The sequence below is a fragment of the Massilia jejuensis genome, assembly GCF_042656795.1.
GTDB classification, from domain to species: Bacteria; Pseudomonadota; Gammaproteobacteria; order Burkholderiales; family Burkholderiaceae_D; genus Telluria; species Telluria jejuensis.
On sequence record NZ_JBHSMS010000063.1, the window covers coordinates 1 to 55,621 of the forward strand.

Sequence of the window (55,621 nt, forward strand, 5' to 3'; positions counted from 1 at the left end):
ACCAAGGGACAGTTGCACCGGCATCTGTTACCTGTGCTTGACCCCCACGTTCTGCTGGTAACGGACGGGCATCGGGCGTACCGGAGCTTTGCGCGCGAAGCAGGCATCTCGCACCAGTATGTGAACCTGCGCCTGGGCGAGCGGGTGCGCGGCGCCGTCCATGTGCAAAACGTGAATGCCTATCACCGCCGATTCAGGCAATGGCTGGCACGCTTCCATGGCGTAGCCTCACGCTACTTGCCGAATTACCTGGGCTGGCGCCGGGCGCTCGATGGCGAGCGCATTGCGTCACCGGAGCGCTTCCTGCGAGCGGCAATGGGACTCGTCCACACGTAACGGTGACAGCGCCAAAAAAAATCCCCCCGCGGTGTTCGCGGGGGGATTTCCGGTGGCCTGCCGTCGCCGGCCAGCCGTGCGCGCGGCCGATTGCCCGGCCGGGCGCCCTGGGCAAGCTTCAGTCCTTGCGGTAACGCAGGTCGTAGCGGTCCAGTTCCATGACCTTGGTCCATGCCTTCACGAAGTCGTCCACGAAATGGGCGGCGCCGTCACGGGCGGCATAGACTTCCGACAGCGCGCGCAGCTGCGCGTTGCTGCCGAAGATCAGGTCGGCCAGGGTCGCGGTCCAGCGGCGCTCGCCGGTGCTGCGGTCGGTGCCCTCGAACAGGTGGGCGCTGCCGTCCACGCGCTTCCATGCAGTGCGCATATCGAGCAGGTTGACGAAGAAGTCCGGCGTGAGCGCGCCGATCCTGGTGGTAAACACGCCATGCTGCTCGTTGCCGCTGGTCGCGCCCAGGGCGCGCATGCCGCCCACCAGGGCCGTCATTTCCGGCGCCGTCAGCATCAGCAGGTTCGCCTTGTCGATCATCGCGTTGGCCACGTTGCCCACGCCCCGCGTGTGGATATAGTTGCGGAAACCGTCGACCGCGGGTTCGAGCACCTCGAAGGAGTTGACATCGGTCTGCTCGCGCGAGGCGTCCATGCGGCCGGGCCGGAACGGCACCCGGATCTCGTGTCCGGCCGCTTGCGCCGCCGCTTCCACGGCGGCGCAGCCGCCCAGCACGATCAGGTCGGCCAGCGACACCTGCTTGCCGCCGGCGGCGGTGGCGTTGAATTGCTGGCGGATCGTGTCGAGCTCGGCCAGCACGCGCGCCAGCTCGGCCGGATCGTTCGCTTCCCAGTCCTTCTGCGGCGCCAGGCGGATGCGGGCGCCGTTGGCGCCGCCGCGCATGTCGCTGCCGCGGAACGTGGACGCCGAGGCCCACGCCGTCTTCACCAGTTCCTGCACCGACAGGCCCGAGGACAGCACCCTTGCCTTCAGGGCGGCAATGTCCTGCTCGTCCACCAGTGGGTGGTCGGCTGCGGGGATCGGGTCCTGCCACAGCAGCTCCTCCTGGGGTACCAGCGGGCCCAGGTAGCGCTGTTTCGGTCCCATGTCGCGGTGGGTCAGCTTGAACCAGGCGCGCGCGAAGGCGTCGGCGAACGCGTCCGGGTCGGCCAGGAAGCGGCGCGCGATCTTTTCGTAGGCCGGATCGAAGCGCAGCGCCAGGTCGGCCGTGGTCATCATCGGCTGGTGCAGCTTGCCCGGGATGTGGGCATCGGGCACGTTGCGTCCGGCGTCGCCCACGGGCTTCCACTGGTGCGCGCCGGCCGGGCTGGTCGTCAGTTCCCATTCGAAGCCGAACAGGGTTTCCAGGTAGCTCATGTCCCAGGTCGTCGGCGTCGCCGTCCACGCCCCTTCGAGTCCGCTGGTGATGGCATGCGCGCCGATGCCGCTTTCGTAGCTGCTCTTCCAGCCCAGGCCCAGCTCCTCGATATTGGCGCCTTCGGGATCGGCATTCAGGTGGTGCGCGGGGCCGGCGCCGTGGCATTTGCCGAACGTATGGCCGCCGGCGACCAGCGCCACGGTTTCCTCGTCGTCCATGGCCATGCGGCCGAAGGTGTCGCGGATGTCGCGTGCCGAACCGAGCGGGTCGGGCTTGCCGTTCGGACCTTCCGGATTCACGTAGATCAGGCCCATCTGCACGGCGGCGAGCGGCTTGGCCAGCTCGCGCTCGCCACTGTAGCGCTCGTCGCCCAGCCAGGTCGATTCCGGACCCCAGTCGATCGGCAGCGGTTCCCAGATGTCCTCGCGTCCGCCGCCGAAGCCGAAGGTCTTGAAGCCCATCGATTCGAGCGCCACGTTGCCGGCCAGGATCATCAGGTCGGCCCACGAAAGCTGCTTGCCATACTTCTGCTTGATCGGCCAGAGCAGCCGGCGCGCCTTGTCCAGGTTGCCGTTGTCGGGCCAGCTGTTGAGCGGCGCGAAGCGCTGTTCGCCCGAGCGTGCCCCGCCACGGCCGTCGAAGATGCGGTAGGTACCCGCCGAATGCCACGCCATGCGGATGAAGAAGGGGCCGTAGTGGCCGTAGTCGGCGGGCCACCAGTCCTGCGAGTCGGTCATCAGGGCGTGCAGGTCGGCGATGACGGCATCGAGGTCGAGCGCCTGGAATTCCTTGCGGTAGTCGAAGTCCTCCAGCATCGGGTCGCCCAGCTTGGCATGCTGGTGCAGCACGCTCAGGTTCAGCTGGTCCGGCCACCAATGGGCGTTCGTGCGCGTCTGTTTCTGCTTCCTGTCATGCCCCATGGGACACTTGATTTCCGTTTCGGCCGTATTCACATCCATTTCCTTGTCGTTCATGCTGCGCTCTCCTGGGCTGTAGACCGGATGGGCAGGCTGCCCGACTCGCCGGCTGGCGCGAGATCCGATCCGATATCGATAGCATAAAACAATGACGTAACACTTTCCAATTGTTTTTATATATTAATCGAATAGGAAACCGATAGCCCGATCCCGCCAGCGGGTGTCGCACAGCCATCGTCAACAGTTGGCAACAACAGCTGGGGTCAAGTCTGACATTCGGACGCGTGCTCTGCCGTACCGGCACGGACGGAACACGTTCCGGCCTCATGCGGCCCGCATCGCCGGCCCGCCGGCCGATCGCGCAAGCCGCCGTCCTACCGGCCCGTCTCGGTGGACGCCGGCGGCGTCTCCTGCTCGGCGAGCGGCAGGTCGACCCGGAACACGGTCCCCGCCCCCTGCCTGGTTTCAAAACTGATCTGTCCGCCATGCTCCTCGACCAGGCTGCGGGTAATCGACAGCCCCAGTCCGGTACCGCCCTTCTGGCGCGTGTCGGCCCCGTCGGCCTGGGCGAAGCGCTGGAAGACGCGCGGCTGGAAGGCTTCCGGGATGCCCGGACCCTGGTCGCGCACCGACAGACGCGCGGCCCCTTCGTGCCTGCACAGCGCCAGCGTCACCGTCGCGCCGCGGTGCGAGAATTTGATCGCGTTCGACAGCAGATTGGTCAGCACCTGCACCAGGCGGTCGTGATCGATCGCGGCCGACAGCGCACGCGCGCCGTCTTCGCAGTCCAGCGCCAGCCGCACGCCCATCTGGGCGGCGTAGGCCTGCATCGCGTCGATCGCATGTTCGGCCACCGGCAGCAGCGGCTGGGGGCGGCGCTCGAACTGCATGCTGCCGGCCTCGATCTTCTGGATATCGAGCACGTCGTTCACCAGGCGCACCAGGCGCTCGCAGCTCTGGTGCGCGATCTCGACCAGGCCGGCTACGTCCGGCGGCAAGGTGCCGGCGATGCCGTCGGCCAGCATCGACAGCGAAGCGCGGATCGAGGTCAGGGGCGTGCGCAGTTCGTGCGAGACGGTGGCGACGAATTCGCTTTTCAGGCGGTCGACTTTCCTGCGCTCGGAAATATCGTGCAGGAAGACGGCGAAGAAGCTGCCACCCAGGCCCGCGGCCAGGCCCGCCGTCATCTCGATCGGGAATTCGACGCCCTGGCGGTTGATGACGATGCGCTCGACGCGGCGCTCGAGCAAGGGGCTGTGGCCGGTCGTGCGCACCATGTCGATGGCCTTGTAGGTGCTCGGGCGGAAGCGCTCGGGCACGATCAGTTCCGACATCGGCCAGCCCAGCACCTCGGAACGCTTCCAGCCGAACATGCGCTCGGCGGCGCTGTTCCAGTCGGTGACCAGGCCGCGCATGTCGACGCCGATGAAGGCGTCCTGGGCCGCCTCGACGATGGCGCCGATGCGCTGTTCGCTCGCCTGCACCGCGACCAGGGCGCGTTCGAGCTCCGCGGTGCGCGCCTCGACCCGCGCTTCGAGCGTGGCATTCACGCCGCGCAGTTCGTGGCGGCGCTGGCGCAGGTCGGTCAGCAGCGCATTCAGGGTGGCCGACAGCGTCTCGACCTCGACATAGCTGCCCGCGCCCGAGGCAAGCTGCCGGTTTTCGCCGCCGCGAATGCGTTCGGCCTCCTTCACCAGCCGTCCGAGCGGACGCGTGATGTAGCGCGCCAGGACCACGCCGACGAGCGAGAACAGCAGCGCCAGGCCGATGCCGCTCCAGAGCGCGCGCTGGCGCAGCGCCCGGGCCGGCGCGTAGGCGTCGGCTTCGGCCTGGCGCACCAGCACGGTCCAGCCCAGGCCCGGATAGGCGTCGAAGCCGCGGCTGCGGCTGAAGCCGACCAGGTAGGAGGCGCCGTCGGGCCAGCGCTCGACCAGGTAGCCGGCGTCCTGGCGCTGGGCCGCGCGCAGGCTGGGCAGGTCGAGCTTCTTGCCTTGCAGCGAGGCGGGACCGAGCAGCACGTCGCCCTCGCTCCCGACGATCAGCGCCTCGATCCTGCCGCGCGCGGCGACCTGGGCAATCACCGAGCGTTCGACCGAGCGCGCCCACTGCCAGGACAGGTGCACGCCGAGCACCCCGAGCGTCTTGCCCGCGCCATCCTTGTAGGGGAAGGCGACATCGACGAAGCGCAGCGGCTCGTTGTCCGGGGCGGGCAGCAGCTTGGCCAGCAGTACCGCCTCGTGCACGTCACCCACGTTGATGCCCTTGAGCGCGTTGCGGAACCACGGCCGCTGCGAGACATCCGCGCTTTCGAGCAAGCCGCGTCCGGCAACCTGCACCCGGCCGTCGACATCGGCCATGCCGATCCAGTCGTAGTAGCCATAGGATTGCTGGATGCTGTCGAGGACGGCGCGGCGCTGCGCGAGGCTGCCGCCCGTCGGACCGAGGTCGCGCCGCTGCGCCAGCAGTTTGACTTCACGGTAGCGTTCGTACATGCCGCGGTCGAGCTTGTCGGCCGTCTGCAGGGCCAGTTCGCGCAGGCCGTGGCCGATGCCGGTTTCGACCTGGCCGGTGGCGGCGACGTCGACCACCTCGACCATCAGCACGGTAAGGAAGATCGACAGCAGGGAAAAGGCCAGCGCCAGCCAGCTGCCGAGGCCGCGCCGGGCCGGCTTGCGCGCGGGCGCGGCCTCGCCCGCGTCGGCAGCGGGCGGGGTGGGAAGGGAGTTCGGGGAGCGATTCATTGGAAGCAAGTGATTTTCCTATAGCGCAAGAGTAACATGCGGCCACCCTTGCCGGGAATGCCGCGCCCTCCGGACGCACGGCCGCGGCCGATTTCTCTTATACTTATCGGTTATATCCACCGCAACAGAACAGAGCATGTCCAATCACCCCACGCCCGCTCCCTTGCTCGACTACGTCACATCCTGCGCGTTGCCCACGCCCTGGGCCCAGTTCACGCTGCATGCGTTCGTCGAGCATGCAACGGGCAAGGAGCACCTGGTCATGGCCCTGGGCGACATCGGCAACGGCGAGCCGGTGCTGGCGCGCGTGCACTCGGAATGCCTGACCGGCGACGTCCTGTTCTCGCAGCGCTGCGACTGCGGCGCCCAGCTCGAAGGCGCCCTGAAGCGCATCGCCGCCGAGGGCCGCGGCGCGCTGCTGTACCTGCGCCAGGAAGGGCGCGGCATCGGGCTGATCAACAAGATGCGCGCCTACCGCCTGCAGGAAGCCGGCGTCGATACGGTCGAGGCGAACCTGCAGCTGGGCTTTCATGCCGACGCCCGTAACTATGAACTGTGCCTGCCGATGCTGGAACAGTTCGGCATCAGGCAGGTCAAGCTGATGACCAACAATCCGCGCAAGATCGACGCCCTCACGCGCCTCGGGATCGAGGTGACCGAACGGGTGCCGCTCCTGGTCAACCGCAACGCCTTCAATAACAGCTATCTCGACACCAAGCAGGCCAAGCTGGGCCACATGATGGGCACGCCCGTCGCCGCGGTGGCCGAAGATGGCCAACTGTAACGTCCTGCAGACAGCCTGCTAGGGTGGCAAGATAGCAGTCATGACTGCCATCGCGGCCTTGCCGCATGTTCGCCACCGATGAAATTTGTCGCCAGCCTATTGCTTGCTTGCTGCCTGGGCGCGGCCGTGGCCGCCCCCGCCGGCGACCGCGCCGGCGCGCGCGCCGCGCCGCAGAGCGGCAAGGACCCGGTGCCGCCGGCCCTGCCTCCGGCGCCGCCTGGCGCCACGCCGCCGGCGCCCGGCCCCGGCGAAATCGATACCACGACCGCCCTGCCGCCGCCCTCCTCGGCCGCGCAGCAGCTCTATTCGTCGGCCCAGGCCGACCTGCTGCAGATCCGCATGCTGCTGAAAAACGGCCGCACCCAGTCGACCGTGGGCTCGGGCTTCCTGGTCGGCACCAGCAACCTGGTACTGACCAACTACCACGTGGTCTCGCAGATGGCGCTCGACCCGGACGTGTATGCCGGCGAATACGTCGACACCGACGGCAGGCGCGGCCCGGTCGAACTGCTGGCGGTCGATGTGCTGCACGACCTGGCGGTACTGCGCGTGAACCGCAACGGCAGCGGCTTTTTCATCGTGCCGGAAAAGCCGGTGAAACTGACCCAGGGACAAGACCTGTACTCGCTCGGCAATCCGCTCGACCTGGGCTTCGCCATTTCGGAAGGCGCGTACAACGGCGTGGTCAGCCGCAGCTTCTACGACCAGCTCATCTTCAGCGGCCCGATCAACGCGGGCATGAGCGGCGGGCCGAGCGTGACGGCCGGCGGCACCGTCGCCGGGATCAATGTTTCTAAAAGGCGAGACGGCGAGGCGGTCAGCTTCCTGGTCCCGGTGAAATACGCGCAGGAATTGCTGCGCCGGGTCGCCCTGCAGCGCGCGACGCCGCGGGACTTCAACCCCCTGATTGCCGAACAACTGTTGGCACACCAGCGCGCGATGGTTGCCCGCCTGCTCGACACGCCGCTGGCGATCAAGAACATGGGACCGTATCTGGTGCCGGTGCGCGAGTCGGGCCAGGTGCGCTGCTGGGGCCGCTCGAACTTCATGGCAGAAGCCACCTTCAGCTCCGATACGCTCAACTGCGCGATGGAGTCCGCCATCTACGTGTCCGACACCCAGCAGACCGGCAAGGTGTCGATGACCCATACCTATCTGCGCTCGGCCGACCTGCATCCGCTGCGCTTCGCGGCGCTGGCGAGCAGCCAGTTCGGCGTCGACCGGCTCGGCACCACCCGCGACGCGCGCCTCACCGGGCCGCTATGCAGCGAGCGCTTCGTGCACGCGAATACCCTGCCGCTGCGCGCCGTGACCTGCGTACGTGCCTACCGTAAATTTCCCGGGCTATATAACTTCACGCTACTCACGGCCAGCACGGACAATGCGCAGGCCAGCCTGCAAAGCCGGCTCGACGTGTCGGGCGTGTCCTACGACAACGGCATGCGCGTCGCGCGCGCCTTCCTGAACGCGCTCGGGCGTAGCGGGAAGTTATGAGGGAGCTCGCATGAAGGCCGGCGCATGAAGGGTCCGTGGTTCATCGAAACCCTGGCGCGTAACGGCGACGTGCTGCACCGGCACCGGGTCGACGGGCTGCCGATCCGCATCGGGCGCGGCTACGAGAACGATTACATTCTCGACGACCCCTATGCCGCGCCGCGCCACGCGCTGGTGGAAGCGGGCGCGGACGGCGCCCTGCTGCTGCGCGACCTCGGCACCCGCAACGGCGTGGTGCACGCGGGCAAGCGCAGCGCCTCGCTTGCGCTGACGGGCGACACCGTCGTGCGCCTTGGCCATACGACGCTGCGCATTCGCGCCGCCGACTTCCCGGTCCCCGGCGAACTGGTCGACCGCACCATGCACGGCTGGGAAGGCGCCCTGCCCGGCCTGGCCGGCGCCCTGCTGGTGGGCCTGGTCGCCCTGTTCACGATGTGGCTGGCCGATACCCAGGCCTTCCGCCCCTTCCGCTACCTGCTGGCGCTGGCCTACGGCCTCGGCGCAGGGCTGGTCTGGAGTGGCCTGTGGGCCCTGGGCAACCGCCTGTTCGGGCGCCATGCACGGCTCGGGCGCCACCTGTTTATTTTCGGCTGCGGCATCGCGGCCCTGATGCTGTTTCGGCTCGCCTCTTCCGCGGTCGGCTACGCCTGGTCGATCGAAGTATTCACCCGCTATGGCTCGCATGTGGCGATCCTGCTGGTGGCCGGCATGGTCTATTTTCACCTGGCCACCGTCAAGCCCGGGCCGCGCCGGCGCTACGCCATCATCTGCGCCGCCCTGTCCGTGCTCGGCTCGGGACTGGTGCTGATCAGCAATGAACAGCGCAACGGGCGCCTGGCCGACGAACTCTACATGTCGGTCCTGCTGCCGCCCGCCATGCGCGCGACGCCGGACGACAGCGTGGACGAATTCATGGCCGATGTGGCGGCCATGAAGGAAAAGCTCGACCGTGAACGGCGGGATGGGGAGCGTGCCGCCGGCAAGTGAGAACGCAGGACCGACCCGGCGAGCGCCGCGGCGCCGGTCGGCCGGTCGCGCAGGCATCGTGCATACAGGCCTCGCCGTGAACCGCGCGTGCGTCAGCGCCCGCGGCAGGCGAATCCATATTCGGTCACGCTGCAGCCCCGCTTGACGCATTGCTCCGCGTGATAGCCACGTTCCCTGCATGCCCGCAGGGTTGCCGCCAATGTGGTGCCGCGTCCGGACGACCGTTCCGCCGGCATGGCCGGTGCGCGTGCGGGCGTACCGGCCGACTCGCCCCTGCTCCTTGTCGTCGCCGGCGCGGCTGGCGCGCCGGACTGCTCGCGCGCCAGCCGCGCCGGCCGCTTCGGCGAAGGGGTAGCGGGCGCGCGTTGCGCGACCGGTGCCGGCTTGCGCGCGCCCTGGCGCTCGGCCCGCCCCGCCGCCGCCTTCGGGGGGCTCGGCCGGGGCGTGGCGGCGGGCGTCGGCTCGCGTTCCAGCATCACCAGCGGTGGCACGCCGGGCGCAGAAGGCGCCGGCGGCGCGCCGGGCGCCACGCCCAGGCCGGCGCCGGGGCGCTCCGCAGCCTCCTTGGGAGCAGGCGCTGGCGCCTGGATGGGTTGCGCGGCCTGCGGTCTTTCTCGCGCCGCACCGGCGACGAGCGCGAGCGTCCCGGCGTCCTTGCGCTCCTGGTAGGCCCAGCGGCCGCCCTGGATGAGCAGCGCGCCCAGCAGCAGGGAGGCGGCCCCGAGGAGATAGCGCCGCCTGGACCGGGTCAGCCCGGTTGGAACAGGCGTAAACGGATCGGCTTCGCGCGGCGGCGCCGCGGGTGGTGTGAAGTCGAACAGCGGATCTTGCCGCGCAGCCACCCTGGGCGTCGGGTTCAGGTTCAGATTCGGGCTCGAATTCAGGTTCAGATCCGGGTTCGGTCTCGAATTCAGGTTCAGATTCGGGCTCGGGTTCAGGTTCAGATTCGTGCTCGGGTTCAGATTCGGGCTCGGGTTCGGGCTCGGGCTCAGACGCGGGGTCGGGCTCGGATTCAGGCTCGGGCTCGGACTCGGGTTCAAGTTCGGGCTCGGGCCCAGGTTCAGGTTCAGGTTCAGGTTCAGGCTTGGGCTCGGACTCGGGTGCAGGCTTGGGCTCGGACTCGGGTGCGGGCTCGGGCTCGGGCTCGGGACAGGCGTGGCCTCGGCCGGGGGAATGGCAGCCGGCGCGGGCTCGGCTGGAGGATCGGCAAGTCCGTGCCGCACCTCGGCCGGCGCAATGGCGGGCGCGTGCTGCTGCCCGGGAGCGACGAACTGCGCCTCCAGGGTGGCGATTTCCTCGAAGATGTCGTGCAGGTCCAGCGCCGTGGGGGGCGGGTCAGGCTGCTGCGGCGTCGGTATCGGCGGCTCTTCCACAGGTTTTTGCCGCCACACGCCGAGGGCGGAGCGGGGCCTGGCCGCCTGCGCCTTCCCTGCGGGTGCGCGGTCTTGCACCGCTTTGTCTGCGCTCGAAAGTCCGGATGGTTTAACAGGCGTAAGAGATAAGGTCGCGCTTTGGCCGATGTCTTCAAGCAATTGCGTTTTCATGATGTGCTACCCACTCCGCGGTTCCGAGGGTAGAGCTTAGCGCCTTTTGCACATTGTGTCGGTCCGGTTTGCAAGAAGATGTAAGCGGGCACCTTCGCCCGCCTTGCCCCCTGACATGCGCGGGCCGTCGCACACGATGCGCGCGGTAGCGGAGAATCAGCCGGCCGGACTGGCTCCCCGCTCCATTCATCGTGTCGGCGCGGCCTCGCGCCCGGCCTCAGGCGCCGCTCTACGCGCCCTTGCCTGGCTGGGAACCGGCCGGCGTGCCAACCGGCCGCTGGGCGCTGCTGCCCTGGCTGGAACCGGAACCGGCGCCGGCGCTCTGCATGCTGGCGCCTGCCTCGCCGTTGCCCTGCGCGCGGTCATGGCCATTGCCGGTCTTGAACGGATCGACGAAGCGCTGCAGCGTGTCCTGGCCCTGGCGCAGGCCGCGCTGGGTTTCTTCGGTGGCAGTGCGGGCTACCTCGTCGGCCAGCTGGCGTGCGGTGCGGGTGGTGGTTTGCACGTGCTGTTCGGTCACGCGGGCCAGCTCGACCTGGGCGTCGGCAGCCACGCGCGAAATGTGCTGCTGGTAGGCGCGCAGTTTCTCGGTGGCGGGCTGGGCGCGCGACGCGGCGGCGCTCAGCACTTCGGTCTGGCGGTCGGCGGTCAGGATCTGCTGGCCCGCCAGTGCGGTTTCCTCGAGCATGGTCTGGACCAGCTGGATGTTCAGGTCGCACATCTGCTGGAAGGATTGGAACAGCGATTTCGACATGTCGTTCAAGAAGGCGGTCTGTGCGTCCAGGTGGGTACGCACTGCTGGAGTGACTGATTGGGAAAATGGATACATGCTTGCCTCATTCATGGGTAATGGTTATTGGAGTAATGCGTGGAGTAGTCTGGCGACCGGCCCCGGGGGCCGCGCCGACGGTCCGCCGGAAGCCGTCATGTCCGTCACGAACTGGCGTCTTCCGCACGAAGCATCAAGGCTAGGGCAGCACGCTGCCCTGCGTTTGCGCTAAATCAAAAGTGTGCGGGCACGCCGACGCGCCGGCGATGCGGACCGGGTACGACAACGGCCCCTTCACCGGCAGGCGAAGGGGCCGTCGCGCAGGCGGCGCCTGCGTGCGATCAGCCGGCGTTACGCTCGACCCAGCCGGCGAAGGTGTCGACGAAGGTTTGCAGGAAGCCACGCAGCGACTCGTCGGTGAGGCGGTCGCCGTCGAACTTGTCGGCGATGCCGCCGAGATAGGCTTCCGGCGCCGGCATGGCCGGCATGTTCAGGAAAGGCAGCATCTGGCGCAGGTGGTGGTTGGCGCCGAAGCCGCCCAGCGCACCCGGCGACTGGCTGACGATGGCGCAGGGCTTGCCGGTCCAGGCCGCCTTGCCGTAGGGCCGCGAGCCGACGTCGATCGCGTTCTTCAGCGCGCCCGGCACCGAGCGGTTGTATTCCGGCGTGATGAAGAGGATGCCGTCGGCGGCGCGGATGCGTTCGCGAAAGGCGGCATAGGCCGGCGGCGGCGTGGCGGTGTCGATGTCCGGGTCGTAGATCGGCAGGTCGCGGATCTCGACGATGTCCATGTCGAGCTTGCCTTCAGCCAGCTGGCTCATCACCTTGGCCAGCTTGCCGCTGTACGAATCCTTGCGCAGGCTGCCCACCACGATCGCGATTTTTTTCGATGCCATGCGATTCCCTCTTTTTTGTTTGCAAGGTTCTGATAGTAACGATTTCAATGCAAGCCGCGCGCGCGGCTCGGCCCGCGGCTCAGATGCGTCCGCGCCGGAATGCCGCCAGAAATTTCCTGGCCTGCGCCGCACTCAGCACCTGCACCGGGTCGCCATGCCAGGCGAACAGGAAAGGTTCGCCGCCGAGCCGGTCGGTCAGCTTGGCGTTGAGCAGGAAACGGGTGCCGGGCGGATAGCGGTCCGGGTCGCTCAGGGCGCGTGCGCAGCGCACCTGCATCGTGGGCGCGAAGGCCTGGCCCGGCATCGGGTGGATGCGCAGGCGGCCCGTGCGCGCGTCGGGCACCGAGTGCACCGCCACTTCGCGGTAGGCCCAGGTATCGCGCGCCATCCCTAAGCCTTGGCCAGCGGCGCGTTCGCGCGCACCACCGGCGCCTCGCGGATCGGCAGGTTGACCAGGGCCGCGGCCAGCGCCAGGGCGATATCGGCGTACCACATCCAGCTGTAGTCGCCGAAGCGCACGAACGCCAGGCCGCCCAGCCAGGCGCCGAAGAAGCCGCCGATCTGGTGCGACAGCAAGGTCAGGCCGAACAGCGTGGCCAGGTAGCGCGTGCCGAACAGCTTGCCGACCAGCCCGGCCGTGGGCGGCACCGTGGCCAGCCAGGTAAAGCCGAGCGCGGCGGCGAGGATATAGAAGGTCATGGCCGTTTTCGGCGCCAGCAGGTAGAGCGCGATGATCACCGCGCGGCTCAAGTACATCAGGGCCAGCAGGTTTTTCATCCGGTAGCGTGTCGACAGCGCGCCGGCCGTCAAGCTGCCCGCGATATTGAACAGGCCGATCAGCCCGAGCGCGGTGCCGGCCACGCCGACCGGCAGGCCGCACAGCGCCACCTCCCCCGGCAGGTGGGTGACGAGAAAGGCGATGTGGAAGCCGCAGGTGAAAAAGCCCGCGTGCAGGCACAGGTAGCTGCGGTCGCGCAGGGCTTCGCGCAGCTGCTGGGTCAGGCCGATGCCGGGCAAGGGAGCGGCGCCGGCCGCGGCGACGGTTTGCTGCGCGGCCGGGCCGGGGGGCCGGCGGCGGCCGCGCATGAGCCAGGCCAGCGGAATGGTCAGCAAGGTGGTGGCGGCCATCGTGAACATGGCGACGATCCAGCCGGGGCCGGCAATCAGGAATTGCATCAGCGGCGAAAAGACGAACTGGCCGAAGGAGCCGCCGGCGTTGATGAAGCCCGAGGCAAACGGCCGGCGCGCGGGCGGCAAGCGCTGGGCGGTGGCGCCGATCAGGATCGAGAAGCTGCCGGCGCCGGCGCCCGCGGCCGAGAGCACGCCCATGGTCAGCAGCAGGCCCCACTCCGAGCTGACGAAGGGGGTGGCGGCCAGCCCGGCGGCCAGCAGCAGCGCGCCGAGCACGATCACGCGCGCCGGCCCGTACTTGTCGGCGATGGCGCCGAATACAGGTTGCGAGGCGCCCCACATGAACTGGCCGACCGCCAGCGCGAAGCTGATCGTCGCCACGCCCAGGCCGGTCGCGGTATTCAGGGGCGAGAGGAAGAGACCGGTCGTCAGGCGCGCGCCCATCGTGATCATCAGGATCGCGCTGGCGGCGAGGATCAGGAGCCAGGCGGCGCGTGGCGACATGTCGGTGGAGGTGCTCATCGTCTTCCCGTGATTTGCCGCGTGCACAGGCAGGCGGAACTGGAATGGAAGTGTAACAACGAAGCGCAGGTCTTGCCGGCAAGCCCCGTTTATCGCAGCGTGGCGGCGGCCGCGCCGGCCGCATCCGGCCCGCGGCTACGGCGCCGACAGTTTCATCAGCACCATGCCGCAGACGATCAGCAGCGCGGCCAGGATGCGCATCGGGCTGACCGCCTCGCCCAGCACCCCGATCCCGACAAGGAACGCGCCCACCGCGCCGATGCCGGTCCAGACCGTGTACGCGGTACCGAGTGGAATGCTGCGCATCGACAGCGACAGCAGCGTGAAGCTGGCCACCATCACGGCGACCGTGACGAGCGCGGGAAGCGGACGCGTGAAGCCGTCCGACTGCTTCATCGCATACGCCCAGACGACTTCGAGGATTCCTGCGACAACCAACATGCTCCAGGCCATGACGGCTCCCTTCGTAAGAGCCGGGCCGTCCCGGACGTCGATTCCCACGATGGGGGGAGGTCGTCCTCCCGAAAGATGCGCCGCTCAGGCGCCGGTGCGGATCAGCAGGGCCACCGCTTCGGCAGCCATTCCCTCTTCCCGGCCCAGGTAGCCGAGTTTTTCATTCGTCTTGGCTTTGACGTTCACCTGCTGCGGCGACACGCCCAGGTCTTCGGCGATGCGCGAAACCATGTGCGGGATGTGCGGCGCCATCTTCGGCTGCTGGGCGATGATGGTGGCGTCGATGTTGCCGATCGTATAGCCGGTGGCGACGACGCGCGTGGCCGCCTCGCGCAGCAGGGTGCGCGAATCGGCGCCGGCGAACATCGGATCGGTATCCGGGAAATGCTTGCCGATGTCACCCAGGGCGGCGGCGCCGAACAGCGCGTCGATGATCGCATGCAGCAGCACGTCGGCGTCGGAATGGCCGAACAGGCCGAGCCGGTGCGGGATGGTCACGCCGCCGACGATGAGTTTGCGGCCCTCGACCAGGCGGTGGCAGTCGTAGCCGGTGCCGATGCGAAACGGTGGGGTCGGGTTGTAGGATGCGAGTGCCATGGTGTTTATAATAGTTCTGGTTGGGTCGTTGCCAAATACATTTCTGCGATGCGCACGTCTTGCGGCAGCGTCACCTTCAGGTTGCGCGGATGGCCTTCGACCAGTTTCGGCGCCAGGCCGAGCGCTTCCACGGCGGAGGCGTCGTCGGTGACCTGGCTCGGGTCGCGCACCGCCGCCAGCGCGTCGCGCAGCAGCCGGTAGCGAAACATCTGCGGCGTCTGCGCCAGCCACAGGCCTTCGCGCGAAACGGTGCCGAGTTCGCCGCCGAGGCTGCGCTTGACGGTGTCGACCACGGGCAGCGCGAGCAGGCCGCCGACCGCATGCTCGCCGGTGCCGGTGATCAGCTTTTCGATAAGCGCCTCGTCGAGGCCGGGCCGGGCGGCGTCGTGCACCAGCACCCAGTCGTTCTCGCGCAGCGTGGGCGCCAATGCCGCCAGGCCGTTGCGCACGGATTCCATGCGGGTCGCGCCGCCGCAGCGCAAGACCGTCACGCCGTGGCTGGGGACGACGCTGTCGATGACAGGGTCGTCCGCGCTGACGACGACATAGGTGTGCGCGATCAGCTCGCTGAACAGGAAGGCGTCGATGGCATGGCGCATCATCGGCTTGCCGCCGATTTTCAGGTATTGCTTCGGTCCGCTCGCAGCCATGCGCGCGCCGACGCCGGCGGCGGGGATCAGGGCGAAATAACGGGGTGCCAGGGAATTCATGTGCGTCTTCTGCTGTGTGCCGGTCTGATAAGAGACTGTACCTCACCTGCGCAAACTTTGCCGAGACGCGCATATTCTTGCGGCGTATCGATGGCGGCCTGCAAGCGCTCGACTTTCACCATCTCGTTCCTGATGAAGGGCAGCCATGCGCTGTCGATTTCGCGCTGCAGCAGGCTGCGCACCTGGCCCGCCGGCGCGTACAGGGGCTTGCCCTGGAAGCGGCGCGCGAGCGCGTCGCCGACCACCTTTTCGGCACGCGGCAGGAAGTCCAGGTAGATGTCGCGGTGGCGCAGCTCGTGCGCCAGGATTTCGCGGTAGGCGCAGGTGCCGGGGGCGAATTCGCGTCCCACGTACACCACGATCGGCAGATAGGTAAGCTTGACTTCCAGGCGCGGCGCCACGCATTCGTAGCCGCTGGCCGGGTCGCTCAGGATGCGGCTGCTGATGCCGACCATCACGCGCGACTCGGTGCGCGTGAGCCCCAGCACGAAGCTGCCGGGGGTGCGGTCGCGCTTCATGCCCGACAGGCCGTGCAAGGATTGGGTGTTGTCGATCCGGTAGCCGTTCTGCTGCGAGCTCAGGACCGAGACGCTTTGTCCGATCGTGTCCTCGCAGCGCGCCTGGAACGCGGTGCGCGCCCAGGCCGGCGCGCAGGCGCACAGGAGCAGCAACGCGAACAGCGGCTTCATGGCGAAGATGCCTACCCGGGCGACCAGGCCCCGCTGATGATTTTTTCGAGCCAGAACGCGCCGATGATGGTTTTGACGTCGGTCACCTGCCCCGCCTTCACCATGTCGAGCAGCTCGGGCACGGTGGCCGTGAAGATCTCGAGGAACTCGCCTTCGTCGAGCCTGGCCTGGCCGGCGCTCAGGCCGCGCGCGAGGAACAGTTCGAGGTGCTCGTCCGAGTAGGCGATCGCATTGTGGATGGTGCAGAGGTAGCGCCAGTCGGTGGCGGTGTAGCCCGTTTCCTCTTCCAGCTCGCGCCTGGCGCAAGCGAGGTGGTCTTCGCCCGGATCGATTTTACCGGCCGGAAATTCGACGAAGACGCGGTCGTTCGGGTAGCGGAACTGGCGTTCGAGCAGCACGCGGCCGTCGTCGAACAGGGGCAGGATCACGACCGCGCCAGGATGGCGGATGTATTCGCGGTGCGACACCTTACCGTCCGGCAGCTGGATGCGGTCGCGCGAGACCTTGAGAAAATGACCGTCGTAGGCAAGTTCACCGTCGAGGCGAATCTCTTTCAGATGAGAATCCATTGAACTCCCGTTTTCGAATGGGTTGGACTGCGGCTGCGGGCGTCAAAGAAAGCCCCGAGGGCAAGGCAGCGCCGCATGGCGCGCGCGGCTTCACCTTTCCTGGACGCTCACACGCGGCGCTTCAGGTAGCGCAGGACAAATCCCGGGAACGCCAGCACGATGAACAGGCAGCCGGTGACGGCATAGAATTCCCAGCCCTGGGCAAACACGTTGCCGATGCGCGATTCCAGCAGATAAGCGACCGCACCGACGAGGAAGTATAGAACAAGCAGCTCGAGCAGGCGCGCGAGGAAGGACTTGGCGCGCTCGTGCCCGTCCCGCCCGGGTTTCAGGGGAATGAACCCGAACACGCGCTCGTTCGCGAAGGGAAGATTGGCCGCCGCCAGGGCGATGGCGACCACGATCCAGGTGGCGAACGAGATATCCACGCGCGTCAGGAGTTGAGGGTCAGCTGCATCGCGTGCAGGCAGGCGCTCAGCAGCGTGCCCGGGACCAGGCCCAGCAGCACGACCAGCACGCCGTTGATCGACAGCGCCACGCGCATGTCGCCATGGGTGACGATCGCGCTGGTGTCGGCCGCCTCGTCGAACCACATCGTCTTGACGACGCGCAGGTAGTAGAAGGCGCCGATCAGCGAGAACATCACCGCCACCACCGCCAGCCAGACGGCGCCGGTGTTGGCGATTGCCTGCAGCACCGCCCACTTGGCCATGAAGCCCATCATCGGCGGCACGCCGGCCAGCGAGAACATCAGGATCGTCATGACGACCGCGAACCACGGGCTGCGGCGGCCCAGGCCCTTGAAGTCGGCCAGTTGCTCGGCTTCGAAGCCCGAGCGCGCCAGCATCATGATCAGGCCGAAGCTGCCCAGGGTGGTGAGCACATAGGTGATCGAGTAGTACATCGCGGCGCTGTAGGCGGCGCCCATGTTCGAGCGGTCCTCGCCCACCACGCCGGCCAGCATGCCGAGCAGTACGAAGCCCATCTGGGCGATCGTCGAGTAGGCCAGCATGCGCTTGATGTTGGTCTGGGCGATCGCGGTCAGGTTGCCGATGGCCAGCGACAGCACGGCCAGCACCAGCAGCATCTGCTGCCAGTCGTAGGCCAGTTCGCCCAGGCCTTCGACCAGGATGCGGATGACCATCGCGAACGAGGCCAGCTTCGGCGCGCCGCCCAGCAGCAGGGTCACTGCCGTCGGCGAACCCTGGTACACGTCCGGCACCCACATGTGGAAGGGCACCGCGCCCAGCTTGAAGGCCATGCCGGCCACCAGGAACACCAGGCCGAAGACCAGCATCGTGCGGTTGGCGCCGCCGGCGGCGGCCGCGGCGATCTCGGGCAGGTTGAGCGAACCGGTGGCGCCGTAGATCATCGAGATACCGTAGAGCATGAAGCCCGAAGCCAGCGAACCGAGGATGAAGTATTTCATCGACGCTTCGGTCGAGGTGGCGTGGTCGCGGCGCAGGGCCACGAGCGCATACAGGGCGAGCGACATCAGTTCCAGGCCGAGGTAGATCGACAGCATGCTGTTACCGGAGATCATGATCATCTGGCCCAGCATCGAGAACAGCGCGAGCACGTAGAACTCGCCGCCCAGGTTATCCGACAGCATGCCGCGGTCGGTGGCGTACTGGCGCGAATACACGAGGGTCACGCCCACCGCGAGGTAGGTGAACAGTTTCAGCAGGTTCGCCATCGGGTCCGACACGTACATGCCGTCGAAGGTGTAGACCGTTGCGCCGGCATTGTAGTCGGCCCAGCTGAACACCGCGCAGCCGACCAGCGTCAGCAGCGACAGGTAATAAGTGACGTTGCGGCGCGACCCCTTCAGGTACAGGTCGATCAGCAGGATCGCGGAAGCGGCGACCAGCAGGAAGATTTCGGCGTAGACCGGCACCAGGTTGGTGTCGCTTGCCGCTAGCAGAGTGTTGTTCATGGCGTAGATTTCGATTTATTGAGGCAGCTGCGGAAGCTTGCTCACGGACACATGCTGGAGCAGGTCGGTCACCGAGGTCTGCAGCGTCTCGGCGATCGGCGCAGGATACAGGCCCATGTACAGCGTGGCGATTGCCAGCACGGCCAGGATCGCGAATTCACGCTTGTTCAGGTCGACCAGTTCGGCGACGTGCTGGTTGCCGATCGGACCGAAGACGACGCGCTTGACCATCCACAGCGAGTAGGCGGCGCCCAGGATCAGCGCGGTCGCGGCCAGCAGGCCGGTCCAGAAATTGAACTGCACGGCGCCCAGGATGACCATGAATTCGCCGATGAAGCCCGAGGTGGCCGGCAGGCCGGCATTGGCCATCGAGAACAGCACGGCGAAGGCCGCGAACTTCGGCATCGTATTGACGACGCCGCCGTAGTCGGCGATTTCACGCGAGTGGACGCGGTCGTAGAGCACGCCGATGCACAGGAACATCGCGCCCGAGACGAAGCCGTGCGAGATCGATTGCATGATGCCGCCCTGCACGCCCATGTCGTTGAAAATGAAGAAGCCGAGGGTGACGAAACCCATGTGGGCGATCGACGAATAGGCGACCAGTTTCTTCATGTCCTTCTGGACCAGGGCCACCAGGCCGATATAGATCACGGCGATCAGCGACAGCACGATGACGAAAGGCGCCATGTAGTGCGAGGCGTCCGGGGTGATCGGCAGCGAAAAACGCAGGAAGCCGTAGGCGCCGAGTTTGAGCATGATCGCGGCCAGCACGACCGAGCCGCCGGTCGGCGCTTCGACGTGGGCGTCCGGCAGCCAGGTGTGCACCGGCCACATCGGCACCTTGACGGCGAAGGCCATGAAGAAGGCGATGAAGATCAGGATCTGTTCCTTCATGCCGAGCGGCTGCACATGCCACTTCTGGATATCGAAGGTGCCCGAGACGTTGTACAGGTAGATGATCGCGACCAGGGTCAGCAGCGAGCCGAAGAACGTGTACAGGAAGAACTTGAATGCCGCATACACGCGGTTCGGGCCGCCGAAGACGCCGATGATGATGAACATCGGGATCAGGGTCGCTTCGAAGAAGAAGTAGAACAGCAAGCCGTCGAGCGAGGCGAACACGCCGATCATCAGTCCCGACAGCAGCAGGAAGGAACCCATGTACTGGGAAACCCGTTCCTGGATCACTTCCCACGCCGCGACAATGACGATGATGTTGATGAAGGCCGTCAGCGGAATGAACCACAGCGACAGGCCGTCGACACCGAGGCGGTAGAAGATGTTGAAGGCGCCGATCCAGGGCGTGGCTTCGTAGAACTGCATGCCATGGGCGGCATTGTCGAAGTTCGTGATCAGCGGGATCGTCACGACGAAGCTCACGAGCGCACCGGCGAGCGACAACCAGCGCACGAAGCCGGCGTTCTTGTCGCGTCCCACGGCCAGCACGAGCACGCCGAACAGGATCGGGAGCCAGATTGCCAGGCTCAGGTAAGGAGGAAATGTAGAGATCGTAGACTGCATCATTTGTCTTTTTCTTTGCCTGTGATTAGCGCCAGAACGGGAAGAAGTACAGCAGGGTCGCCATGACGCCCACGATCATCACGAACGCGTAGTGATAGATGTAACCGGTCTGGAAGGTGCGCGTGATGGTCGAGAACCAGCCGACCATCCTGGCCGAACCGTTGACCAGCAGGCCGTCGATCAGCGCGCGGTCGCCCGCCTTCCACAGGCCGTTACCGGTGGCGCGGGCGCCGCCGGCGAACACGACCTGGTTGAACTTGTCCATGTAGTACTTGTTGTCCAGCAGCGTGTGCAGGAAGGTGAACTTGGCGTAGAACCAGGCCGGGACGCGCGGATTGACCATGTAGCAGTAGTAGGCGAAGGCCACGCCCGCCAGCGCCAGCCAGAACGGGGCCGTCATCAGGCCGTGGGTCGCCATCGCCAACGGGCCATGGAACTGCTCGCGCAGGGTGGCCATCGCGGTGTGGTTCTCGCCGACGAAGATCACGTCCTTGAAGAAGTCGCCGTGCAGCATCGGGGCGATCGTCAGGTAGCCGATGATGACCGACGGGATCGCCAGCAGGATCAGCGGCAGGGTCACCACCCAGGGCGACTCGTGCGGCTTGTCGCCGGGCTGCAAGCCGTGGTGATGGTGGTCGTCATGCGCGTCGTGTTCGTCTTCCTCGTGGTGCGCGTCCGAATCGTGTCCTTCGCTGTGTTTCACGGGATGGTTCCAGCGCGACTCGCCGTGGAAGACCATGAAGTACATGCGGAACGAATAGAAGGCGGTGACGAACACGCCGGCCAGGACCGCGAAGTTGGCGAAACCGGCGCCCGGGATGTTCGAGGCGTGCACCGCTTCGATGATCGAGTCCTTCGAATAGAAGCCCGAAAACAATGGCGTACCGATCAGGGCCAGCGAGCCCAGCAGCGAGGTGATCCAGGTGATCGGCATGTACTTGCGCAGGCCGCCCATGTTGCGCATGTCCTGGTCGTGGTGCATGCCGATGATGACCGAACCGGCGCCCAGGAACAGCAGTGCCTTGAAGAAGGCGTGGGTCATCAGGTGGAACACGGCGACCGAATAGGCCGAGGCGCCCAGGGCGACCGTCATGTAGCCCAGCTGCGACAGGGTCGAATAGGCGACGACGCGCTTGATGTCGTTCTGGATGATGCCCAGGAAGCCCATGAACAGCGCGGTGATCGAACCGATGACGATGACGAAGGAGAGCGCACCGTCGGACAGCTCGAACAGCGGCGACATGCGCGCCACCATGAAGATGCCGGCCGTGACCATGGTCGCGGCGTGGATCAGTGCCGAGATCGGGGTCGGGCCTTCCATCGAGTCGGGCAGCCAGACGTGCAGCGGGAACTGGGCCGACTTGCCCATCGCGCCGATGAACAGGCAGATGCAGGCGGCCGTCAGCAGCGGCCAGCTCGACCCGGGCACGCTCATGCCGACCAGCTTGTCCGCTTGCGCGAAGGTTTCGCCGTAGTGCATCGTGCCCGAGGCGGCCAGCAAGAGGCCGATGCCGAGGATGAAGCCGAAGTCGCCGACGCGGTTGACCAGGAAGGCCTTCATGTTGGCGAAGATCGCGGTCGGACGGGTGTACCAGAAGCCGATCAGCAGGTACGACACCAGGCCCACCGCTTCCCAGCCGAAGAACAGCTGCAGGAAGTTGTTCGACATGACCAGCATCAGCATCGCGAACGTGAACAGCGAGATGTACGAGAAGAAGCGGTTGTAGCCCTCGTCCTCGGCCATGTAGCCGATCGTGTAGATATGCACCATCAGCGACACCGAGGTGACGACGCACATCATCATTGCAGAGAGCGCATCGATCTGGAAGCCGACCGCCAGCTTGACGGTGCCGACCTGCATCCAGGTGTAGATATCTTGGTTGAAGGAAGCGCCGTCGAGCACCGCCATCAGGGTCTGCACCGAGATGATCAGGGCGATCAGGACACCGAGGATGGTTGCAGTGTGGGAGACCTTGCGGCCGACCATGTTACCCAGGAACTTAGTACCCAGCAGGCCGGCGATTGCCGATCCCGCCAGCGGCGCCAGCGGCACCGCAAGTAAGAGTGAGGAAGAAAGTTGCCCCGCCATGTTGAACCTTAATCGTTATTGTTTATCGAGCCGAGTTAACGAGCCAAACCGGGTCAGCCCTTGAGGCTGTCGAGGTCTTCCACGTTGATCGTGTCCAGGTTGCGGAACAGGACCACCAGGATGGCCAGGCCGATCGCCGATTCGGCGGCGGCCACGGTCAGGATGAAGAACACGAAGATCTGCCCCGCCGCATCACCGAGGTAATGCGAGAAGGCGATGAAGTTCAGGTTCACTGCCAGCAGCATCAGTTCGATGGCCATCAGCAGGATGATGATGTTCTTCCGGTTCAGGAAAATGCCGACGATCGAGATCGCGAACAGGATCGCGCCCAGGACCAGGTAGTGTGCGAGCGATAAAGTCACGAGTTCTGCTCCTTGTTCTGCGCGGCTGCGGCGGCGGCCACGTTGGCCTCGTCGATGGCGCGCTGGTTCACCGACGCCATCTTGACGATGCGCAGGCGGTCGTTGCGCTGGACGCGCACGGCGGCGCCCGGGTCGATGGCCTTGCTGTCCTTGCGGCGGCGCAACGTCAGGGCGACGGCGGCGATGATCGCCACCAGCAGGATCACGGCGGCGATCTCGAAGCCGTAGATGTACTTGGTATAGATCAGCAGGCCCAGTTCCTTGGTGCCGCCGATGTTCAGGGCGGCCGCTTCCGGGGTCTGGGCGAAGTCGCTGTAGCCGTTCCACAGCACCAGCGCCATTTCGATGACGATCACCGCGCCGATGACCGATGCCATCGGGAGATAACCCCAGAAGCCCTCGCGCATGCGGTCGACATTAATGTCGAGCATCATCACCACGAACAGGAACAGCACCATGACGGCGCCGACATAGACCAGCACCAGCACGATGGCGAGGAACTCGGCCTTGAGCAGCAGCCAGATGCCGGCCGCGTTGAAGAACGCGAGCACGAGGAAGAGCGCGGCGTGCACCGGGTTCTTCGCGGTGATGACGCGCAGCGCGGACAGCACCATGACGGCCGCGAAGACGTAGAACAAACCAGTTGTGAATTGCATGACTGACGGGACCTTTTCTTGTTAGCGACGCATCAACGATACTTCGCGTCAGCCGCGCGGGCCGCGGCGATGTCGGCTTCGTAGCGGTCGCCCACGGCCAGCAGCATCTCTTTGGTGTAATAGAGATCGCCGCGCTTTTCGCCGTGGTATTCCAGCACATGGGTCTCGACGATCGAGTCGACCGGGCAGGACTCTTCGCAGAAGCCGCAGAAGATGCACTTGGTCAGGTCGATGTCGTAGCGCGTGGTGCGGCGCGTGCCGTCCTCGCGCTGCGCCGATTCGATCGTGATGGCCATCGCCGGGCAGACCGCCTCGCACAGTTTGCAGGCGATGCAGCGCTCTTCGCCGTTCGGGTAGCGGCGCAGCGCGTGCAGCCCGCGGAAGCGGTTCGACATCGGCGTCTTCTCTTCCGGATACTGCACCGTGATCTTGCGCGACAAGGCGTACCGGCCCGTCAGGGCCAGACCCTTGAACAGTTCGGTCAGCATCAGGCTGCCGAGGATTTCTTTGATTCGGTTCATGTGAATGCGCTTTCTTACTTCCAGATATTCCAGGACGTCTGCATGACGCCGGCGACCAGCACCAGCCACACCAGCGTGATCGGAATGAACACTTTCCAGCCCAGGCGCATGATCTGGTCGTAGCGGTAACGCGGGAAGGTGCCGCGGACCCAGATCATCAGGGACACCAGCAGGAACATCTTCGCGAACAGCCAGAAGAAGCCGCCGAAGGCGCCGCCGAATTCGAGGAAAGCGAACGGCGCGTGCCAGCCGCCCAGGAACATGATCGATGCCAGGGTGGCGATCAGGATCATGTTGGCGTATTCGGCCAGCATGAACATCGCGTAGGACATGCCCGAATACTCGACCATGTGGCCGGCGACGATTTCCGACTCGCCCTCCACCACGTCGAACGGGTGGCGGTTGCACTCGGCCAGGCCGGAGACGAAATAGATGACGAACAGCGGCAGCAGCGGCAGCCAGTTCCACGACAGGAAGTTCAAGCCGTTCGAGGCGGCCATGCCGACGGCCTGGCCGGCGACGATGTCCGAGAAGTTCAGGCTGCCCGAGACCATCAGCACCACGACCATCACGAAACCCATCGGGATTTCGTACGAAATCATCTGGGCCGAGGCGCGCATCGCGCCCATGAACGAGTACTTCGAGTTCGAGGACCAGCCGGCGATGATGATGCCGTAGACTTCGATCGAGGTGATCGCCAGCAGCAGGAGCAGGCCGGCGTTCACGTTGGCCAGCGCCGCGCCGGGGCCGAAAGGCACGACCGACCAGGCGGCCAGGGCCGGCATGATCGTCATGATCGGACCGAGCACGAAGAGCTTGGTGGTGGCTTTCGCCGGAATCACGATTTCCTTGAGCAGCAGCTTGAGCGCGTCGGCGATCGGCTGCAGCAGGCCCATCGGACCGACGCGGTTCGGACCGACGCGGATCTGGATCCAGCCGATCAGCTTGCGTTCCCACAGCGTGGCGTAGGCGACCAGGCCCATCAGCGGCAGCAGCACGCACAGGATCTTGATCACGGTCCAGATCACCGGCCAGACCGGGGCGATCGGGCTGGACGCGCCAAACTCGTAAAAACTATCGATATAACCGGGCGTTGCCATTACTTGCCCTCCCCTGCTTTTTCTACGTTGATGGTGCCGAACATGGCGCCCAGCGTGGCCGTGGCCGGATGCGCGGCGGCCACGCGCACGACGTTCGCCGGCAGGCGCGCGTCGACCTCGGCGACCAGCACTGCGCTGCCCTTGCCCTGCGTGACCTTGACCATGTCGCCGGACTTCACGCCCAGGCGCTCGGCCAGCGCCTTCGGCAGGCGCGCCGGCGGCTGCTGGCCGTCGGCCGTGCGCAGCAGCGGCTCGGAACGGCGCGCGATGGCGTCGGCGAAATAGATCGGCACGTCGGCGATGCGTTGCAGCGCGCCGGACTCTTCCGAACGGGCGGCCGCGCCGGGTGCCAGCTTGCCGATGTTGTTCAGCTTGCCCGACAGGTCGGTGACGCCCTTGCCCAGCGCTTCGTCGCGGATCGCTTCGGCGGTGTCGAAATCGAAGCCCTGCAGGCCGAGCAGGTTGCCCAGCACGCGCAGCACTTTCCAGGCCGGACGGGTCTCGCCCAGCGGTTTCACGGTGCCGTTGAAGCTTTGCGCCCGGCCTTCGCAGTTCACGAAGGTGCCGGCCGTCTCGGTGAACGGCGCGATCGGCAGCAGCACGTCGGCGTAGTCGAAGCCGTGCTTGAACGGCGACATGGCGACGACCATCTCGGCGCCCTGCAAGGCAGCCACCGCCTGCTGCGGATTGGCGGCATCGAGTTCCGGCTCGGCGTTGAGCAGGACGTACGCTTTCTTCGGTACGCCGAACAAATCGGACTGCGTGGTCGCGCCGACGATGTGGCCGCCGACCGTGTTCGCCGCTTCGACGAAATAGCCGAATCTGGCGCCGGTCGCATCGGCGATCCATTGCGCGCAAGCGTGGATCTGCGACGCTTGCGGATGGTGCGTGACCGAGTTACCGAGCAGCACGGCGCCCGGCAGGTCGGCGTCGATCGCGCTCAGGGAAGCGGCGATGCCCTTGGCGACCTCGCCGGCCTGGACGTGCTCGAAGCCGCCCGGCGCCGCGACGTTCTTGGCGGCGGCCACGGCCGAGACGATTTCCGACAGGGCGGCGAGCCAGTCGGTCGGCGCGGCGATCAGCTTGTTCGCGGTCGGGATCAGGTTGTCTTCGTCGGTGCCGTGCAGGATCGACAGCTTGGCGCCGCCCTTGACGGCCGTGCGCAGGCGCGTGGCGACCAGCGGGTGGTCCTTGCGCAGGAACGAGCCGATGACGAAGGCACGCTTCAGGTTCGACAGTTCGGCGATCGGCATGCCCAGCCATGGGGTCACGCTGCCGTCGAGGGCGAAGTCGCTCTGGCGCAGGCGGAAGTCGACGTTCTCGACGCCGAAGGCGCGCATCGCCTTGTTGAGCAGGTGCAGTTCTTCCACCGTCGAGTGGGCGGTGGCGACGGCGGCGATGCTGTCGGCGCCATGCTCGTGGCGGATGTTGCGCAGGCCGTGCGCGACGTATTCGAGCGCCGTCTGCCAGTCGGCCTCGATCCACTGGCCGCCCTGCTTGATCATCGGGTTGATCAGGCGCTCGGCATTGTCCAGCGCTTCGTAGGAGAAGCGGTCCTTGTCCGAGAGCCAGCATTCGTTGATGCTCTCGTTTTCCAGCGGCAGCACGCGCATCACTTTGCCGCCCTTGACCTGGACGATCAGGTTGGTGCCGAGCGAGTCGTGCGGCGACACCGACTTGCGGCGCGACAGTTCCCACGGACGCGCCGTATAGCGGAAAGGCTTGCTGGTGAGCGCGCCGACCGGGCACAGGTCGATCATGTTGCCCGACACTTCGGAGTCGACGGTCTTGCCCACGAAGGTCGTGATTTCGGAGTGTTCGCCGCGGCCCAGCATGCCGAATTCCATGACGCCGGCCACTTCCTGGCCGAAACGCACGCAACGGGTGCACTGGATGCAGCGCGCCATCTCTTCCATCGAGATCAGCGGGCCGGCTTCCTTGGGCGCCACCACGCGCTTTTCTTCGTTGTAGCGCGAATTGCTCTTGCCGTAACCGACGGCCAGGTCTTGCAGCTGGCATTCGCCGCCCTGGTCGCAGATCGGGCAATCGAGCGGGTGGTTAATCAGGAGGAATTCCATCACCGACTTCTGCGCCTGCACCGCCTTGTCGCTGTGGGTGCGCACGATCATGCCCGGCGACACCGGCGTGGCGCAGGCGGGCATCGGCTTAGGCGCCTTCTCCACTTCGACCAGGCACATGCGGCAGTTCGCGGCGATCGACAATTTCTTGTGATAGCAGAAGTGCGGGATATAGGTCCCGAGTTTGTTTGCGGCGTCCATCACCATGGAACCCGGGGCGACTTCGACTTTTTTGCCGTCTAATTCAATTTCAACCATTTGATCGTTACCTGACCTGGCTTAAAGGTATGCGGGCACGCAGCATTGCTTGTGCTCGATGTGATGAATGAATTCCTCACGGAAGTTCTTGATCATGGCTTCCACCGGCATCGCGGCGGCTTCGCCGAGTGCGCAGATGGTGCGGCCCTTGATATTGAACGCAACGTTGTTCAGCAGTTCGATGTCGTCCGGACGGCCCTGGCCGTGTTCGATGCGGTGGACCATGCGGTACAGCCAGCCGGTGCCTTCGCGGCAGGGCGTGCACTGGCCGCAGGATTCCTCGTAATAGAAATAGGACAGGCGCAGCAGCGACTTGACCATGCAGCGCGTCTCGTCCATGACGATGACGGCGCCCGAACCGAGCATCGAGCCGGCTTTCGCGATCGAGTCGTAGTCCATGTCCGTTTCCATCATGACTTCGCCGCGGATCACCGGCGCCGACGAGCCGCCCGGAATGACGGCCTTGATCTTCTTGCCGCCGCGCATGCCGCCGGCCAGCTCGAGCAGCTTGGCAAACGGCGTGCCGAGCGGGATTTCATAGTTGCCCGGACGCTCGACGTCGCCCGAGATCGAGAAGATCTTGGTGCCGCCATTGTTCGGCTTGCCCATGCCCATGTAGTTCTCGGGGCCGACGTTCATGATGAACGGCACGGCGGCAAAGGTCTCGGTGTTGTTGATCGTCGTCGGTTTGCCGTACAGGCCGAACGAGGCCGGGAAAGGAGGCTTGAAGCGCGGCTGTCCCTTCTTGCCTTCGAGCGATTCGAGCAGGGCCGTTTCTTCGCCGCAGATGTAGGCGCCGTAACCGTGGGCCGCATGCAGCTGGAAGTTGAATTCCGACCCCATGATCCTGTCGCCCAGGAAGCCGGCGGCACGCGCCTCTTCCAGCGCTTCCTCGAAGCGCAGGTATTCCTGGAAGATCTCGCCGTGGATGTAGTTGTAGCCCACGGTGATGCCCATCGCGTAGGCGCCGATGGCCATGCCTTCGATCAGCGCGTGCGGGTTGTAGCGGATGATGTCGCGGTCCTTGAACGTGCCCGGCTCGCCTTCGTCGGTATTGCAGACGAGGTATTTCTGGCCGGGGAACTGGCGCGGCATGAAGCTCCACTTCAGGCCGGTCGGAAAACCGGCGCCGCCGCGGCCGCGCAGGCCCGAGGCTTTCAGGTCGGCAATGACCTGTTCCTGGGTGATGCCGCCCTCGAGAATGCGGCGCAGTGCGGAATAGCCGCCGCGCTTGACGTAATCCTCGAGGTGCCAGTTTTCGCCGTTCAAGTCTTTCAGGATCAGCGGATTGATGTGGCGGTCGTGCAGGCTGGTCATGGCAGTTCCTTCAATTCCCCAACCAGGGCGTCGATTTTTTCATTGCTCATGAACGAGCACATGCGGTGGTTATTCACGAGCATGACCGGCGCATCGCCGCAGGCGCCCATGCACTCGCCTTCGAGCAGGGTGAACCGGCCGTCTTCGGTGGTGCCGCGGAACTCGACGCCGAGGGTTTGCTTGAGATGATGCGCGGCGCGCTCGCCGCCCGACAGCGCGCACGGCAGGTTGGTGCACACGGTGATCTTGTGCTTGCCGACCGGACGCGTGTTGTACATGTTGTAGAAGGTCGCCACTTCCTGCACGGCGATGGCCGGCATGCCGATGTAGTCGGCGATTTCCTGCATGGTGTCGGGCGACAGCCAACCCAGTTCGACCTGGGCGTGGGCCAGCGCGGCCATCACGGCGCTCTGGCGCTGGTCGGCCGGATACTTGGCCAGCTCGCGGTCGATTTTCTTGTAGCACTGCTCGGATAACAACATAATAATTCTGCCTTTGAACTGATCGGACGTGAGCGTCACCTGTCAATACTGCCGAAAACGATGTCCTGGGTACCGATGATCGTGACCGCGTCGGCGATCATGTGTCCGCGTGCCATCTCGTCCAGGCTCTGCAGGTGCGCATAGTCGGGCGTGCGGATTTTCAGGCGGTAGGGCTTGTTGGCGCCGTCGGAAACGATGTAGATGCCGAACTCGCCCTTCGGGTGCTCGACCGCGGCATAGGCCTCGCCCGGCGGGACGTGGAAGCCTTCGGTGAACAGCTTGAAGTGGTGGATCAGGGACTCCATGTTCGACTTCATTTCTTCGCGCGCAGGCGGAACGATCTTGTGGTTGTCGATCATCACCGGACCCTGGTTCGCGCGCAGCCAGACGATGCACTGCTTGATGATGCGGTTCGACTGGCGCATCTCTTCCATGCGCACCAGGTAGCGGTCGTAGGAGTCGCCGTTGGTGCCGACCGGGATATCGAAGTCGAGCTGGTCGTACACGGCATACGGCTGCGTCTTGCGCAAATCCCAGGCCACGCCCGAACCGCGCAGCATGGCGCCGGTAAAGCCCATCGCCTTCGCGTCTTCCGGCGACACGACGCCGATGCCGACCGTGCGCTGCTTCCAGATCCGGTTGTCGGTCAGGAGGGTCTCGTATTCGTCCACGTAGCCGTCGAAGCGCTTGGTGAACGACTCGATGAAGTCGAGCACCGAACCCTGGCGGTCTTCGTTCAGGGCATCGATCGCTTTTTTCGAGCGGATGATCGATTCCTTGTGGCGCGGCATGGAGTCCGGCAGGTCGCGGTAGACACCGCCCGGGCGGTAGTAGGCCGCGTGCATGCGCGCGCCCGATACCGCCTCGTAGACGTCGAACAGGTCTTCGCGGTCGCGGAAGGCATACAGGAACGGACCCATCGCGCCGATGTCGAGCGCGTGCGCGCCCAGCCACATCAGGTGGTTCAGCAGGCGCGTGATCTCGTCGAACATGACGCGGATGTACTGCGCGCGCACGGGCGCCTCGATGCCGAGCAGCTTTTCCACGGCCAGCACGTAGCCGTGCTCGTTGCACATCATCGAGACGTAGTCGAGCCGGTCCATGTAGGGCACGGACTGCAGGTAGGTGCGCGTTTCGCACAGCTTCTCGGTACCGCGGTGCAGGAGGCCGATGTGCGGGTCGGCGCGCTGGATCACTTCGCCGTCGAGTTCGAGGACCAGGCGCAGCACGCCGTGCGCTGCCGGGTGCTGCGGACCGAAGTTCAGGGTGTAATTCTTAAGCTCAGCCATTATTTCATCCCGTAGGTGTCTTCGCGGATCACGCGCGGAATGTTTTCACGCGGCTCGATCGTCACGGGTTGGTAGATCACGCGCTTCTGCTCGGGGTCGTAGCGCATTTCGACATAGCCCGAAATCGGGAAGTCCTTGCGGAACGGGTGGCCGATGAAGCCGTAGTCGGTCAAGATGCGGCGCAGGTCGCCATGGCCGTCGAACAGGATGCCGTACAGGTCGAACGCTTCGCGCTCGTACCAGTTGGCGGCGCGCCAGATCGGCGTGATCGACTGCACGATCGGCATCTCGTCGTCGGGGGCGAAGGTACGCACGCGCACGCGCCAGTTGTTCGCCAGCGACAGCAGGTGCACGACCACCGCATAGCGCGCGCCGTCCCAGGTGCCTTCGCCGTACTGGGAATAATCGACGCCGCACAGGTCGATCATTTCTTCGAAGCGCAGGGCCGGGTCGTCGCGCAGGGTCTGCATCGCCTGGAGGTAGTCGGCGGCCTTGACCACCACGGTCACTTCGCCGAGCGCGGCCGAAATGGAAGCGCCCTCGCCCAGCGCTTTTTCCAGGGCGAGCTGGAGGACTTCGAGTTTTGTCGTCATGGTGATTCCGGCAGTGCTGTAGTTTTAATTAACGCGCGATCGTGTTGGTGCGCTTGATCTTGTTCTGCAGCTGCATGATGCCGTACAGCAGTGCCTCGGCCGTCGGCGGGCAGCCTGGAACGTACACGTCGACCGGCACGATGCGGTCGCAGCCGCGCACCACCGAATACGAATAATGGTAGTAGCCGCCGCCGTTGGCGCAGGAACCCATCGAGATGACCCAGCGCGGCTCGGCCATCTGGTCGTACACCTTGCGCAGGGCCGGCGCCATCTTGTTGCACAGCGTGCCGGCGACGATCATCACGTCGGACTGGCGCGGCGATGGACGGAACACGATGCCGAAGCGGTCGAGGTCATAGCGGGCCGCGCCCACATGCATCATCTCGACCGCGCAGCAGGCCAGGCCGAACGTCATCGGGAACATCGACCCGGTGCGCGCCCAGTTGATCAGCTTATCGGCTGTGGTGGTAATGAAACCTTCGTTTAAGACGCCTTCATGAATAGCCATGGCTTATTCCCAATCAAGGGCACCTTTCTTCCAGATGTACCAGAACCCAACGACGAACTCGGCGATAAACACCATCATCGTGACGAAGCCGGCCCAGCCCAGTTCACGCATGGAAACGCCCCATGGGAAGAAGAATGCCGTTTCCAGATCAAACAAAATAAAGAGAATCGCGACGAGATAGTAGCGGACGTCGAACTTCATGCGCGCGTCTTCGAAGGCTTCGAAGCCGCATTCGTAAGGGGAGAGTTTTGCCGCGTCGGGACGCTGCGGCCCGAGCAGATATCCGAGCACCTGGGGTGCCACGCCGACACCGACGCCAATGAGGATAAAGAGGAGAACGGGGAAGTAATTTTCGAGGTTCACGATGGAGCCTATTTGAACGATCGGTTAATGAAACCACTGCATTGCCTGCAGCGCCGCATCGCGCAATCCTGGCCTCGTACCTGCCACCAGGACCGTACGACTGATCCTCGTGAAAAAGCCAGCTCAGGCATGAGAGCAATCGCTCGTTTGCCCTTGCTGGCTTTTTCTGTATCTTGGTGCCGACGGCGAGACTCGAACTCGCACAGCTTGCGCCACTACCCCCTCAAGATAGCGTGTCTACCAATTTCACCACGTCGGCTGAGACCAGTATTCTACCCTGCTTTAGCATCCTTTTTCAATGCTCAAATTGATGCATCGCAAGAAAAAATAGCGTTTTTCTCAAACTTTCCCTTGTTGCGCCTTTGAAAACACAGCGCGGGAGCGTCGAGAACCGGATAAGCGCCCTGCTGGAGCGCTGCCGGGGCAATACCGGGGCGGTGACACCCCTGCCGCGGGCAGCGGCCGGCTGGAGGCGCCGGCCCGCTGCGATCGCATGCTTACTTCTGCGGCGCCGGCGCCGGGGCGGCCGGGGCCGCTGCCGGAGCAGGCACGGTCGCCGCCGGCGCGACCGGCACGTCGGCGGCCGGAGCCGCCGGCACGCCCGCGGTCGGCGCGGGTGCGTCGGCCGGGGTGGTCGTCGCAGGGACGGCGTTGGCCGGTACGCCGTTGGCCGGGGCCGCCATGCGTTCCATCACGCCGCCGCTCGGCGCCGCGCCCGGGCCGCGGTTGTTGCCCATGTAGGCCAGCGACAGCGTTGACGCGAAGAAGATCGCGGCCGCGACCGCGGTCGATTTCGACAGGAAGTTCGAGGAACCGCTGGCGCCGAACAGGCTGCCCGAGGCGCCGGAGCCGAAGGCGGCGCCCATGTCGGCACCCTTACCGTGCTGCAGCAGCACCAGGGCGATGATGGCCAGCGCCGAAATGACCTGCACGACAATCACAAAATTGGACAACACGTTCATTACAGTTCCATTCCAAGTTTAACTACGTTGCAAATTTCAGAGTTCAAGGCCGGCCTAGGCGGCGTCGACGATCGCCAGGAAGTCGGCCGCCTTGAGCGCCGCGCCGCCGATCAGGCCGCCGTCGATATCGGGCTGCGACAGGAGTTCGGCCGCATTGTCCGGCTTCATGCTGCCGCCATACAGGATGGCGACCTGCTCGCCGGCCGCCGCGCTGCGTTCGCGCAGCTGGCTGCGCAGTTGCGCATGCACTGCCTGCGCCATCGCCGGCGTGGCCGTCTTGCCGGTGCCGATCGCCCAGACAGGTTCGTAGGCGACCACGATACGCGCCAGGGCGGCATCGTCAAGCAGCGCCAGCACGGCAGACATTTGTTTGCCGACTACAACATTTGTTTGCTCCGCTTCGCGCTGCGCGAGCGTTTCGCCCACGCACACGATCGGGGTCAAGCCGGCGCCCAGCGCCGACAGCGCCTTGCGCGCCACCAGCTCGTCCGTCTCGCCATGGTAGGCGCGCCGTTCGGAGTGGCCGACGATCACGTAGCGGCAAGCGAAATCGGCCAGCATCGCGGCCGCGACTTCGCCGGTATAGGCGCCGCCCGCATGCTCCGACACGTCCTGCGCGCCCCAGGCCAGCGGCGTTCCCGCCAGCGCATCGGCGCATTGCTGCAGGTAAGGCGCCGGCACGCACACCGCCGCGGCCGCTTTCGCGCCGCCGAGACCTTCCACGATACCGGCGAGCAGCGTCGCGTTCTGCGCACGGCTGCCATTCATCTTCCAGTTACCTACAACGAGTTTGGGACGCATATTACCCCACAGTCAAATAACCCGCTATTCTAGCTGCCGTTCCGGGGGCGGTCAAACGATGGCTGAGGGTGCGTGTTGGAAAGACGTCGGGGCAATCCGGATCATCCGCCCCCACGCAAGCGGCGCCGGCGACGCCCGCGCGCGCTACGCCACCTGCAAGACGATCTTGCCGACATGCGTGCTGCTCTCCATCAGCGCGTGCGCCTGCGCCGCCGCCGCCAGCGGGAAGGTCCGGTAGATCACCGGCTTGATCTTCCCCGCTTCCAGCAACGGCCACACCCGCTCGCGCAGCTTGCGCGCGACCGCCTCCTTGAAGGCGACCGGCCGCGGCCGCAAGGTCGAGCCGCTGATCGTCAGGCGCCTGCGCAGCACCTGCGCCAGGTCGACGTTCGCCCTGGCCCCGCCCAGCAGCGCGATGAGGGCGATGCGTCCGTCGTCCGCCAGGCAATCGATCTCGCGCGCCACGTAGTCGCCGCCCACCATGTCGAGCACCACGTCCACGCCGCGGCCGGCAGTGAGCTCCTTCACGACCGCGACGAAATCCTCTTGCCGGTAATTGATCCCGCGCTCGGCGCCGAGCGCCTCGCAGGCCCGGCACTTGTCGTCGTTGCCGGCGGTGGCGAACACGCGGTGCCCGAACGCGGTGGCCAGCTGGATGGCCGTCACGCCGATGCCCGAGGTCCCGCCCTGCACCAGCAGCGTCTCGCCCTCGGACAGGCACGCACGGTCGAACACGTTGCTCCAGACGGTGAAAAAGGTTTCCGGCAGCGAGGCCGCTTCGACCATGCTCAAACCCGCGGGCACCGGCAGGCATTGCGCCACCGGCGCCGCGCAGTACTCGGCATACCCGCCGCCCTGCACCAGCGCGCAGACCAGGTCGCCTTTGGCAAAGCCGCTGCCTTCGAGGGCGCCGTCGACGATCTCGCCCGCCACTTCCAGCCCCGGCAAGTCGGACGCGCCCGGCGGCACCGGATAGTTGCCCTGCCGCTGGAACACGTCGGGCCGGTTGATGCCGGCCGCATGCACCCGGATCAGGACTTCGCCGGCCTTCAGTTCCGGCAGCGGCCGCTCGCACATCTGCAAGACCTCGGGTTTGCCCGGCTGGGTGATTTCGATTGCGCGCATGGTTCGCCTCCCCCTTGAGAAAACAACAATTGTACGTCAGCGCCAGCGCCTCCGTTCATCGCCGGGCGGCGCAGGTATTTCCTGCTGTTATGTTCGAGCGCAAACAAATTCTTTGGCGCATCGTCTTTTTAGCGAACGCTAGCGCTAACACAAGGAACGCGTGCGCGACCACCTTGCCCGCCCCACCCGCGCCGCATAGATTGAAGGACGCGGGCCCGGGCAGATGAGCCCACCACTCTTGCGAGGAGCACGGTCATGCAACCGATTTCGTCCACCCTGTCCGGCCTGGCCCGGCGTAGCGCGCTCGCCTTGGCGCTCGCCCTGCCCGGCCTGCCGGCCGGGGGCCGGCATTGGCACAGCGAGGGCTGGACCGGCAGCTGGGGCACCGCCCCGGCCGGGCCGGCGGCGCCCGCCAGGCTGCAGACCTTCGCCGACCAGACCCTGCGCCTGATCGTCCACACCAGCATCGGCGGCAACCGCGTGCGCATCCGCCTGTCCAACGAGTTCGGCAGCGCGCCCTTGCGGATCGGCGCCGCCCGCATCGGCGTGCGCGGCGCCGGTTCCGGCGTCGCGCCCGGGACCGACCGCGCCCTCACCTTCGGCGGCAACGCGTCGGTCACGATCGCGCCCGGCGCGCCGGTGCTGTCCGATCCGGTGGAATTGAACGTCCCGGCCCTGGGCGACCTGGCCGTCAGCCTCTACCTGCCGGGCACGGTGCAGGCCAGCACGATCCACGACAGCGGCCTGCGGACCAGTTACGTCTCGCCGCCGGGCGACTTCACGGCCGCCGCCACGCTGCCGGTGCAGCGCACGCTCACGGCCTGGCCTTTCCTCACCGGAGTCGACGTCGACAGCACGGCGCCGGCCATCGTGGCGCTGGGCGACTCGATCACCGGCGGCACGCGCAGCACGGTCGATACCGACAACGCCTGGCCCGCCTGGCTGGCGCGGCGCCTGCACGCCGTACGCGACCCGGTGCCCGGCCTGGACGCGCGCCCCGGCGTGGTGAACCGCGGCATCGGCGGCAGCCGCCTGCTCGGCGACTCCCCCGGCCCGCTGGCCGGACGCCGCATCCTCGATCGCTTCGACCGCGACGTGGCGGCCACCGCCGGCGTGCGCTACATGACGCTCATGATCGGCATTGACGACATCGGCAACAGCCCGAACGCGCACCCGGTTTCGCCTTCGGCACTGATCGCCGGCTACCGCCAGGTGATCGCGCGCGCCCACGCCAAGGGCATCGCCGTCTTCGGCGCGACGCTCACGCCGTTCGAGGGCGCCGCCTATTACGCGCCGCAAAAGGAAGCGGTGCGCCAGGCGGTGAACCACTGGATCCGTTCGAGCGGCGAGTTCGACGGCGTGATCGACTTCGACCTCGCCACGCGCGACCCGGCGCGACCGAGCCGCCTGCTGCCGGCCTATGACAGCGGCGACCATCTGCATCCGAACGACCTGGGCTACCAGGCGATGGGCGATGCCGTGCCGCTGGCGCTGTTCGGTTCGCCCGGGGCGGCCGCGGCCAAGCCGCTGCCGGCCGATCCGCAAGAGCACATGCAATGAAGCGGGGTCGGCAACCATGCGCAGTGCGGGAGCGCGCGCGGCGGCGGCTGCCGGCGAACCCGCTGCCCGGCGTCACCCGCCGCCCGTCCTCGACTGCGCCGGCAGCGGCGTCCCCACCTTCCAGGTGCGCGACAGCGCCTGCGCTTCCTCGATCTGTTCCTGCGTCATCGTCCTGGCGATCGCCGCACGCTGGCTGCCGGCATTCTGGTTGCCGTTGGCCGCGGCCAGGTTCCACAGCATGTAGGCGATCACCGGGTCGCCCGGCACGCCCGCCACCTGGTAGCGGTACATCAGGCCGAGCGCGTGCTGAGCTTCGCCGTGGCCCTGCTCGGCCGCTTTCCTGAACCAGGTGACGGCGTGCTTCTGGTCCTGCGGCACGGCGTTGCCCGTGTAGTACATGGCGCCGACCACATACTGCGCGTCGGCCTTGCCCTGCTGGGCAGCCTTCAGGTGCCAGGCGAAGGCCTGCTTGTAGTCGCGCGCGACGCCGCGGCCCATGTAATACATCAAGCCCAGCAGGTGCTGGGCATCGGCGTGGCCGGCGTGCGCGAGCGGCGCCACCTCGCGCATGGCTTGCGCATAGTTGCGCGCGTTGTACGCGCTCGCCGCCTCGGGGAAGCCCGCCTGCGCCGTGCCGCCGAGGCCGAGGCCGAACCCGAGCGCGACCGCTACGATAAATTTTTTCATTGTCCCCATGTGTGGATCGGTCTCCCGCGCGCCTTCGCCGGTCTCGGACCTGTTCTTACTTCCAGTTGACCTTGCCCAGGCCGTCGATGCTGGCCCGGCGATTGAGCGGCTTGCCGTAGACCGTGACCGAGCCCATGCCCGACAGGTTCAGGTTCGCGCTCTGGTGCGCCGTGATCGTCGCGTTGCCCAGGCCCGACAGTTCGAGCGTGACGGCATCGGCCGAGAACTGGCGCGCGTCCAGGCTGCCCAGCCCGGCCAGTTCGGCGCGCAAGGACTGGCTGCGTCCCAGCAGCGTCACATAGCCCGCGCCCTGCAGGTCGAGCATGATGCGTTCGCTGTTCATGCCGGCCAGCTTCATGCTGCCCACGCCGCCCAGGCTGGCGTTGATCAGGCGGAAGTCGACGTTCGCGTTCATCGAGCCGGCGCCGTCGAGCGACAGTTCCAGCTCATCTCCCTTGAAGCCGCTGATCTCGGTCGTGCCCACGCTCCCGGAACTGACTTCGCGCAGGTTCGGCAGCACGATCTCGGCGCGCGCGCCGTTCTTGCGCTGCATGCGCATCTCGTGCGTCCCGCTGCCGATGACGACCGTATCGCCGCTTTGCACGGTCGTCAGGCTGGCAAGCCAGCGCGGGTCGCCCGAGAGCACCAGCGAAGCCGGATAGCCCTGGCGCACGCGCAGGTCGACCATGCCGTCGATCTTGATGCGCACGACGCGCGCCTCCAGCGGACGGGTCTCGGTAACGGTGTCCGGCGCGGCCGATGCCAGGCCTGCCAGCGCCAACAGTCCGAAGGCCGCGAGGCCGATCTTCAAACAGTTGCTCATGTCTTCTCCGTAATGCTATCGATGTTCGGGTGCGAAAGCTGCCAGTCGCTACCAATGCAGCCACTATAGCGATGTGCTTGCGCCGCCCCGGCCGGTTTGCGACGGACTGTCGATTTCGGGCGCCAGGCGACCAATCGGCGGGTTCAAGACCTTGCGTTCGCTCAACATACATACGCAAAATAATTACTTTCTAACATGACCTTGCGCTAAGATGAAATGCTTCGCTTGCGCCCTTGCGCAGCGAATTTCATTCGACTCAGCCAATTTTTGAGGTCAATAATGCGCATGCGCCAACTTCCCCTCCTGCTGGCGGGGCTCGGCTTGTCAATGTCCGTCGCTGTCGCCGCTCCCCCTTCGGCGACTTCCGACAAGTGGGACTTGCCGGTCCACACCAAGAAACTCGACAACGGCCTGACCGTCATCGTCACCCCGGACAGCAGTTCGCCCACCGTCGGCGTCTCGGTCGTCTACCACGTCGGCATGCGGCTCGAGCCGAAGAACCGCACCGGCTTCGCCCACCTGTTCGAGCACCTGATGTTCCAGGGCACGCCGAACGCGCCGAAGGGCGTGTTCGACAAGACCATCACCGGCGGCGGCGGCCGCAACAACGGCTCGACCCGCGCCGACTTCACCAACTACATCGAGACCGCGCCGGCCTCCGCGCTGGAACCGATCCTGTGGCTGGAAGCGGACCGCATGAAGACGCTCGACTTCAACGCCGCGACGCTGAAGAACCAGCAGGACGTGGTCAAGGAAGAAATCCGCGTGAACGTGAAGAACCAGCCCTACGGCGGCTTCATGTGGATCGACATCGGCCAGCACGCCTTCCAGAAATGGGAAAACAACCATGACGGCTACGGCAGCTTCGAAGACCTCGAGAACGCCAGCCTGGACGATGTGCGCGCCTTCCACCGCGACTACTACGGCCCCAACAACGCGGTGCTGGCGATCGCCGGCGACGTGACCCCGGCCCAGGGCTTCGCGCTGGCCCAGAAATACTTCGGCGGCATCGCCGCCCGCCCGGTGCCGAAAGGCGGCGATTTCTCCGAACCGCTCAACACGGTGGAAAAGCGCATCGAGCAAAGCGACCCGCTGGCCCAGGTGCCGGCGCTGGCCGCGGCCTGGAAGGTGCCGGAACGCGGCAGCCGCGACCAGGCGCCGATCGCCGTCCTCGGCGAACTGCTGGCCGGGGGCGACGCCTCGGTGCTGTACCAGGGCCTGGTCAAGGGGCGCGAGCTGGCACTCAATACCGACGTGCTGTTCGGACTGACCAGCCCGTGGGAATACAACGGCCCGACCCTCCTGACCGTATATGCGTTGTACAAGCCGACGACGAATGCCGACGCCATCCTGGCCGCCATCGACGAAGAGATCGCCCGGATCGTCAAGGACGGCGTCGACGCCGCCACCCTCAAGCGCGTCAAGACGCGCATGCTGGCGGACTGGAACAACGGCCTGGAAAGCTTCATCAGCCGCGCCGACACCCTGGCCCGCCTGCAGACCCTGTGGGGCGACGCCAACGTCGTCAACAAGATCCCGGGCTGGATCGAGGGCGTCACGTCCGCCGACATCCAGCGCGCGGCCTCGATCTACCTGGTCAAGAACAACCGCACCGTCATCGACCGCAAGCCCGTCGCCAAAGTCGCGGCTGCCGGCGCACGGACCACGCCGCCTGCCGGCGCACAGCAATGAGGAGCCCAGCGATGAAAAAACTGATGCTGACACTGGCGATCTCGCTCGCCTTCGCCCCGGCCGCCTATAGCGCCACTGCCGCCGCCCCTGCCGCCCGGGCCGGCGCCATGCCCGCCTACGGCGCCGACAAGCCGATCCCGACGCCGAAGATCGTCAAGAAAACGCTCGCCAACGGCATGACCGTCTGGGTCGTGCCGCGCCAGGGCCTGCCGCGCGTGGACTACGTGCTGGCCGTGCGCGGCGCCGGCTATGCCGCCGACGCGCGCGGCAACCCCGGTTTCGCCAACCTGCTGGCCGGGATGATCAACGAAGGCAGCGCCAAGCGCGATTCGCGCGCGATCGCCGAAGCGGCCCAGGGCATGGGCGGCTCGGTCGCCGCGGGCGCGGCCTCGGACGGCATCTCCGTCTCGGCCAATGCCGTGTCCTCGCAGGCGGCGCCGATGATCTCGCTGCTGGCCGAAGTGACGCGCACGCCCAGCTTCCCGGCCAAGGAAGTCGAACTGGCCAAGGCCAATGCGCTGCAGGCGCTGATGGCGGCCGAAGCGACGCCGCGTTTCCGCGCCGAGCGCGCGATCAGCCAGGCGGTCTACGGCGAGCACCCGTATGGCCACACCCAGCCGACCGCCGCGGCGATCAATGCGGTGACCCAGGACATGCTGCGCACCGAGCACGCCAGGCGCTTCCGTCCGGACCGCACGCTGCTGGTGATCACCGGCCGCATCAGGGAAGCCGAGGCGATGAAGCTGGCGCAGGCCGCCTTCGGCGACTGGAAGGCCGAAGGTCCGGCATTGGCCGACACCGCGCCTGCGCCGCGCGCGGCCAGGCCGGCGCGCATGCTGCTGCAGCGCGCCGGCAGCGTGCAGTCGACCATCCGCGTCGGCGGTCCCGGCATCCAGGCCAGCGCCGACGAACAGGTGCCGCTGCGCCTGGCCAGCACCATCCTCGGCGGCGGCTTCTCGAGCCGCGTCAACCTGAACCTGCGCGAGGCCAAGGGTTATACCTACGGCGCCTCGGCCGGGGCGCGCATGAACCGCGTCGGCGGCGCCATCGTCGGCGGCGCCGACGTGCGCAACGAAGTCACCGGTGCCGCCCTGACCGAATACTTCAACGAGTACCGGCGCATCGGCACCGAACTGGTCCCGGAGGACGAGATGACGATGAACAAGCGCTACGTCGCCGGCGGCTACCTGATCAGCAACCAGCTGCAGGGCGCGGTCGCCAACACGCTGGCGCAGAACTGGCTGATCGGCCTGCCGCCCGAGTTCCTCGGGCAGTACGTGCCGCTGATCCGGAAGGTGACGCCGCAGCAGGTGCGCGACGTATCGAAGAAGTATTTCGCGCCCGAGGCGCAGTCGATCGTCGTGGTCGGCGATCCGAAGGCGGTGGGCGAGCAGCTCAAGCCGTTCGGTGAATTTACGGTCAGCGAAAAATAATACCGTTCAACCGGTTCGATGCCCGCCGCGCGCGGGCATTTTTTTTGGCGCTGTCACCGCTACGTGTAGAAATTGAACTGCTGGGCTCTAGCGAGGTCGAACTGCCATTCGACCATCGAGCGGACTCTGGCATGCAGGCAAGACGCTTCACAACATGGCTACGGCAACAAGGGGCAGTTGCACCGGCATCTGCTGCCTGTGCTTGCCCCCCACGTTCCGCTGGTAACGGACGGGCATCGGGCGTACCGGAGCTTTGCGCGCGAAGCGGGCATCTCGCACCAGTACGTGAACATGCGCCTGGGCGAGCGGGTGCGCGGCGCCGTCCATGTGCAAAACGTGAACGCCTATCAGCGCCGATTCAGGCAATGGCTAAGTACTCGCCCAAAAATAAATGTGCTTTTGGCTGCCAGAACCGGCGCGTTGCTGCGTTGACTCCTGCTTGCAGTGCTCGCACTGCGGCGCACTCGCCGCCTTGCACCGCATCCGGTTCTGTTTGCCAAAATTCACATTTATTTCCGGTCGAGTACTTAGCACGCTTCCATGGCGTTGCTTCACGGTACTTGCCGAATTACCTGGGCTGGCGCCGGGCGCTCGATGGCGAGCGCATTGCGTCACCGGAGCGCTTCCTGCGAGCGGCAATGGGACTCGTCCACACGTAACGGTGACAGCGCCTTTTTTTTTGGCGCATGCATCCGCATGGCCACGCGGCACCGCGCGGCGTTCAATGCAGCAAGGCCGTTCCCCGCTCCCGCCGCAGCGCGCTCATCACCTCCTGCACCGGCAAATGCCAGGCCAGCTCCGTATTCGTGTGATGCCATGCATGCTTCGGCCGGTACTCGACGCCGATCGCCAGGTTCGAATTCATCGCCCCGAACCAGTCCGCTTCGCCCATCACGTCGACGATCTTGCGATAGCGCGGCGGCATGGCGATCGCGGCCGAGACGGTGACGATGCCGATTTCGGCCAGGTGGGCGTCGGCCTGGGCGTCGCGCAGCGCGTACAGCGCTTCGGAGATCACCAGGTTGCCCTTCGAATGCCCGGTCAGCAGCCCGAAGCGGAAGCGCCGGTCGGTCAACAGCGCGCACAGGGTGCGCGTGTCGAGGCTGGCGCGGGCGACGTTGGGCGGGGCCGACAGGCGCAGGTCGGAGGCGCCGCCGCGCGCGAACTCGTCGATCTGCTCGAAGGCGTGGCGCATGCGGTTCAGGGTGCCGAACCAGAACCAGCCGCCCAGCGCTTCGGTGAGCAGGTCGGCCAGTCCGTAGCCCGACACGAGCGCGGCCACCGGCTCGCCGAAGGCGTCGGCCACGTTGCGGGCGAAAGCGGCGGTGCCGAGGGCCGAGCTGCCGACGCCGGCCACGGCCAGGATGCGCGTGCCGCCGCCGCCGCGCGCGGCGAACTCGTCGAGGCTGGGACACAGGTGCAGCATGCCGCCGCCCGAGGGCGGCACGACCAGCAAGGCGCCTTCGCGCGCCAGCCAGGGTGCCAGCGACGCCGCTTCGGCGGGATCGATGACTTTCAGGTCGTAGAAGAAGGCGTCGAGCACCGTGTTACGGCGGCGCCAGAATTCGAGCGCGGCTTCGCGCGCGGGCGTCTTCGCCTGGACGACCTCGGTGGTGGTATCGCGTGGGAGCTGGGCGGACGCCAGCACGAGCGGGGTCCTGAACGTCGGTAGCCGGTCCATGGCGCGTCTCCTGGAAGAGCCGGCAAGGCACCGCCGGCGCATTCCCGTTAGAGGCCGCGCGCGGCGAGAAGTTCACCGCCGCGTCCGCAGGAAGGACGCGAAGCGCGCCCGCGAACGGCGGCGCGCCGGTCAGCCGCGCAGCGCCTTTTCCAGGTCTTCCAGCTCGGCCGGCTTGACCAGGTGCGCGTCGAAGCCCGCTTCCTGGGCGCGGCGCCGGTCTTCGGGCGAGCCGTAGCCGGTGTGCGCGACCAGGCGGATGTGCGCCAGCGCCGGGTTGGCCTTGATCATGCGCGCCAGCTGGTAGCCGTCGGCGCCCGGCAGGCCGATGTCGAGCACGATCACCTGCGGACGGTGGCGCAGGGCCAGCGCGTCGATCTGGGTAGCGTCGGACGTGGTCCAGGTTTCATGGCCCATCTCGGCCAGCAGGAAACCCATCATCTCCATGGCGTCGACGTTGTCGTCGACCAGCAGCACGCGCAGGCCGGCGGCGCGGCCGGCTTCCCGCTCGGCCTCGCCGGTCGCGCAGGCGGCGCTGGCCGTGCGCAGCACCGGCAGCTCGACCGTGAAGGTGCTGCCCATGCCGATGCCCGGGCTTTCGGCGCGCAGGTGGCCGCCGTGCATCTCGAGCAGGCGCGACACCAGCGACAGGCCGATGCCGAGGCCTTCGGGCGCGCGGTCCGGCGGCACCGCGGCCTGGGCGAACATGCCGAAGATGCGCGGCAGGTTGTCCTCGGCGATGCCGATGCCGTTGTCGATCACCGCGATATGGACGTCGTCGCCATGCAAGGCGATCCGCAGCGTGATCTCGCCGCCCTTGGGCGTGAACTTGGCGGCGTTGTGCAGCAGGTTGCCCATCGACTGCGCCAGGCGCACCGGGTCGCCGGCGACCCAGACCTGGCAGTCGGGCTGCTCGACGGCGAGCTTGTGGCCGCGCGCCCCGATCAGCGGGCCGGCGGTCTCGATCGCCTGGGCGATCACGGCGCCGAGGTCGACTTCTTCGCGGCGCAGCACGATCTTGCCTTCCGATATGCGCGCCACGTCGAGCAGGTCGTCGACCAGGTGCGCCAGGTGGTCGACCTGGCGCAGGATGACTTCGCGCGCGTGCGCATGGCGCTCGCCGGCGTGCTCGCCGCCCACGCCGAGCAGCGTGGCGGCATTGCGGATCGGGCTCAGCGGATTGCGCAGCTCGTGCGCCAGCGTGGCCAGGAACTGGTTCTTGTTGGCGTCGGCCGCGCGCAGCAGCGCTTCCATTTCCTTCCTTGCCGAGACGTCGCTGGTGACGCGCGCCACGCGGTAGACCTCGCCGCGCGCGTTACGCACCGCGAACAGGCGGTCACGCACCCAGCGCATGGCGCCGTCGGGCAGCATCAGGCGGAATTCTTCGTCGTAGTACGGGTGGGTGGCCAGCGTGGCCCAGCGTCCTTGCAGGCGCGCGCGGTCGTCGGCATGCACGGCGTCGAGCCAGCTGGCGTGCTGGCGGCGCAGCGATTCGCAGCTGCGGCCCCAGATCGTCGCATAGGCCGGGCTCACATAGGCCAGCACGCCGTCGGGCGCGGAGAACATCCAGAACACGTCCTCGACGTTGTCGGTCAGCTGGCGGAAGCGCTCCTCGCTCTCGCGCAGCTCGTCCTGGGTCTGGCGCATGCGCAGCAGCGCGTTCACGTTGGCGATCAGTTCGTCGGCCTCGATCGGCGCGGCCAGGTAATTGTCGGCGCCGCCCTCGAGACCGCGGATCTTGTCGGCGCGGCCCGTGAGCGCCGCCGAGGTCTGCAGCACCAGCACGCAGTTGGTGTCGGGATCGGCCTTGATGCGGCGGCAGACCTCGATGCCGTTGATGTCGGGCAGCTTCACGTCCAGCAGCACCAGGGCCGGATTGTCCTCGCGGACCATCGCCAGCGCATCGGTGCCGTTGGCCGCCTCGAGGACCCGGAACCCGGCGCTTTGCAGGATGCGGGTCTTCGCGTAGCGCGCGCCGTCGTTGTCGTCAACGTTGAGGATCGTGGGTGGAGTGGCGGTCATGGTTTCGGTGTCTCAGGTGCTGGCAGGCGCCGGATGGGGAAATTGACGCGGCAGCGTCAGCATGAAGGTCGAGCCCACGCCGGGCCGGCTGGTGACGTCGACGCGCCCTCCCAGCAGCTCGGCCAGGCGGCGGCATAGCGGCAGGCCCAGGCCCGTGCCCTTGCTGCGCCGCTGGAGCGGGTTTTCCACCTGGGCGAACTCTTCGAAAATCAGGTGCATGTGGTCGGCATCGATGCCGATCCCGGTGTCGGTCACGGCGAAGGTCAGCGTGTCGGCCTCGGCGTCATGGGCGGCGCTCACGCGCACCGAGCCGTCCTCGGTGAATTTCAGGGCGTTCGAGATGAAATTGCGCAGGATCTGCGACAGCATGCCCTCGTCCGAATCGAAGGCGTCGTCGATGCCGCCGTTGTCGAACACCAGTTCGACGCGCTCGGCGTCGACCAGCGGGCGCATCATGCCCTTCAGGGCACGGAACATGTTGTCGACGACGACCGGCGCCGGTTGCGCCTCGACGCGGCCGGCCTCGATCTTGGCCAGGTCGAGCAGGTCGTTGACCAGTTCCGACATCTCGGTGGCGGTGCGCTCAATCAGCCAGACCTGGCGCTCCTGCTCGGGCGTGAGCTCGCCGTCCATGCGGTCGAGCAGGAGCTTGGCGAGCGCCCGGATCGAAGACAGCGGCGTGCGCAGTTCATGGCTGGTATTGGACAGGAAGCGCGACTTCATTTCGTCGGCGCGGCGCAGGTGCTCGGCCTTGTCCTCGATCTCGGCGTACAGTGCGACGATGCCGCGATTGGTGTCTTCCAGCTCGCGCGTGAGCGACATCAGGTCTTCCTGGCGCTCGCGCAGTTCGGCCAGGGTCTCGACCAGCTCGCGGTTTTGCTGTTGCACTTCCTCGATCGAATTGCCGACCGGCGTGGCGGCCAGTTCGGTGGCGATCTGGGCCAGCCGCGTCGGGCTGACCGGCTGCTGCGGCGCCAGCGCCTTGCACATGCGCACGAACGGGGCGCCGTCCGCGGCGCCGGTGGCGCATGTATCCATCAGCCGGTGCGCGGTGACCAGCGCCGCGTCGAGCAGCATCGCCCCTTCGCTGTGCGGCGCCGAAGCGCGCACGGCGCTCACGGCCACCTCGAGCTGCTGGCGGTCGGGCAGGTCGCTCAGCACGAACACGGCGCGCGCGCTGATGCCGGCGTGGCAGGCCGCGCGCGCGACCTCCGAGACAGCGGTGGCGATGCGCACCTGGTCCTGCTTGGCGAAGCCGAGCAGGTTCGTCACGTGGCGCGCGCGCTGGCGCACCAGGACCACGTCCTTGTCGCTCTCGAGGGCGACGGCGAGGATGCGCTGGCTCATGCGCGTCCCGGCTTGCGCCGCACGACCAGGACCATGGCGTCGTCGCGGCGGCGGATGAAGTCGCGCATCAGCATGGCCGCCACCAGCGCGGGACTGCGTGCCAGCAGGCCCGGATAGCGGCTCAGGTCCCACTGGGTCTGGATGCCGTCCGAGTGCAGGATGCACAGCGCATCGGGCGGGCAAGGCAGGGAGAATTCCTGCACCTTGCGCATGTTGTGCCCGACGATGCCGTTGTGCGAGATCAGGGCGCGCCGGGTCTCGCCGTCGATCACCCAGGCGCCGATGTTGCCGATGCCGGCAAAGCGCACGACGTCGTTGTCGAAGTCGATGCGCGCCGCCGCCAGCGCCGCGCCGCGGGTGCCGCGCAGCGCCTCGTGGGCCGCGTCGACCAGGGGTCCGGGCTCCGACGACGGCAGGCGCTGGAGCTGGGCCAGCGCCGCCTGCGCCGCGATGGCCGCCTGCGGACCGTGGCCCAGGCCGTCGACGGCGAGCAAGGTGGCGCCGCTCGGGTCGCAGGCCACGCCCCAGCCGTCGCCGCAGGCATCCTCGCCCGCCAGCGGCACGGTCAGCGCGCCCACGTCGACCATGCACAGGCCCGGTCCCGCCTCGTCGCGCCACAGGCGCATGAAGAACAGGGCGCCCTTGGCGGGCGCCGACCAGACATCGAATTCGTCGGCCAGGCGGCGCAGCGCACCGAGTCCGGTGCCCGACGTCCCGGCGGTGGACATGCCGTCGCGCAGGCAGGCGTCGACGTCGGCAATGCCCGGACCGCAGTCGACCGCCAGCACGTCGACCCCGGGCACGCCTTCGGACTGGGCCACGTTCAGGTAGAGCATGCCTTCGCCGGCATGCTTGAGCAGGTTGGTGCCGGCCTCGGTGACGATCAGCGCCAGCGAGCCGGCGCGTGTTTCATTGAAACCTAGTTCGAACGCCAGCTTCTGCCCGGCGCGGCGCACCGCAGCGATGTCGCTGGCGTGCACGATCGGATACGCATGTTGCGTGCTCAGGGAGCTGATCAGCGTTTCCATTTCACGACCGCGATGGCGGTTCCCTCTCCCGAACGGGTGTCGATCTCGAATTCGTCGACAAGGCGTTTCGCGCCGCCCAGGCCGAGGCCCAGGCCGCCGCCAGAGGTGTAACCATCCCGCAAGGCCAGAGCGAGGTCGGGAATGCCGGGACCGCTGTCGACGAACACCAGGCCGACACCCTGGCGCACGCCATCGGCCAGCTTGTCCAGATACACGGCACCGCCGCCGCCATACTTGATCGTATTGCGCGCCAGTTCGCTCGCAGCGGTGATGAGCTTGGTCTGGTCGACCAGTGACAGGCCGATGGCCACGGCACGCTCGCGCACATGGCGGCGCAGGCCAACGACGTCCTCGTCGGTACGCAGCGGCACGCTGGCACGCTCGATGCGTTGCCTGGCATTGCGCTCCAGCAGGTTTGTCCCGAATCCGACTGGTGATTCAGTCGCGGTGTTCATCTATTCAAGTTCTTTCCGAGCAGGGCCATGCCCTTCTCGACGTTCAGCGCCGTCTTGACGCCGTGCAAGGTCAGCCCCAGCTCGACCAGGGTGATCGCCACCGCCGGCTGCATGCCGACGACCACGGTCTGGGCATCGAGCACGCGCGCCATGGCCGCGGTATTGCTGATCATACGCCCAATGAAGGAGTCGACCAGGTCGAGCGCGGAAATATCGATCAGCACACCCTTGGCGCTATCGCGCACGATACGCTCGGTCAAGTCGTCCTGCAAGGTCATGGCCAGGCGGTCGTGCATGTCGACCTGGATAGTGACCAGTAGCAGGTCACCCATCCGCAGGATAGGAATGCGTTCCATCGTCGTCCCGATTCTTCTTAGTTCTTATTGCCGATGGTAACCGAAGCACCGGTCCGTTCGAGGGCGACCAGGAAGGCGTCGGCCAGGGTTGCCTTGGTGACGACGTCTTCCAGGTTCACGCCCAGGTGGACGATGGTCTGGGCGATCTGCGGGCGGATGCCGCTGATGATGCAGTCAGCGCCCATCAGGCGCGCGGCGGCGATCGTCTTCATCAAGTGCTGGGCGACCAGGGTGTCGACCATCGGCACGCCGGTAATGTCGATGATGGCGATCACGGCGCCGGTATCGACGATCTTTTGCAGGATGTTTTCCATCACCACCTGGGTACGGGCCGAGTCGAGCGTGCCGATCAGCGGCAGCGCCAGGATGCCGTTCCACAGTTTCACGACCGGGGTCGACAGCTCGAGCAGCTCCTGCTGCTGGCGCACGATGATCTGGTCGCGCGCTTTCTGGAACACTTCGATGGTGTACAGCCCGAACTTGTCGAGCAGCGAACTGACCGCCCACGAAGCGGCGGCCAGGTTAGCAGGGTCGTTGGCAAACGCGGCCGTCAGCTGGCCGAACAAGGGCTGCTTGAGCGAGAACACGAAGCTGGCCGTCTCGCTCGGGGTCGAACCGCTTTTCGCGCGGCTCGATGAAATTTCGGCCAGCAGGTCGCGTACCTCGTCCCACGAACGGTGCTCGATGTTCTCCAGTTCGCCGCTGCGGGTCGCATTCGCGAAGGCCGCCAGGAATTGCTGGCAATGCTGGCGCAGCTGCTCGCGCGAGCTGCTGGTACCGCGCACGATCATGGCTTCGAGCTGGGAAATCCACTGCGAGCCGATTTCCGCCTCGTGCTCCTGGATGATCTGGCTGATGCGGGTAGCGTTGTCTTTCGTGGTCATCGATGGGTCCTGGTTTTGGTCGTTCGGTCGTGGATGCGTCCGTGTCTTGAACGAACTGCTCCACAATTGGAGAATCCCTGACTATAACACTTATTGCCGCGTTTCCTCATGACACGTGCATGCGGCGACCGGGCCTTCCGGCGCCTTGCGTGGCCACCTAGCGCGCTCTTGAATGCAGAACTTTGACCTTCGACAAAAGTCTGCCGCGCAGACATTGGTAGCCTAATGTGTCGCATCAGAACAGTTTCCGCCGTTCCATGCCGACACTGCTCACCGCCTCCGGACCAAGGGGTCCTCGTCTTAAGGAGAAGCCATATGAAGTCGTTATTCGCTCGGCCTGAAAAATTCCTGTACCGGCGCAACACGCGGGTGGCCAGTTTCCTCTCCGGCACCAGGTTCGGCGTCGTCGTCGCGGTCCTGGTGATGCTGGTCTCGACATTGAGTTGAACGGGCGGCTGCCCTGCCCCAGGCGCGCCATTCGCAGGACGCGAAGCGCGTGATCGAAAAAAACCGCCAGGCTCACGCACTGGCGGTTTTTTTGCAGGGGGCGGCAAGCCGCCGCGAACAGCGTTTACTGCGCGGCCGCTGCGGCCGGATCGGCCGCCTTCATCGACAGCTTCAGACGGCCGCGCTCGTCGGTCTCGAGGACCTTGACGCGCACTTGCTGGCCTTCCTTCAGGTAGTCGGCCACGGCGTTGACGCGCTCGTTGGCGATCTGCGAGATGTGCAGCAGGCCGTCCTTGCCCGGCATGACTTGCACGATGGCGCCGAAGTCGAGCAATTTGAGGACGGTGCCGTCGTAGGTCTTGCCCACTTCGACCGAGGCGGTCAGCTCTTCGATGCGGCGCTTGGCTTCCTGGCCGGCGGCGGCGTCGACGGAGGCGATGGTGACCAGGCCTTCGTCGGTGATGTCGATCTGGGTGCCGGTTTCTTCGGTCAGCGCGCGGATGACGGCGCCGCCCTTGCCGATGACGTCACGGATCTTCTCCGGGTTGATCTTGATCGTGATCAGGCGTGGGGCGAAGTCCGACAGTTCGGTCTTCACGGTCGGCACGGCCTTCTGCATCTCGGCCAGGATGTGCTGGCGGGCTTCCTTGGCTTGCGCCAGCGCCACCTGCATGATTTCCTTGGTGATGCCCATGATCTTGATGTCCATCTGCAGCGCGGTAATGCCCGCAGGCGTACCCGCGACCTTGAAGTCCATGTCGCCCAGGTGGTCTTCGTCGCCGAGGATGTCGGTCAGGACGGCGAACTTGCCGCCTTCCTTGATCAGGCCCATGGCGATGCCGGCGACGTGCGCCTTCATCGGCACGCCCGCGTCCATCAGCGCCAGGCAGCCGCCGCAGACCGATGCCATCGACGAGGAACCGTTCGATTCGGTGATTTCCGACACCAGGCGGACCGAGTAGCTGAAGTCTTCCGGGTTAGGCAGGGCGGCGACCAGCGCGCGCTTGGCCAGGCGGCCGTGGCCGATTTCGCGGCGCTTCGGGGTGCCGACACGGCCGGTTTCGCCGGTGGCGAACGGCGGCATGTTGTAGTGCATCATGAAGTCGTCGGTGTACTCGCCCATCAGCGCGTCGATCTTCTGGCTGTCGCGGGCGGTGCCGAGGGTCGCGATGACCAGCGCCTGGGTTTCGCCGCGGGTGAACAGGGCCGAACCGTGGGTACGCGGCAGCACGCCGGTACGGATCGCGATCGGACGCACGGTGCGGGTGTCGCGGCCGTCGATGCGCGGCTCGCCGTCGAGGATCTGCGAACGCACGACCTTCGCTTCCATGTCGAACAGGATGTTGCCGACTTCGCCGTTGTCGGCCTGGATGCCCTGTTCCGACAGGGCCGCCATGACTTCGCTCGACAGCGACTTCAGCTTTTGCTGGCGTGCCGATTTTTCGCGGGTCTGGTAGGCGTCGCGGATTTTTGCCGACGCCAGTTCGCCCACTTGCGCGATCAGGGTCTCGTTCTTCGCAGGGGCGGTCCACTCGACTTCCGGCTTGCCGCCTTCTTCGACCAGGGCGTGGATGGCATCGATGACGACACGCATCTGGTCGTGGCCGAAGACGACCGCGCCCAGCATGATTTCCTCGGACAGCTGCTGCGCTTCGGATTCGACCATCAGCACGGCCGTTTCGGTACCGGCGACGACCAGGTCCATCTGCGAGGTTTTCAGCTGGGTGGTGCTCGGGTTGAGGATGTACTGGCCGTTGGCGTAGCCGACGCGGGCGGCGCCGATCGGGCCGTTGAACGGAACGCCGGCAACGCACAGGGCGGCCGAGGCGCCGATCATCGCCGGGATGTCCGGATCGATTTCAGGGTTGACCGACAGCACGTGGATGATGACCTGGACTTCGTTCAGGTAGCCTTCCGGGAACAGCGGGCGGATCGGACGGTCGATCAGGCGCGAGGTCAGCGTTTCTTTTTCGGAAGGACGGCCTTCGCGCTTGAAGAAACCGCCCGGGATTTTACCGGCAGCATACGTTTTTTCGATGTAATCGACGGTCAGCGGGAAGAAGTCCTGGCCCGGCTTGGCGTCCTTGCGGGCGACGACGGTGGCCAGCACGACGGTGTCTTCCACCGACACCAGGACGGCGCCGGAAGCCTGACGCGCGATTTCACCGGTCTCCAGGGTGACGGTATGTTGGCCGTACTGGAAGGTCTTCGTAACTTTGTTAAACATGGGTAATCCCTTTCTATTTGCCGACAGATTTTCAGGAGCTGTCGTTCACCTCACCGCGCATGGCTGATCCAGCCACCGTTAAGGGCGCCGTGGCGCCCTCCTTCTACAAAACTGCATGCTGCACACATCCAAAACAAAAAATGCCCGCGACAGTGGAAACTGACGCAGGCATTTCCTTGACTAGACCGTCAGGCGCAAAGATTACTTGCGCAGGCCGAGTTTGGCGATCAGGTCGCGGTAACGATTCAGGTCTTTGCTCTTCAGGTAAGACAGCAGGCTCTTGCGACGGTTGACCATCATGATCAGGCCGCGGCGCGAGTGGTGGTCTTTCTGGTGGGCTTTGAAGTGGCCGTTCAGTTCGTTGATGCGTGCGGTCAGCAGGGCGACCTGGACTTCCGGCGAGCCGGTGTCGTTCTGGCCACGTGCGTTGTCGGCGATAATTGCCGACTTGTCGATGTTTTCTACGGACATGATGTTACCTTTCACATGCGGTGCAAGAGTCGTAACCCAGCGCACCGTGATTTGATTAAAAAAACCCTGCCCATGCGGACAGACCCGCAAGTATATGCGAAAACAGTTGGCGTCACCAGCTTTTGCTGCGGCCCGCTTCAGGCATCATGGGGGTCATCGGGCTTTTTTGCGGGGATTGCCATGCAGACGATGTTCAGAATTACAACGATGTGCGCCGCGCTGCTGCTCGGCGCATGCGCCGGGCCCCTGTTACGCCAGGCACCGGCCGTCGGCGAGCCGCTTGCCGCCGTCACCGCCACGCTGGGGCCGCCGACGGCCGTCTACCCTGCCCCCGACGGCGGCCAGGTGCTCGAGTACGCCACCGCTCCCTTCGGCCAGTTCACCTGGATGGCCGGCATCGGGCCGGACGGACGCCTGCGCTCCTACGAACAGGTGCTCACCGGCGAAAAATTCGCCACGATCAAGGTCGACCGGGCGACCAAGGCCGACGTGCTGCGCACCATCGGCCGGCCGGCCGAGCAGTCGCGCGTCCGCTTGCGCAATTACGAAGTCTGGTCGTACCGCTACAAGGAGGCGGGCGTCTGGAACTCGCTGATGCACGTGCATTTCGACGAGGCAGGCGTCGTGCGCCAGATGATGAACGGCCCCGATCCCCTGTTCGAGGTACGCGACCGGAATTTCTGGTGAAAATCCTTACGGCGCCCGCCCGCCGGCGCGGATGAAGGCCTCGACGGCGTCGAGCGTCGGCGCCAGTTTTTGCAGCGAGCTCGATAGCGACGCGACCAGGGTCGTGTGGGTCACGCCGTCATAGTAGAGCTCGCTCACCGGCACGTTCGCGGCGCGCAGCTTGCCGGCCAAGCCGCCGGTATTGCGCGCCGGATTGACCAGGCTGTCGTCGTTCGCCGCGATCAGGAGCGCCGGCGGCGAGGATGCATTCACGTGCCTGACCGGCTGCGAATCGGCCGGCGTGTCCGGCGCGCTGAAGACGGGCTGCGTGGTGCGGTTTTGCACCGGCAGGAAATCGTAGGGGCCGGCCAGGCCGATCCAGCCGCGCAGCATGGCCGGCTGCAAGCCCTGCCGGCCCAGCCAGCGCGGGTCGAGCGCCAGCATGGCGGCGTTGTAGGCGCCGGCGCTGTGGCCCATCAGGAAAATGCGCTGCGGGTCGCCGCCGTGGCGCGCGATCTCGCGCGCGGTCCAGGCGACGGCGCCTGCGCCATCGACGAGGAAATCCGGATAGCGCACTTGCGGGTAGAGGCGGTAGTCGGGCACGACGACCACGAAGCCGCGCGCGGCCAGCGCGCGGCCGACGAAGGCGTAGTCGGCGCGCTTGCCGCTGACCCAGTTGCCGCCGTAGAAAAAGACGACCACCGGCGCCTTGTCCGCGTTCGCAGCCGGCCGGTACACGTCGAGCATGTTGCGCGGATCGGCGCCGTAGGGGATCGCGGCCGTGGCGGTGACCGTGCCGGCGGGCGAGACGGCATTCACCACCGTGAGCGGCGAACAGGCGGCGATGGCGCCGGCCGCCAGCACGGCGGCGCTGTAGAGGATGAGTTTGTTCATGCCCCGAGTATATTGGCCGTGGCAAGGAACGTGGCGCACCCGAGCCGGCAAGGGAGTGCCTCTGGCCGCTGCCGGGCGCCGGAAACGATGGACGAAGAAGCGGGCAAAGCCGATGCCGGTCACGACTGCGCAGTGACCCGCTCCACGCGCGCGACAGCCGCATGCTCGGCTGGCGCCGGTTGGTGGGAAGCGCCGGCCGGTGCGCGCGATCCTAGCGACGCTCGACTTTATCGTTCTCGACCGGTCCGTCGGTCGGGATGATGCTGACCCGCTTGCCCCTGGCGCGCTGCAGCACGAACACCACGTAGCCCGACAGACCATAGACGACGAAGATCGGCCACAGGACCTTGGTCGGATCGCTCGCCACCAGCGCCAGCGCAAGCACGATCAGGAAGACCACGATGAACGGCACCGACTTGCGGAAGTTGACGTCCTTGAAGCTGTAGAACGGCACGTTCGATACCATCGTCAGGCCGGCGAACAGGGCCAGGCACCAGCTCACCCAGTCGACCTGGCGCGCGCTGATGTTGATGTCCGGATCGGTCATGAACATGATGAAGCCGACCACCAGGCCTGCCGCCGCCGGGCTGGGCAAGCCCTGGAAGAAGCGCTTGTCCACCACCTCGATATTCGTGTTGAAGCGTGCCAGGCGCAGCGCGGCGCCGGCGCAATAGACGAAGGCGGCGATCCAGCCGAGCTTGCCCAGGCCGCGCAGCGACCATTCGTAGATCACCAGCGCCGGCGCGGCGCCGAAGGACACCATGTCCGACAGGCTGTCGTACTGCGCGCCGAATTCCGACTGCGTATTGGTCAGGCGCGCGACGCGCCCGTCGAGCGCGTCGAGAATCATGGCGATGAACACGGCCCAGCAGGCATGGTCGAAGCGCTGGTTCATTGCCATCACGATTGCGTAGAAACCGCAGAACAGCGCAGCGGTCGTGAAGGCATTCGGCAACAGATAGATGCCGCGCCCGCGCGGACCGCCCTTGTCTTCCGCCCGGCGGCCGAAGCGCTTGAGGCGGGCAAATCGTGGCGCGCGGGGCGCTGCCCCATTTTTCTTACGTCGTGGAAAGGCTGGCATAAAGTCCCGTGTTCAAGAGTGAGCGCGTTTCGCTAGGTGCTCGACCGGCGATAATGTGAATCCAGGCAAACAGAACCGGTCGCGGTGCAAGCGCGCCGGTTCCGGAAGCAGGGAAACACATGGTGTGACAAGCGAGCAGTTCGCGCCGTTTCCCCCATTATAGGGGCGGGAACGGCATGTTAGCGAACGGATACTATTGGAATCCATATCGGCTAACGGTGTCGCCGCCGAAGCGATTCCTTACTTGAACTTCACCTTGCCCACCAGGCGCATCTGCAGCGTCGTCTCGCCCGGCTCGAAACTCGGTTCCGGCATGGCGTCGTCGGCCGCCTTCATGCGCGCGCCGGCCACCATCGCCGACTGCATCTCGGGACGGCCGCCATAGTTGCCGGAGCCCTCGAAGTCGACCGTATCGATCACCGCATCGGACGGCTGGCGTCCCATCGCGCGCGCGATCGAGACGATGCGTTCGTTGAGGTTGCGGTAGGTTTCGGCGATGCGGCGCTCGTCCAGCATCTTCTCGGTCGCCGGCGCCAGCCCGAAATGCACGCCATTGATCTGCAGCACCTTCTGCGCCGCGGCGGCCGTCCTCGGCAGCCCGGCCAGGCTGGTCGTCTTGACCTCCAGATATTGCCCAACGCGCCAGCCGTTCGGCACCGGCCTGCCCGGGCTGCGGCTGGCTGGCAGCGGCGGCACCGGCGGTTCCGCGTAGACCGGGTAGGTGTAATAGCCTTGCGTCTTCAACTCGGCTTGCGGATCGGCGCGGCGCACGATCTCGGTGCCTTCTTTCATCTTGCGGTTCACGCGCGCGGCGGCCGCCTGTTTATCCTTGTCGAATTCCTCGACGGCGAAGGTCACCCATGCCATGTCGTTGGCATGGCGCACCTCGCCATTGGCCGGTACGATGACCGTGGTGCCGCTCGTGGCTGGCGCCGGCGCGCTTTGCGCGCCGGCGTGACTTGCCGCAACAAGGCTGGCGACGAGAACAAGCTTCGGAAGGGACATGGTTTTCTCCAGGCTGAGTGAAAGTGGTTTCACTCTTACGATAGCGCCGCTCCCCATTCCGTTGTGATCTTGTAATGGAAAGTTGCAACTTCGATCGCCTGGCGCGACCTCAGTTCTTCGACTGGTCGACCAGCTTGTTCTTCGCGATCCACGGCATCATCGCGCGCAGCTTGGCGCCCACTTCCTCGATCTGGTGTTCCGAGGTGAGGCGGCGGCGCGAGATCAGGGTCGGGGCGCCGGCCTTGTTCTCGAGGATGAAGCTCTTCGCGTATTCGCCGGTCTGGATGTCCTTCAGGCACTGGCGCATCGCATCCTTGGTCGCCGAGGTGACGACTTTCGGTCCGGTCACGTATTCGCCGTACTCGGCGTTGTTCGAGATCGAGTAGTTCATGTTG

General features: G+C 66.2%; 54 protein-coding genes, 1 tRNA gene and 2 pseudogenes (1 of these 57 cut by a window edge). 11 read left to right on the plus strand and 46 right to left on the minus strand.

Features of this window, described 5'->3' with window-relative positions; translation table 11 throughout:
- A partial coding sequence (locus ACFPOU_RS19105) for an IS1595 family transposase (protein ID WP_465263293.1) occupies nt 1–336 on the plus strand: 336 nt, incomplete at its 5' end.
- Nucleotides 337–454: 118 nt separating this feature from the next.
- Here ACFPOU_RS19105 and katG read toward each other — a convergent pair.
- Both katG and ACFPOU_RS19115 read right to left on the minus strand, forming a co-directional pair.
- Nucleotides 455–2,677, minus strand: coding sequence for a catalase/peroxidase HPI (gene katG / locus ACFPOU_RS19110; protein WP_379724955.1), 2,223 nt, complete (start codon nt 2,675–2,677; stop codon nt 455–457).
- Between the two features lie 317 nt (nt 2,678–2,994).
- Nucleotides 2,995–5,361, minus strand: coding sequence for an ATP-binding protein (locus ACFPOU_RS19115; protein WP_379724958.1), 2,367 nt, complete (start codon nt 5,359–5,361; stop codon nt 2,995–2,997).
- Between the two features lie 136 nt (nt 5,362–5,497).
- Here ACFPOU_RS19115 and ribA point away from each other — a divergent pair, with 136 nt between their 5' ends.
- The 3 genes from ribA (at nt 5,498) to ACFPOU_RS19130 (ending at nt 8,626) form a co-directional block, all read left to right on the plus strand.
- Nucleotides 5,498–6,145 carry a GTP cyclohydrolase II gene (gene ribA / locus ACFPOU_RS19120; protein WP_379724961.1) on the plus strand — a complete coding sequence of 216 codons (648 nt, stop codon included), beginning with the start codon at nt 5,498–5,500 and terminating at the stop codon, nt 6,143–6,145.
- A 78-nt stretch (nt 6,146–6,223) separates the two neighbouring features.
- A complete protein-coding gene (locus ACFPOU_RS19125) occupies nt 6,224–7,639 on the plus strand; it encodes a S1 family peptidase (protein ID WP_379724964.1) in 1,416 nt (471 codons plus the stop codon).
- A 24-nt stretch (nt 7,640–7,663) separates the two neighbouring features.
- Entirely contained in the window at nt 7,664–8,626 is a 963-nt protein-coding gene (locus ACFPOU_RS19130) for an FHA domain-containing protein (RefSeq protein ID WP_379724966.1), read from the plus strand.
- 92 nt (nt 8,627–8,718) lie between these two features.
- Here ACFPOU_RS19130 and ACFPOU_RS19135 read toward each other — a convergent pair whose 3' ends face one another.
- The 29 genes from ACFPOU_RS19135 to ACFPOU_RS19275 form a co-directional block, all read right to left on the minus strand.
- Nucleotides 8,719–9,999 (minus strand): hypothetical protein, encoded by a 1,281-nt coding sequence (locus ACFPOU_RS19135; RefSeq protein ID WP_379724969.1) that lies wholly within the window; start codon nt 9,997–9,999, stop codon nt 8,719–8,721.
- 400 nt (nt 10,000–10,399) lie between these two features.
- Nucleotides 10,400–10,999 carry a TIGR01841 family phasin gene (locus ACFPOU_RS19140; RefSeq protein WP_379724972.1) on the minus strand — a complete coding sequence of 200 codons (600 nt, stop codon included), beginning with the start codon at nt 10,997–10,999 and terminating at the stop codon, nt 10,400–10,402.
- Between the two features lie 281 nt (nt 11,000–11,280).
- Entirely contained in the window at nt 11,281–11,835 is a 555-nt protein-coding gene (locus tag ACFPOU_RS19145; protein WP_379724975.1) for an NADPH-dependent FMN reductase, read from the minus strand.
- Nucleotides 11,836–11,914: 79 nt separating this feature from the next.
- On the minus strand, nt 11,915–12,223 hold the full coding sequence (locus ACFPOU_RS19150; protein ID WP_379724978.1) for a hypothetical protein: 309 nt from the start codon (nt 12,221–12,223) through the stop codon (nt 11,915–11,917).
- Between the two features lie 2 nt (nt 12,224–12,225).
- Nucleotides 12,226–13,488: an MFS transporter gene (locus tag ACFPOU_RS19155; RefSeq protein WP_379724981.1), complete on the minus strand. Its 1,263-nt coding sequence runs from the start codon at nt 13,486–13,488 to the stop codon at nt 12,226–12,228.
- 135 nt (nt 13,489–13,623) lie between these two features.
- Complete coding sequence (locus ACFPOU_RS19160; RefSeq protein ID WP_379724984.1) at nt 13,624–13,941, minus strand: DMT family transporter; 318 nt, start codon at nt 13,939–13,941, stop codon at nt 13,624–13,626.
- A gap of 84 nt (nt 13,942–14,025) precedes the next feature.
- Complete coding sequence (gene ispF / locus ACFPOU_RS19165; protein WP_379724987.1) at nt 14,026–14,538, minus strand: 2-C-methyl-D-erythritol 2,4-cyclodiphosphate synthase; 513 nt, start codon at nt 14,536–14,538, stop codon at nt 14,026–14,028.
- Between the two features lie 5 nt (nt 14,539–14,543).
- On the minus strand, nt 14,544–15,248 hold the full coding sequence (gene ispD, locus ACFPOU_RS19170) for a 2-C-methyl-D-erythritol 4-phosphate cytidylyltransferase (RefSeq protein ID WP_379724990.1): 705 nt from the start codon (nt 15,246–15,248) through the stop codon (nt 14,544–14,546).
- Nucleotides 15,245–15,937, minus strand: coding sequence for a hypothetical protein (locus ACFPOU_RS19175; RefSeq protein ID WP_379724993.1), 693 nt, complete (start codon nt 15,935–15,937; stop codon nt 15,245–15,247). The genes ispD and ACFPOU_RS19175 overlap by 4 nt, the downstream gene beginning before the upstream one ends.
- 11 nt (nt 15,938–15,948) lie before the next feature.
- Nucleotides 15,949–16,506, minus strand: coding sequence for an NUDIX domain-containing protein (locus ACFPOU_RS19180; RefSeq protein ID WP_379724996.1), 558 nt, complete (start codon nt 16,504–16,506; stop codon nt 15,949–15,951).
- A gap of 107 nt (nt 16,507–16,613) precedes the next feature.
- Nucleotides 16,614–16,934 carry a DUF2818 family protein gene (locus ACFPOU_RS19185; RefSeq protein WP_379724999.1) on the minus strand — a complete coding sequence of 107 codons (321 nt, stop codon included), beginning with the start codon at nt 16,932–16,934 and terminating at the stop codon, nt 16,614–16,616.
- Nucleotides 16,935–16,939: 5 nt separating this feature from the next.
- Nucleotides 16,940–18,442 (minus strand): NADH-quinone oxidoreductase subunit NuoN, encoded by a 1,503-nt coding sequence (gene nuoN, locus ACFPOU_RS19190; RefSeq protein ID WP_379725002.1) that lies wholly within the window; start codon nt 18,440–18,442, stop codon nt 16,940–16,942.
- Nucleotides 18,443–18,457: 15 nt separating this feature from the next.
- The gene (locus ACFPOU_RS19195) at nt 18,458–19,969 is read right to left on the minus strand and encodes an NADH-quinone oxidoreductase subunit M (protein ID WP_379725005.1); all 1,512 of its coding nucleotides are present in this window, start codon (nt 19,967–19,969) and stop codon (nt 18,458–18,460) included.
- Nucleotides 19,970–19,991: 22 nt separating this feature from the next.
- The gene (nuoL, locus tag ACFPOU_RS19200; RefSeq protein WP_379725008.1) at nt 19,992–22,055 is read right to left on the minus strand and encodes an NADH-quinone oxidoreductase subunit L; all 2,064 of its coding nucleotides are present in this window, start codon (nt 22,053–22,055) and stop codon (nt 19,992–19,994) included.
- A gap of 53 nt (nt 22,056–22,108) precedes the next feature.
- Complete coding sequence (gene nuoK / locus ACFPOU_RS19205) at nt 22,109–22,417, minus strand: NADH-quinone oxidoreductase subunit NuoK (protein ID WP_056333562.1); 309 nt, start codon at nt 22,415–22,417, stop codon at nt 22,109–22,111.
- A complete protein-coding gene (locus tag ACFPOU_RS19210) occupies nt 22,414–23,073 on the minus strand; it encodes an NADH-quinone oxidoreductase subunit J (RefSeq protein WP_379725011.1) in 660 nt (219 codons plus the stop codon). Before ACFPOU_RS19210 ends, nuoK begins: the two co-directional genes overlap by 4 nt.
- A 32-nt stretch (nt 23,074–23,105) precedes the next feature.
- The gene (gene nuoI, locus ACFPOU_RS19215; RefSeq protein ID WP_290423001.1) at nt 23,106–23,594 is read right to left on the minus strand and encodes an NADH-quinone oxidoreductase subunit NuoI; all 489 of its coding nucleotides are present in this window, start codon (nt 23,592–23,594) and stop codon (nt 23,106–23,108) included.
- 14 nt (nt 23,595–23,608) lie between these two features.
- Nucleotides 23,609–24,694, minus strand: coding sequence for an NADH-quinone oxidoreductase subunit NuoH (nuoH, locus tag ACFPOU_RS19220; protein ID WP_379725015.1), 1,086 nt, complete (start codon nt 24,692–24,694; stop codon nt 23,609–23,611).
- The gene (gene nuoG / locus ACFPOU_RS19225; RefSeq protein WP_379725018.1) at nt 24,694–27,030 is read right to left on the minus strand and encodes an NADH-quinone oxidoreductase subunit NuoG; all 2,337 of its coding nucleotides are present in this window, start codon (nt 27,028–27,030) and stop codon (nt 24,694–24,696) included. Before nuoG ends, nuoH begins: the two co-directional genes overlap by 1 nt.
- A gap of 21 nt (nt 27,031–27,051) precedes the next feature.
- Nucleotides 27,052–28,347, minus strand: coding sequence for an NADH-quinone oxidoreductase subunit NuoF (gene nuoF / locus ACFPOU_RS19230; protein WP_379725021.1), 1,296 nt, complete (start codon nt 28,345–28,347; stop codon nt 27,052–27,054).
- Complete coding sequence (gene nuoE, locus ACFPOU_RS19235) at nt 28,344–28,829, minus strand: NADH-quinone oxidoreductase subunit NuoE (RefSeq protein WP_379725024.1); 486 nt, start codon at nt 28,827–28,829, stop codon at nt 28,344–28,346. Before nuoE ends, nuoF begins: the two co-directional genes overlap by 4 nt.
- Nucleotides 28,830–28,864: 35 nt before the next feature.
- A complete protein-coding gene (locus ACFPOU_RS19240; protein WP_379725027.1) occupies nt 28,865–30,118 on the minus strand; it encodes an NADH-quinone oxidoreductase subunit D in 1,254 nt (417 codons plus the stop codon).
- The gene (locus tag ACFPOU_RS19245) at nt 30,118–30,711 is read right to left on the minus strand and encodes an NADH-quinone oxidoreductase subunit C (protein ID WP_379725030.1); all 594 of its coding nucleotides are present in this window, start codon (nt 30,709–30,711) and stop codon (nt 30,118–30,120) included. Before ACFPOU_RS19245 ends, ACFPOU_RS19240 begins: the two co-directional genes overlap by 1 nt.
- Before the next feature lie 28 nt (nt 30,712–30,739).
- The gene (locus tag ACFPOU_RS19250; protein ID WP_056333529.1) at nt 30,740–31,219 is read right to left on the minus strand and encodes a NuoB/complex I 20 kDa subunit family protein; all 480 of its coding nucleotides are present in this window, start codon (nt 31,217–31,219) and stop codon (nt 30,740–30,742) included.
- A gap of 3 nt (nt 31,220–31,222) precedes the next feature.
- Nucleotides 31,223–31,582, minus strand: coding sequence for an NADH-quinone oxidoreductase subunit A (locus tag ACFPOU_RS19255; protein WP_379725033.1), 360 nt, complete (start codon nt 31,580–31,582; stop codon nt 31,223–31,225).
- 174 nt (nt 31,583–31,756) lie between these two features.
- Nucleotides 31,757–31,841, minus strand: a tRNA-Leu gene (locus ACFPOU_RS19260).
- 238 nt (nt 31,842–32,079) lie between these two features.
- Nucleotides 32,080–32,544 carry a preprotein translocase subunit SecG gene (secG, locus tag ACFPOU_RS19265; protein WP_379725036.1) on the minus strand — a complete coding sequence of 155 codons (465 nt, stop codon included), beginning with the start codon at nt 32,542–32,544 and terminating at the stop codon, nt 32,080–32,082.
- A 54-nt stretch (nt 32,545–32,598) separates the two neighbouring features.
- On the minus strand, nt 32,599–33,345 hold the full coding sequence (gene tpiA, locus ACFPOU_RS19270; protein ID WP_379725039.1) for a triose-phosphate isomerase: 747 nt from the start codon (nt 33,343–33,345) through the stop codon (nt 32,599–32,601).
- A 144-nt stretch (nt 33,346–33,489) separates the two neighbouring features.
- Nucleotides 33,490–34,470, minus strand: coding sequence for an NAD(P)H-quinone oxidoreductase (locus ACFPOU_RS19275; RefSeq protein WP_379725042.1), 981 nt, complete (start codon nt 34,468–34,470; stop codon nt 33,490–33,492).
- A 255-nt stretch (nt 34,471–34,725) separates the two neighbouring features.
- Here ACFPOU_RS19275 and ACFPOU_RS19280 point away from each other — a divergent pair, with 255 nt between their 5' ends.
- Nucleotides 34,726–36,030 (plus strand): SGNH/GDSL hydrolase family protein, encoded by a 1,305-nt coding sequence (locus ACFPOU_RS19280; protein ID WP_379725045.1) that lies wholly within the window; start codon nt 34,726–34,728, stop codon nt 36,028–36,030.
- A gap of 72 nt (nt 36,031–36,102) precedes the next feature.
- Here the strand turns inward: ACFPOU_RS19280 and ACFPOU_RS19285 are convergent, their stop codons facing one another.
- Together ACFPOU_RS19285 and ACFPOU_RS19290 are read right to left on the minus strand one after the other, a co-directional pair.
- A complete protein-coding gene (locus ACFPOU_RS19285; protein WP_379725048.1) occupies nt 36,103–36,717 on the minus strand; it encodes a tetratricopeptide repeat protein in 615 nt (204 codons plus the stop codon).
- 55 nt (nt 36,718–36,772) lie between these two features.
- A complete protein-coding gene (locus ACFPOU_RS19290; RefSeq protein ID WP_379725052.1) occupies nt 36,773–37,540 on the minus strand; it encodes a GIN domain-containing protein in 768 nt (255 codons plus the stop codon).
- Nucleotides 37,541–37,825: 285 nt separating this feature from the next.
- On the opposite strand from ACFPOU_RS19290, the gene ACFPOU_RS19295 reads away from it, so the two are divergent.
- The 4 genes and pseudogenes from ACFPOU_RS19295 to ACFPOU_RS19310 form a co-directional block, all read left to right on the plus strand.
- On the plus strand, nt 37,826–39,232 hold the full coding sequence (locus ACFPOU_RS19295; protein ID WP_379725055.1) for a M16 family metallopeptidase: 1,407 nt from the start codon (nt 37,826–37,828) through the stop codon (nt 39,230–39,232).
- An 11-nt stretch (nt 39,233–39,243) separates the two neighbouring features.
- Entirely contained in the window at nt 39,244–40,665 is a 1,422-nt protein-coding gene (locus tag ACFPOU_RS19300) for a M16 family metallopeptidase (protein WP_379725058.1), read from the plus strand.
- Between the two features lie 168 nt (nt 40,666–40,833).
- A pseudogene (locus tag ACFPOU_RS19305) lies at nt 40,834–41,037 on the plus strand (IS1595 family transposase); the annotation flags it as partial.
- Between the two features lie 161 nt (nt 41,038–41,198).
- Nucleotides 41,199–41,309: pseudogene (locus ACFPOU_RS19310) on the plus strand (IS1595 family transposase); the annotation flags it as partial.
- Nucleotides 41,310–41,386: 77 nt separating this feature from the next.
- On the opposite strand, the gene ACFPOU_RS19315 reads toward ACFPOU_RS19310, so the two are convergent.
- The 7 genes from ACFPOU_RS19315 to ACFPOU_RS19345 form a co-directional block, all read right to left on the minus strand.
- Nucleotides 41,387–42,346 (minus strand): hypothetical protein, encoded by a 960-nt coding sequence (locus ACFPOU_RS19315; protein ID WP_379725060.1) that lies wholly within the window; start codon nt 42,344–42,346, stop codon nt 41,387–41,389.
- Nucleotides 42,347–42,475: 129 nt separating this feature from the next.
- Entirely contained in the window at nt 42,476–44,365 is a 1,890-nt protein-coding gene (locus ACFPOU_RS19320; protein ID WP_379725063.1) for a hybrid sensor histidine kinase/response regulator, read from the minus strand.
- A gap of 12 nt (nt 44,366–44,377) precedes the next feature.
- Nucleotides 44,378–45,712, minus strand: coding sequence for an ATP-binding protein (locus ACFPOU_RS19325; RefSeq protein WP_379725065.1), 1,335 nt, complete (start codon nt 45,710–45,712; stop codon nt 44,378–44,380).
- Complete coding sequence (locus ACFPOU_RS19330) at nt 45,709–46,740, minus strand: ATP-binding SpoIIE family protein phosphatase (RefSeq protein ID WP_379725068.1); 1,032 nt, start codon at nt 46,738–46,740, stop codon at nt 45,709–45,711. The genes ACFPOU_RS19325 and ACFPOU_RS19330 overlap by 4 nt, the downstream gene beginning before the upstream one ends.
- A complete protein-coding gene (locus ACFPOU_RS19335) occupies nt 46,728–47,195 on the minus strand; it encodes an anti-sigma regulatory factor (RefSeq protein ID WP_379725071.1) in 468 nt (155 codons plus the stop codon). Before ACFPOU_RS19335 ends, ACFPOU_RS19330 begins: the two co-directional genes overlap by 13 nt.
- Entirely contained in the window at nt 47,192–47,551 is a 360-nt protein-coding gene (locus ACFPOU_RS19340; protein WP_312550807.1) for an STAS domain-containing protein, read from the minus strand. Before ACFPOU_RS19340 ends, ACFPOU_RS19335 begins: the two co-directional genes overlap by 4 nt.
- A 17-nt stretch (nt 47,552–47,568) precedes the next feature.
- Entirely contained in the window at nt 47,569–48,435 is an 867-nt protein-coding gene (locus ACFPOU_RS19345; protein WP_379725074.1) for an STAS domain-containing protein, read from the minus strand.
- 315 nt (nt 48,436–48,750) lie between these two features.
- Here ACFPOU_RS19345 and ACFPOU_RS19350 point away from each other — a divergent pair, with 315 nt between their 5' ends.
- Entirely contained in the window at nt 48,751–48,882 is a 132-nt protein-coding gene (locus ACFPOU_RS19350; protein ID WP_379725077.1) for a hypothetical protein, read from the plus strand.
- Between the two features lie 124 nt (nt 48,883–49,006).
- Here ACFPOU_RS19350 and pnp read toward each other — a convergent pair whose 3' ends face one another.
- Both pnp and rpsO read right to left on the minus strand, forming a co-directional pair.
- Entirely contained in the window at nt 49,007–51,109 is a 2,103-nt protein-coding gene (gene pnp, locus ACFPOU_RS19355) for a polyribonucleotide nucleotidyltransferase (RefSeq protein ID WP_379725080.1), read from the minus strand.
- 201 nt (nt 51,110–51,310) lie between these two features.
- Nucleotides 51,311–51,580 carry a 30S ribosomal protein S15 gene (gene rpsO, locus ACFPOU_RS19360; RefSeq protein WP_379725083.1) on the minus strand — a complete coding sequence of 90 codons (270 nt, stop codon included), beginning with the start codon at nt 51,578–51,580 and terminating at the stop codon, nt 51,311–51,313.
- Between the two features lie 189 nt (nt 51,581–51,769).
- On the opposite strand from rpsO, the gene ACFPOU_RS19365 reads away from it, so the two are divergent.
- Nucleotides 51,770–52,267, plus strand: coding sequence for a hypothetical protein (locus ACFPOU_RS19365; protein ID WP_379725086.1), 498 nt, complete (start codon nt 51,770–51,772; stop codon nt 52,265–52,267).
- A gap of 6 nt (nt 52,268–52,273) precedes the next feature.
- On the opposite strand, the gene ACFPOU_RS19370 is transcribed toward ACFPOU_RS19365, so the two are convergent.
- The 4 genes from ACFPOU_RS19370 to ilvC all read right to left on the minus strand — a co-directional run.
- The gene (locus ACFPOU_RS19370; protein ID WP_379725089.1) at nt 52,274–53,140 is read right to left on the minus strand and encodes an alpha/beta hydrolase; all 867 of its coding nucleotides are present in this window, start codon (nt 53,138–53,140) and stop codon (nt 52,274–52,276) included.
- 211 nt (nt 53,141–53,351) lie between these two features.
- Complete coding sequence (gene pssA, locus ACFPOU_RS19375) at nt 53,352–54,221, minus strand: CDP-diacylglycerol--serine O-phosphatidyltransferase (RefSeq protein ID WP_379725092.1); 870 nt, start codon at nt 54,219–54,221, stop codon at nt 53,352–53,354.
- Between the two features lie 240 nt (nt 54,222–54,461).
- Nucleotides 54,462–55,226: an SIMPL domain-containing protein gene (locus ACFPOU_RS19380; RefSeq protein ID WP_379725095.1), complete on the minus strand. Its 765-nt coding sequence runs from the start codon at nt 55,224–55,226 to the stop codon at nt 54,462–54,464.
- A 109-nt stretch (nt 55,227–55,335) separates the two neighbouring features.
- Nucleotides 55,336–55,621 carry the final stretch of a ketol-acid reductoisomerase gene (gene ilvC, locus ACFPOU_RS19385; RefSeq protein WP_379725113.1) on the minus strand. The gene runs 761 nt beyond the window's last position, so only the last 286 of its 1,047 coding nucleotides appear in the window; its start codon lies beyond the right edge, outside the window — the gene reads right to left on this strand; the stop codon is at nt 55,336–55,338.

Excerpts from the sequence above, each read along its gene's own strand:
- katG (WP_379724955.1), bottom strand. The coding sequence starts at position 2,677 with ATGAACGACAAGGAAATGGATGTGAATACGGCCGAAACGGAAATCAAG.
- ACFPOU_RS19115 (WP_379724958.1), bottom strand. The coding sequence starts at position 5,361 with ATGAATCGCTCCCCGAACTCCCTTCCCACCCCGCCCGCTGCCGACGCG.
- ribA (WP_379724961.1), top strand. The coding sequence starts at position 5,498 with ATGTCCAATCACCCCACGCCCGCTCCCTTGCTCGACTACGTCACATCC.
- ACFPOU_RS19125 (WP_379724964.1), top strand. The coding sequence starts at position 6,224 with ATGAAATTTGTCGCCAGCCTATTGCTTGCTTGCTGCCTGGGCGCGGCC.
- ACFPOU_RS19130 (WP_379724966.1), top strand. The coding sequence starts at position 7,664 with ATGAAGGGTCCGTGGTTCATCGAAACCCTGGCGCGTAACGGCGACGTG.
- ACFPOU_RS19140 (WP_379724972.1), bottom strand. The coding sequence starts at position 10,999 with ATGTATCCATTTTCCCAATCAGTCACTCCAGCAGTGCGTACCCACCTG.
- ACFPOU_RS19145 (WP_379724975.1), bottom strand. The coding sequence starts at position 11,835 with ATGGCATCGAAAAAAATCGCGATCGTGGTGGGCAGCCTGCGCAAGGAT.
- ACFPOU_RS19150 (WP_379724978.1), bottom strand. The coding sequence starts at position 12,223 with ATGGCGCGCGATACCTGGGCCTACCGCGAAGTGGCGGTGCACTCGGTG.
- ACFPOU_RS19155 (WP_379724981.1), bottom strand. The coding sequence starts at position 13,488 with ATGAGCACCTCCACCGACATGTCGCCACGCGCCGCCTGGCTCCTGATC.
- ACFPOU_RS19160 (WP_379724984.1), bottom strand. The coding sequence starts at position 13,941 with ATGGCCTGGAGCATGTTGGTTGTCGCAGGAATCCTCGAAGTCGTCTGG.
- ispF (WP_379724987.1), bottom strand. The coding sequence starts at position 14,538 with ATGGCACTCGCATCCTACAACCCGACCCCACCGTTTCGCATCGGCACC.
- ispD (WP_379724990.1), bottom strand. The coding sequence starts at position 15,248 with ATGAATTCCCTGGCACCCCGTTATTTCGCCCTGATCCCCGCCGCCGGC.
- ACFPOU_RS19175 (WP_379724993.1), bottom strand. The coding sequence starts at position 15,937 with ATGAAGCCGCTGTTCGCGTTGCTGCTCCTGTGCGCCTGCGCGCCGGCC.
- ACFPOU_RS19180 (WP_379724996.1), bottom strand. The coding sequence starts at position 16,506 with ATGGATTCTCATCTGAAAGAGATTCGCCTCGACGGTGAACTTGCCTAC.
- nuoN (WP_379725002.1), bottom strand. The coding sequence starts at position 18,442 with ATGAACAACACTCTGCTAGCGGCAAGCGACACCAACCTGGTGCCGGTC.
- ACFPOU_RS19195 (WP_379725005.1), bottom strand. The coding sequence starts at position 19,969 with ATGATGCAGTCTACGATCTCTACATTTCCTCCTTACCTGAGCCTGGCA.
- nuoL (WP_379725008.1), bottom strand. The coding sequence starts at position 22,055 with ATGGCGGGGCAACTTTCTTCCTCACTCTTACTTGCGGTGCCGCTGGCG.
- ACFPOU_RS19210 (WP_379725011.1), bottom strand. The coding sequence starts at position 23,073 with ATGCAATTCACAACTGGTTTGTTCTACGTCTTCGCGGCCGTCATGGTG.
- nuoI (WP_290423001.1), bottom strand. The coding sequence starts at position 23,594 with ATGAACCGAATCAAAGAAATCCTCGGCAGCCTGATGCTGACCGAACTG.
- nuoH (WP_379725015.1), bottom strand. The coding sequence starts at position 24,694 with ATGGCAACGCCCGGTTATATCGATAGTTTTTACGAGTTTGGCGCGTCC.
- nuoG (WP_379725018.1), bottom strand. The coding sequence starts at position 27,030 with ATGGTTGAAATTGAATTAGACGGCAAAAAAGTCGAAGTCGCCCCGGGT.
- nuoF (WP_379725021.1), bottom strand. The coding sequence starts at position 28,347 with ATGACCAGCCTGCACGACCGCCACATCAATCCGCTGATCCTGAAAGAC.
- nuoE (WP_379725024.1), bottom strand. The coding sequence starts at position 28,829 with ATGTTGTTATCCGAGCAGTGCTACAAGAAAATCGACCGCGAGCTGGCC.
- ACFPOU_RS19240 (WP_379725027.1), bottom strand. The coding sequence starts at position 30,118 with ATGGCTGAGCTTAAGAATTACACCCTGAACTTCGGTCCGCAGCACCCG.
- ACFPOU_RS19245 (WP_379725030.1), bottom strand. The coding sequence starts at position 30,711 with ATGACGACAAAACTCGAAGTCCTCCAGCTCGCCCTGGAAAAAGCGCTG.
- ACFPOU_RS19250 (WP_056333529.1), bottom strand. The coding sequence starts at position 31,219 with ATGGCTATTCATGAAGGCGTCTTAAACGAAGGTTTCATTACCACCACA.
- secG (WP_379725036.1), bottom strand. The coding sequence starts at position 32,544 with ATGAACGTGTTGTCCAATTTTGTGATTGTCGTGCAGGTCATTTCGGCG.
- tpiA (WP_379725039.1), bottom strand. The coding sequence starts at position 33,345 with ATGCGTCCCAAACTCGTTGTAGGTAACTGGAAGATGAATGGCAGCCGT.
- ACFPOU_RS19275 (WP_379725042.1), bottom strand. The coding sequence starts at position 34,470 with ATGCGCGCAATCGAAATCACCCAGCCGGGCAAACCCGAGGTCTTGCAG.
- ACFPOU_RS19280 (WP_379725045.1), top strand. The coding sequence starts at position 34,726 with ATGCAACCGATTTCGTCCACCCTGTCCGGCCTGGCCCGGCGTAGCGCG.
- ACFPOU_RS19285 (WP_379725048.1), bottom strand. The coding sequence starts at position 36,717 with ATGAAAAAATTTATCGTAGCGGTCGCGCTCGGGTTCGGCCTCGGCCTC.
- ACFPOU_RS19290 (WP_379725052.1), bottom strand. The coding sequence starts at position 37,540 with ATGAGCAACTGTTTGAAGATCGGCCTCGCGGCCTTCGGACTGTTGGCG.
- ACFPOU_RS19295 (WP_379725055.1), top strand. The coding sequence starts at position 37,826 with ATGCGCCAACTTCCCCTCCTGCTGGCGGGGCTCGGCTTGTCAATGTCC.
- ACFPOU_RS19300 (WP_379725058.1), top strand. The coding sequence starts at position 39,244 with ATGAAAAAACTGATGCTGACACTGGCGATCTCGCTCGCCTTCGCCCCG.
- ACFPOU_RS19315 (WP_379725060.1), bottom strand. The coding sequence starts at position 42,346 with ATGGACCGGCTACCGACGTTCAGGACCCCGCTCGTGCTGGCGTCCGCC.
- ACFPOU_RS19320 (WP_379725063.1), bottom strand. The coding sequence starts at position 44,365 with ATGACCGCCACTCCACCCACGATCCTCAACGTTGACGACAACGACGGC.
- ACFPOU_RS19325 (WP_379725065.1), bottom strand. The coding sequence starts at position 45,712 with ATGAGCCAGCGCATCCTCGCCGTCGCCCTCGAGAGCGACAAGGACGTG.
- ACFPOU_RS19330 (WP_379725068.1), bottom strand. The coding sequence starts at position 46,740 with ATGGAAACGCTGATCAGCTCCCTGAGCACGCAACATGCGTATCCGATC.
- ACFPOU_RS19335 (WP_379725071.1), bottom strand. The coding sequence starts at position 47,195 with ATGAACACCGCGACTGAATCACCAGTCGGATTCGGGACAAACCTGCTG.
- ACFPOU_RS19340 (WP_312550807.1), bottom strand. The coding sequence starts at position 47,551 with ATGGAACGCATTCCTATCCTGCGGATGGGTGACCTGCTACTGGTCACT.
- ACFPOU_RS19345 (WP_379725074.1), bottom strand. The coding sequence starts at position 48,435 with ATGACCACGAAAGACAACGCTACCCGCATCAGCCAGATCATCCAGGAG.
- ACFPOU_RS19350 (WP_379725077.1), top strand. The coding sequence starts at position 48,751 with ATGAAGTCGTTATTCGCTCGGCCTGAAAAATTCCTGTACCGGCGCAAC.
- pnp (WP_379725080.1), bottom strand. The coding sequence starts at position 51,109 with ATGTTTAACAAAGTTACGAAGACCTTCCAGTACGGCCAACATACCGTC.
- rpsO (WP_379725083.1), bottom strand. The coding sequence starts at position 51,580 with ATGTCCGTAGAAAACATCGACAAGTCGGCAATTATCGCCGACAACGCA.
- ACFPOU_RS19365 (WP_379725086.1), top strand. The coding sequence starts at position 51,770 with ATGTTCAGAATTACAACGATGTGCGCCGCGCTGCTGCTCGGCGCATGC.
- ACFPOU_RS19370 (WP_379725089.1), bottom strand. The coding sequence starts at position 53,140 with ATGAACAAACTCATCCTCTACAGCGCCGCCGTGCTGGCGGCCGGCGCC.
- pssA (WP_379725092.1), bottom strand. The coding sequence starts at position 54,221 with ATGCCAGCCTTTCCACGACGTAAGAAAAATGGGGCAGCGCCCCGCGCG.
- ACFPOU_RS19380 (WP_379725095.1), bottom strand. The coding sequence starts at position 55,226 with ATGTCCCTTCCGAAGCTTGTTCTCGTCGCCAGCCTTGTTGCGGCAAGT.